Source organism: Streptomyces zingiberis (genome assembly GCF_012034935.1).
GTDB classification, from domain to species: Bacteria; Actinomycetota; Actinomycetes; order Streptomycetales; family Streptomycetaceae; genus Streptomyces; species Streptomyces zingiberis.
In genome coordinates, this window is record NZ_JAATEN010000010.1 from 57,672 (window position 1) to 115,342 (window position 57,671).

The window sequence follows — 57,671 nt, forward strand, 5'->3', positions numbered from 1 at the left end:
TGCAGGACCGGGGCCGGGCGGTGGTCGTCGGGACGCGCACCTTCGGCAAGGGCTCCGTGCAGATGCCCGAGGAACTCCCGGACGGCTCGGTGGCCGAGCTGACCGTCGGGCACTACCGCACGCCGTCGGGGCGGTCCGTGGACGGCGAGGGCATCACCCCCGACCTGGTGGTCCGCGAACGGGCGGAGGCCCGGGCCCGCACGGTAATGGCCGGGCTCGCACGCGGCTCCTAGTGCGACAATGACCGCGCTATGGCGAAAACCAAGAAGGCTCAAGCGAAGGCCAAGGAGTCGGGCCGCAAGCTGATCGCGCAGAACAAGAAGGCGCGCCACGACTACACCATCCTGGACACCTACGAGAGCGGCCTGGTGCTGACCGGCACCGAGGTGAAGTCGCTCCGGCAGGGACGCGCGTCCCTCGTGGACGGGTTCGTCCAGCTCGACGGCGGCGAGGCCTGGCTGCACAACGTGCACATCCCCGAGTACGCCCAGGGCACGTGGACCAACCACTCCGCTCGGCGGAAGCGGAAACTGCTGCTCCATCGCTCCGAGATCGACAAGCTCGACCGCGCGGCCCAGGAGACCGGCCACACCGTCGTGCCGCTCCAGCTCTACTTCAAGGAGGGCCGGGCCAAGGTCGAGATCGCCCTGGCCAAGGGCAAGAAGGAGTACGACAAGCGGCAGACCCTGCGGGAGAAGCAGGACCGGCGCGAGGCGGAACGGGTCATCTCGGCCGTCCGCCGCCGCGCCCGGTCCTGAGTGCCCGGTCGCGGGGGTGAGCGGTCGGGCGGGCCCGTGGCCCGGAGCGGGCGGCCGGCACGGGGGATCCCTCCGCGTGACGGTGGGCGACAAAGCGTGGCCGGCGGTGGGCCGCTGCATCGGGCCGCCGCGTCGGGCGTCGGCCGGAGCCGGGGTGCCGCCGGAGCCGGTGGGGGAGGGCTGGTGCGTGGCCGGTGGTGCGGGGCCGGGCCAGGGCACGCGGGGTGAGGTGACGCGCGTCACCTGGTGCGGAGCCCCGGGAATGACCTGGCCGCCGGGGCGGTTGTCGATTACGATGGATCACGGCGCCACCGGGTGCCCACCGATCGGCGAGGGCCGGCCGGAGCACCGGGTGAGCTTGTCAAATCAACATGGGGATGATCGGTTTCGACAGCGGATGTCGAGGCAGGGGAAGCGAGCCGAGGAAGCGGCAATGATCTCGTAAACCACATGTCGCAAAAAAATAATCGCCGATACCAAGCGCGATTCCTTCGCCCTCGCTGCCTGATCTAACAGACAGCGACTCTGCGGAGTGTCAGCCCGGGCTCGATCCCGTCCCGGAACCTGGCATCAGCTAGGGATCTAAACCACCGGCCCCGGCCACGGGGGTCGGTGGGAAATCAAACAGTGGCTGAGCCCGTCGGAGACTTGTTCGCGTGATCTCCGGGGCCGAGAAAATCGCAGCGAACTGCGCTCGGAGAAGCCCTGTTTCCGCACCGTTGGACGCGGGTTCGATTCCCGCCATCTCCACCGGCGCGATCCCGCCCCCTCCCCTCGGCGACGAGGGGGGAGGCGTGTCCGCGCGGTTCAGCCCCATGGAAGCGGCGCCCCCGGTCACGGAGGCGCCGCTTCGCCGTTCCCGGCCCCGGAGCCGTTCCCGAACCCGGGGCCGTTCCCGCGCCCGGACCCCACCACGCTGTCCCGCCCGGGCCAATCACGGGCGGGCCTGAGCCGCCGATGCACCGGTATCCGTGACGTCTGTTGTCCGTGGCGTGCGGTGGGTCTCCCGTGGCCGGACCGAGGAGAAGTGGATCTCATGGCAGCTTCCGACCAGCTGAACTCGCCACCCCTGGACGACTGGCGGCTGCCGGCGTGGGCCCTCGCCCGTATGGGTGCGGCTCTGGCCGAGGACACGCCATTCCAGGCGCGGGTGGTCTGCACGGACGACGAGGGCGCCCGCACCGTCGAGGTGGGCGGTTCCAGTGCGCGGCTCCGGGAGGCGGAGGGTGGCGATCCCCGGGTGGCCGCGCTGTTCGACCCGGCGTTGCTGATCCGGGATTTCGCCACGGTTTCCGCACGCCACGGCAGCTCGATCGGACGCCCTTGTGTGGTGCTGGACGTCGTCCCCCACCCGGCGTGGGCGGACCCGGAAAGCCCGTGGTGCCCTCCCGGGGCCACGTCCGCACGCCTGGCGGTGGACACGGCCACCGGATTCGTCCTCGAAGCGGCGACCACGCGGGCCGGCGCGACGATCTCCCGCGGCCGGGTCGAGCATCTGGCCGGCCCTGCGCCCGGGCCGGAAGGTGGGGGCCGGTTCGGCATCCGTGAAGGGTGCCCTTCGGGCCCGAACGAGGCCGGGGACGGCGCCTGGGCACTCGCCCGCATGGCCGCGACGTTGCTGGAACCGCTGGACGCGACAGCCCGGGTGACCGTCCACAGCGAAGCCCTGGGCCGCGTCGCCGATGACCCGGAGCCGGTTCCGGCACCCGGGGAACGGAGGTGGACCGTCACCGCCGAGCGACTCGGCGACGGCGAACGGACCGTCACCATGGGCGATGACCCCGACCCGCACGAGAGCCGCTTCGTGATCGCGCGCTTGGCGGAGATGCTGACGCCCGCGCGGATCGTCTCCCATCTGCGGCGGGTCACCGTCCCTCCCGGCAGCGACGGGACGACGGTGACCGCGACGGTACGGCCGATGCGGGCCTTCCCCATGAGCTGCTGGGCACCCGACGAGGACGTGGAGTGCCGCTTCACCGTCGACCCCGCCACCGGCGTCCTCATCGACGCCGTCGCGCGCCTGGGGGACCGCGAACTCGCACACTACGGAATCACGTCACTGAGCCGGAGATGAGGAAGCTCCCGCCGATCATCGTGATCGGCGGGATCCTCGGTGTGCCGGTGCCGGTGCCGCCCCGTCGTGGCGGGAGCCGGATCAATCACCGGCCCGCCGCGCGGTGTCGTACCCGTGCCGGCGATTCCCCTTGGCCGGCCCGGGCCGGCCCCTGTCGGCCGCCCCGGCGTCTCCGTGTTTCCGTCCCCCGCGTGGTTCCGTGTGTCCGTGTCTCCGTGTGTCCCCGTGTTCGGGTGCGGTTGGTGCGGCGGTGGGGTGGGGAGTGCCGCGGGCCGGTCACTCGTCCTCGGGGGCCTTGCTGATGTTGCCGTCCTTGTCGAGGGTGTGGGTTCGCCAGTAGATGTCCCACTTGTCGTCCACCATCTTGGGCGTCTTGCCCTCGGGGTAGCGGACGTACTCCTTCGGCGGCTCCTCGTCCTCGGAAACGCAGGCCCGCCCCGTGCCGCCGATACTGTGCACCGGGTATTCGCCGTCGCTGCAGATGGCGTCCCGCACCGAGCAGGCGCTCAGCGTCATGGCCGCCGCCACACCGGCCAGGGCGAGTACGGCGGGCCGCAGCGCTCGGCGGGGGCCGGAGCCGGGCGTCGGGCGGGGGGTGTCGGCGCGCTTGAACATGGTGGTTCCTCCAGCTCTCGTCGGTGAGCACAGTCTCGGCCGACCCCGGCCCGCCCCACATGAGCGCTGCTACTCATCCGGCTCTGGGTGGTGCAGCCGCCGTCGCTGGGCGGTGCAGCCGCAGCCCGTTGCGGCAGGGGCAGGGGGCAGGCCGGACGTTCCGGTCCCGCCTCGCCCCGGCAGCCCCGTACCCATGGCCCGCTGAGGCCGCCTACTCGTCCCGGGCCGCGTGGGTCGAGCCGGAGCGGTACGCGGTGTACTGGTACGGGTTGTCCAGCACCTCCTGGCGGGGGAGTTCGGGGTGCATGCCGGCGGTCCAGGCGTCCTCGCCCAGGGACGAGCGCAGATGGTCGACGGTCGCCTCGGCGGTGCGCCGCAGGGCGGGCAGGTCGGCGTCCACCAGCCGGTGCGCGTGCTTCACCACCCGGCCGTCCACCAGCACCGTGTGCACATCTCCCCGCTGTGCCTGGAAGACCACCTGGCCGTAGGGGTTGAGCAGGGGGAAGGAGACGGGCGAGGCGTCGTTGCGGATCAGGACGAGATCGGCCTTCGCACCCGGAGCCACCCGCCCCAGGTCGTCCCGGCCCAGCGCCCGGGCGCCGCCGCGAGTCGCCCACTCGACCACTTCCTCGGCGCGCAGGCCGACATGGGTGACCGTCTCGCCCCGCTCGTGGGCCGCCAGATGCTCGCGGGCCCGGTCGGCGCCGAGCGTGGTGCGCATGGCCGAGAAGAGGTCGCCGCTCCACCAGGCGCTGCTGTCCATGGAGAGCGACACCGGTATCCCGTGGCGGCGGAGCTGCCAGGTGGGCGGGTAGCCCTGGCCGGCGCTCTGCTCCGACTCGGTGGAGACCGAGGCCGACCCGCCCGTGGCGGCGATCCGCTGGTAGGAGTCGGCGCCGAGGCTCGCCGCGTGGACGTAGACGGTGCGGGGGGTCATGACGCCGTGCTCGTGCATCAGGCGTATCGCGTCGTCCCCCGTGGCGCCCCAGACGCCGGCGTGTGTGGTGACCGGCAGGTCCAGGTCGCGGGCCGCCTCGAAGGCCGCCTTCTCGGGGAAGTCCGGATCGCCGGTGACGTCGAACGCGAGCTGGAAGTCGAGCAGGCCGCCCGCGCCCGTGCGGTGCCGTTCGAGGAAGGACCGCACCTCCGGGTCGGTGGCCCACTCCCACGGGGCGGCGTGGATGTTGCCGTAGGCGAGGACGAACCGGCCGGGGACCGCCCGCAGGGCGTCGACCGCGGCCTCCGCGTGATCCGTGGTGCGCAGGCCGTGCGACCAGTCCACCGTGGTGGTCACGCCGGCCTCCAGCGCCTCCCACGCGGAGAGCAGATTCCCCGCGTGGATGTCCTCCGGGCGGAAGGCCTTGCCGTGCTCCATGTAGTACCAGACGAAGTACTGCGTCAGCGTCCAGTCGGCGCCGTAACCCCGCATCGCCGTCTGCCACATGTGACGGTGTGTGTCGATCATGCCGGGGAGGAGGATGCCGCCGCCCGCGTCGACCTCCCAGGCGTCCTCGGGGGCGCGCAGCGCCCGGCCCACCTCCGCCACGCGGTCACCGACCACCAGGACATCGGCCTCCGTGAGGACCGTTCTGGCGTCGTCCATGGTCAGCACCGTTCCGCCACGGAACACCACCGGCCGCCCGGGGGCAGGCACTTCGGCGTCGGGTCGGGTCATGTTCTCCTCCATACGGTAGGGACGGGCAGGCGCCGGGGCAGCCGGGAGCGGATGGCGACCGGAACTCCGGCGAGCGCGGCGTCACTCACTGTGACGGTGTGTCGGGTCCAGCGTCAAGGCGGGGCCGGGGCTGTGGAAAAACGGAGCCGGCGGCCAGTGGCCCTGTGGACAACCGGAGTTGTGGGCGAGGACGGCGTAGCGTGTTCCGGCAGGACACTCCCGTTGGGCCGTTGGGCCGTTGGGCCGGGGCGCTGTGGCGCCGGTGGCCCACCCGTAACCAGGCCACGGCCGCGGGGATCCGCCTCCGGACGCGGCCCCCGAGGAACTCCGGCGGCCGGGGCGCCGAACCCGGAGTGGCCGGAGCGGCCGAGGCGGCGCGGGGCGGGGCGGGACCGCCGCGCCCGCTCGGGCCCCGCACAGCGGGAGCGCCGGTGTTGTGGGGAACGGCCACATGTCGGGGGTGCCGCCCCGCTCCTACCTTCCTCGGACATGACCCCCACCTCATCATCCCCACCCCCGTCCTCACCCGCTCCCCGCTCCCCGTATCCCTCCCCACGACCGGCCGTCCGCCGTCCCGTCCGCCGGGGTTCCCGTCCGGCCGGTGTCCTGACGCTGTTCGCGGCTCTCACGGCCTTGTTCCTCCTCGTCCCCGCCACCGCCCGGGCGGCCGAGGCGCCCTCCGGCGCGGGAACCGCCGGGGCCGCCCCCACCGGGGCCACCGCCGCCGTCCAGGAGGTCACCGGATTCGGCTCCAACCCCGGTGCCCTGCGGATGTACCGCTACGTCCCGGACGGACTGCCCACCGGCCGGCCCGTGGTCGTCGCGCTGCACGGCTGCACCCAGGAGGCCCCGGCCTACGGCGCCGACTCCGGGTGGACCGAACTGGCCGACCGCTGGGGTTTCTCGGTCGTCCTGCCCGGCCAGACCACCGCGAACAACCTGAGCCGCTGCTTCAACTGGTTCCAGACCACCGACATCGCCCGCGGTCAGGGCGAGGCCGCCTCCATCGCGCAGATGGTCGCCCGGCAGGTCGCGGACGCGGGCGCCGACGCCTCCCGGGTCCACATCACCGGGCTCTCGGCGGGCGGCGGGATGACGAGCGTGATGCTCGCCGCCTATCCGGAGCTGTTCGCCGCCGGCGGGATCGTGGCCGGGCTGCCGTACGGCTGCGCGCAGGCGGCGGGGTCGCCGTACGTCTGCATGTACGTCGGCGCGACGCAGACCCCGCGCCAGTGGGCCGACCGCGTGCGGGCGGCGGCCGGTTCCCACAGTGGCCCCTGGCCCCGGGTGACGCTCTTCCAGGGCACCACCGACACCACCGTCACCCCGGCCACCATGACCGCCCTCGTCGCGCAGTGGACCGATGTCCACGGCACCGACCAGCAGGCCGACTCCTCCGGAACGGTCGCCGGGTACCCGCACCAGGTGTACCGGAACGCCGCGGGGGAGGCCGTCGTCGAGACGTACTCCCTCACCGGCATGGGACACGGCCAGCCGGTGAACCCGGGGACGGGCGACGGCGAGTGCGGCCGGGCCGCCGCGTACCTGCTGGACGTCGGCCTGTGCGCCGCGCACCGGATGGGCACCAGCTGGGGCCTGGGGTGAACCGCCCCGGCTGAACCGACCGAGCCGCTGCCCCGGCCGAACCGCGCCGGCTGAACCACCCCCGCTGACCCCCGGCCGAACCGCCCTACCGCCGGCCGCCCCGCCGGAACCAGGCCGCCATCCGGTTCCGGCGGGGCGGCGGCGCGCCGTCCGCGGGGCGCGCCCGCGCCGTGGGGGCGGACCACAGCGGCCCGGAGAGCGGCTGGTGGTGGCGGGTCACGGGCCGGGAGGCGAGGAAGAGGAGCACCCCGCCAGCGTCGCGGCGCGCGGACCAAACGGTCCAACACCTGTCTCTTGGAACTCACGCGTCTCTGTTGTCAAAATATGCGGATGCCCCGGGACATCGAGCCGCGTCTGCTCCGCGCCTTCGCCGCCGTCGCCGACGAACTGCACTTCACCCGCGCGGCGGCCCGTCTCTACATCGCGCAGCAGGCGCTCAGCCGGGACGTCCGGCGGCTCGAACGCCAGCTCGGCATGGAGCTGTTCACCCGGACCACCCGCAGCGTCGAGCTGACCGACGCCGGGAAGCGCCTCCTGCCGTACGCGCTGCGCGCGCTGGAGGCCCAGGAGGAACTGCTCGCCGCCTGCTCGGACGGCGAGCGGGGCCGTCCGCTCCTCGTCGACATCTCGGAGACCGTCTCCACCGGCGGTCTCGTCCTGGCCGAGGCGCGCCGGGCGGCCGCCGCCGTGCCCCCGGCGGGCCAGGAGGAGCTGGAGTTCTTCGCCTGCTACCACGCCGGGCTGACCGGGGCCGCCGCCGCGATCCTGGGCGGCCGTCTCGACGTCTCCTTCGGCCGGTTCGCCGGACTGGACCCGGCGGTGCGCGCCCGCCTCGGCCGGCTGCCCGTGCGGTACGAGCCGATGGCCGTCGTCCTGCCGGAGCACCACCCGCTCGCGGATCTGCCCGAGGTCCCGCTCGACGCGCTCGCCGGGGAGAGCGTCTACGCCGCGGCGGGCAACGACGGGACGGCGGAGTGGACGGAACTCGCCCGGCAGCTCTTCGCCGGGCGCGGCATCGCCGTCGCCCCGCCGCTGCCGCCGATCCAGGGACGGGAGGAGTTCGTCCGCGTCATGCGGAAGCTGAGCCGGCCCGTGCTCGCGACCGGGCAGTTCATCGAGATGCCCGGCGCGGTTCGGCGGCCCCTCACCGCACCGGTGCCGCTGTCCCCGGTCACGATGGTGTGGCGGCGCGGGCTGAACCACCCCGGCCTGGAACTCCTGCGGGACGCGGTCCGCACGCTCGCCGCCCGGCACGGCTGGCTGGCCCGCCCGCCGGACTCCTGGCTGCCGGAGGAGGACGCGCGGCTGATGGGGGCATGACGGGCCGGCCCGCGCCGGGGACGCCCCCGGACCGTCCCCGTCAGCCGCGCTCACACGCCCGGTGAGCAGCGGGTGAGAGCAAGGTTGCGTGGTGGTCATCTGCCGCCACGGCGGTGAAACGCGCCCTCCCTAGCGTCGGGTGCCGGACGATCCCCGAGCACCGCGGAGGCGTGATGACCACCCAGGACACGACACCGTCGCCGTCGCCACCCGCGCGCGCGGGCGGCCGCTGGATCGAGCGGTGGGACCCGGAGGACCACGCCTTCTGGGCGGAGCGGGGCGAGCGGATTGCCCGGCGCAACCTCGTCTGGTCCGTGCTCTCCGAGCACATCGGCTTCTCCGTGTGGAGCCTCTGGTCGGTGATGGTGCTCTTCATGGGGCCCGAGTACGGGGTGGACCCGGCCGGGAAGTTCTTCCTGGTGGCCCTCCCCACGCTGGTCGGCGCCGTGCTGCGGGTGCCCTACACCTTCGCGGTGGCGCGCTTCGGCGGGCGCAACTGGACGGTGGTCAGCGCGCTGCTGCTCCTGCTGCCGACGACCGCGGCGGCGGTGGTGATGGAGCCCGGCACCTCGTACACCACGTTCCTGGTGGTCGCGGCGCTCACCGGGGCCGGCGGCGGCAACTTCGCCTCCTCCATGACCAACATCAACTCCTTCTACCCGCTGCGGAAGAAGGGCTGGGCGCTGGGGCTCAACGCGGGCGGCGGCAACATCGGCGTCCCCGTGATCCAGCTCGTCGGGCTGCTGGTCATCGGCACCGCGGGCGCCGCCCAGCCGCGGCTCGTGCCGGCCCTCTACCTGCCGCTGATCGTCGTCGCCGCCACCCTGGCCGCGCTGCGCATGGACAACCTCGCGCCGGTGCGGAACGACACCGGCGCCGCGCTGGAAGCCGTCCGCGACCGGCACACCTGGATCATGGCCTTCCTCTACATCGGCACCTTCGGCTCCTTCATCGGCTACAGCTTCGCCTTCGGGCTGGTGCTCCAGACGCAGTTCGGGCGCACCCCGTTGCAGGCGGCCTCGCTCACCTTCGTCGGCCCGCTGCTCGGCTCGCTGATCCGGCCCGTGGGCGGGCGGCTGGCGGACCGGTTCGGCGGGGCGCGGATCACCCTGTGGAACTTCGGCGGGATGGCGGTGGCCACGCTCGTGGTCGTATACGCCTCGGCGGAGCGGTCCCTGCCGGTCTTCCTCACCGGATTCATCGCCCTGTTCGTCCTGAGCGGCCTGGGCAACGGCTCCACCTACAAGATGATCCCCGGCATCTTCCAGGCGCAGGCGCTGGCCCGCGGGATGACGGGGGAGACCGCCGCGGCCTACGGGCGGCGGCTGTCCGGCGCCGCGATGGGGCTGATCGGCGCGGTGGGCGCGCTCGGCGGGCTCGGCATCAACCTCGCCTTCCGGCAGTCCTTCCAGACGGCCGGCAGCGGCACCGGTGCCTTCCTCGCCTTCCTCGCCTGCTACGCGCTGTGCGCCGGCGTCACCTGGGCGGTGTACCTGCGCCGCGCCCCGGTCCGGTCCGCGGTGGCCGGCCCGGCCGGCGGCGCGGCCCCGGCGGACGGGACGGCTCCGGCGGGCCCGCCGGAGGGGGAGCGCGCCCGCGCCTACGCGGAGGTCTGAGCAGCCGGTGTCCGCGCCCCTGGCCGCACCCGGCGCGGACGGCGGCGGGCCGCGGGGGCGGCGGGCGCATGGCGGGGCGGCGGCGGGCCGCGGCGCACGGCGGGGTGGCGGGGGTGGCGGCGGACGCGGGGCCGAGGCGGGGCGCGGGGGCCGGACCGGAACGGCGGTCCGGGGCAGCCGCGGACCGGGGGCCGCCCGCGACCGCGTAACACCGGGGAAACCCCCGTGAACCGGGCAGGACACCGGGATTTGCGACCATGACCGGTACGGTCCGGGCCGTCCGCCCCGTTCTCCGGCGGGCGGCCCGGACGGCGGAAGCCCTCACCGACCGGACCGCGCCCCCCAGCTGAGCGAGGCAGACCCCCATGCAGGACCCGACCCGCCGGCCCCGCCCCTCCGAATCGCCCGGCCCCGGCCCTGCCGGCCCGTCCGGCCACGCCGAGCCGCCCGGGACTCGTGAGCCGTCCGGGCACGCCGAGCCGTCCGGGCACCCCGATCCGCCCTCGCCTTCGGCCTCCGAGGCGCCCGGCACCGTACCGGGTGCCGCGCCCACCGGCGGAGCGGACGCCGCTGCGAGCCCACCCACCGGCTCCACCCCCGCGCACCTCGCCGGTTCCACCGGCCCCGGCCCGCTCGCCGGTTTCACCGTCGGCGTGACGGCCGCGCGCCGCGCCGAGGAACTGGGCGCGCTGCTGGAGCGGCGGGGCGCGGTGGTGCAGCACGCTCCCGCCCTGCGCATCGTCCCGCTGCCCGACGACGCCCAACTGCTCGCCGCCACCAAGGAGCTGATCGCCGACGCCCCGGACGCCGTGGTCGCCACCACCGCCATCGGCTTCCGCGGCTGGATCGAGGCCGCCGAGGGCTGGGGCCTGGGGGACGAGCTGACGGCGCGGCTGCGCGGGGTCGAACTGCTCGCCCGGGGCCCCAAGGTGCGCGGCGCGATCCGCGCCGCCGGGCTCGCCGAGGCCTGGTCACCCGCGTCCGAGTCGATGTCGGAGGTGCTGGACCGGCTGCTCGCCGAGGGGGTCGAGGGCCGCCGGCTCGCCGTCCAGCTGCACGGCGAGCCGCTGCCCGGTTTCGTCGAGACGCTGCGGGAGGCGGGAGCCGAGGTGGTCGGGGTGCCCGTCTACCGCTGGCTGCCGCCGGAGGACATCGGTCCCGTGGACCGGATGCTCGACGCCCTGGTGACCCGCTCGCTGGACGCGGTGACCTTCACCAGCGCGCCCGCCGCCGCCGGGCTGCTGGACCGGGCGCGGGAACGGGGCCTGCTGGAGGCGGTGCTGGCGGCGCTGCGCCGGGACGTGCTGGTCGCCTGCGTCGGGCCGGTGACCGCGATGCCGCTGGTCGAACACGAGGTGCCGACCGTCCGTCCGGAACGCTTCCGGCTGGGCCCGCTGGTCCAGCTCCTCTGCCGGGAACTGCCCACGCGGGCCGGTGTGCTGCCGGTCGCGGGCCACCGGCTGGACATCCGGGGGCACGCCGTCCTGGTCGACGGGGAGCTGCGGGCGGTGCCGCCCGCGGGCATGGCGCTGCTGCGCGCCTTGGCCCGCCGCCCCGGCTGGGTCGTCTCCCGCGCCGACCTGCTGCGCGCGCTGCCCGGCTCGGGCCGCGACGAACACGCGGTCGAGACCGCCATGGCCCGGCTCCGCACCGCCCTGGGCACGCCCCGGATGATCCAGACGGTGGTCAAGCGCGGCTACCGGCTGGCCCTGGACACGGCCGCGGACACCAAGTACGGGGAGAACGCCGGTACCTGAGGGCGAGGCAGGCGGGGGGACGGGCTCCGCCCTCTCACCCCCGCGCCACGCCTCCCGGTCCTTCGGCCCCTCGGTACGTCGGCCTTTCGGTCCCCGGCCGCCGGCCCTGATCGCGCGCCGCACCCCGTCCGCGCGGCCCGATCACCACGCGCCACCCACACGCCGACCGCATGCCCGCCGCACTCCGGCCACGCGCCGATCACACATCAACGCGTCCGCCACCGGACAGAGTTGAGCAGATCGCCGCGAATCGACGTCCCGTCAGGCCCTTTCCGCCCCGCTCGCGCGCGGGGCGGAATTTTTTTCGGGTGGCGTTGAGTACCCCGCCCACAGACTCCGTACTTGTGCCCAGAAGCGCAGGCCGGAACGGGGGCGGCCAGGGGGCGGAGGAGGTCCGCCCCACGCTTCGACCACCTGATTCCCCGGGGGAGAGAAGACGTCATGCGCACCGAACGCCGCCTCAGGCCGTCCGTCACGGACGGTCCGGACCGCCGCACCCCTGGCCGGTGCGGCGAGGTGCGCTGCGACCGACAAGGACGGCTATGAAGACGGCGACATTGGAATCTCCTCGTACCACCGATCGGTCCCCCACGCCGGCGGTACGAGGCCTGGGCGGGGTCCCGTCGCAGACGAGGGCCGCGGGTCCCCGCCCTACTGAGCGGCAGTACACAGCAGTTGGCGTAAGTGTTTCCCCTCAGCAAGCTCTCGACCGGGAGGTTCGGGTGCGCAAGGATGCGGCCGTGTCCGATGACCGTACTGCCAGGACCCGCCACCGCGCCGAGCGTTCCCGCTCCGCCGAACCGGTGCCTGACGAAGAGCTGATGCGCGTCATCTACCGCGAGCACGCGGGCCCGCTGCTGGCCTACGTCCTCCGGCTGGTCGCCGGTGACCGGCACCGGGCCGAGGACGTCGTCCAGGAGACCCTGGTCCGCGCGTGGAAGAACGTGCACCGGCTCAACCGCGCGACGGGCTCGGTCCGTCCCTGGCTGGTCACCGTGGCCAGGCGTATTGTCATCGACGGTCACCGGAGCCGGCAGGCCCGTCCGCAGGAGGTCGATCCGGCTCCTCTGGAAGTCATGCCCGCGGAGGACGAGATAGACAAGGCACTCTGGCTCATGACGCTCTCCGACGCCCTGGGCGATCTCAGCGACGCGCACCGAGAGGTACTTGTCGAGACCTACTTCAAGGGTCGTACCGTGAACGAGGCAGCCGAGACGCTCGGCATACCGAGCGGGACGGTCCGGTCCCGCGTCTTCTACGCGCTGCGCTCCATGAAGCTCGCACTCGAAGAACGAGGAGTAAGGGCATGACAATGCCCCCGGAGCCCAACTCGGAGCACGAGGCCGTCGGCGCCTACGCGCTGGGCATCCTGGAACAGTCGGAGGCCGACCGTTTCGAACTGCACCTGGCGGGGTGTCACTACTGCGCCGCGCAGCTCGAGGAGTTCATGGGGATCGAGCCGCTGCTCGCCAAGCTGGCCGAGACCCCCGTTCCCGTCCGTGAACCCGCCGCTCTCCACAGCAAGCCCAGCCCGGGTGTGCTGCCGAAGCTGCTCGGCGAGGTCAACGCCCACCGGCGCAAGGCGCGCCGGCGCGGCCGTTACATGCTCGCGGCGGCGGCCGCGCTCGTCCTCGGCGGCCCGCCCGTCGCGGTCTGGGCCACGGCCGGTGGCTCGGACGGCGGTTCGAACGAGGCCGCGCCGCCGGTGGTCGCGACCGCCGAGGGCGCGTGGACGTCGATGGACCACAAGATGTCCGGCACCGACCCGGTCAGCAAGGTCTCCGCGTCCGTCGCCACCGAGCAGCGGGCCTGGGGCACCGACACGGTCCTGGAGCTGAAGAACGTCAAGGGACCGCAGAAGTGCAGCCTCGTCGCCGTCTCCAAGAGCGGCAACGAGGAGGTCGTCACCTCGTGGTCGGTGCCCGCCTGGGGCTACGGCCTCCCGGACAGCTCCGACCCCAAGGGCAAGGAGCCGCTCTACATCCAGGGCGGTGCCGCGATGTCCACCAATGAGATCGATCACTTCGAGGTCCGCACCTTCGACGGGGACAGGCTGGTCACGGTCAACCGCTGACCGGCCGTCCCCGGCCCCGGCCACACATCCCCCGCACCCCCGCACCCCCCGCGTCCCCACACCGTCCCCCCACCCCCCAGTCCCCCCGCCACCGTGATCCGCCGCCCGCCTCCCCGCCGCGCGGCGGTTTCCTACGTCCGGCGTCCTCCGGCCCCTCCCGGACCTTGTCCGGCTTCTTCCGTCCTTCCGCCCGGTGTCCCCGGCTCCCGCCGCGCGCGTCCGCTCCGCGCGCGGGGTTCCCCGTCCCCCTGCCCCTGGTTCCCCGTCGCGTCGTCCGCGGCCTCCCGCGCCGCCCCGCGTCACCCCGCGCGCCCGGCGGCCGCCCGTCCCGGTGGGATGTCCGCCGGTCCCGGGTGCGGGCCGCATCCCCGTCGCGTACGGTGGACGGCTGCCCAGCACAGCAGAAGGGGGCCCGGGTGGCCGCGCAGCACGCCCCGGTCGAGTCTCCACGGGACCGCGAGACCGTGGGGGAACAGCACCATCTCGACCTGGTGTACCGAAGACTCGAAGAGAAGATCCACGAGGCGGAGTTCCTCATGGCCGACGCCGCCCGCCGCGGGCAGGTCGGCACCCCCGGCGCCCTGGCCGAGCGCGACGCGCAGGTCTTCCGCGCCGGCCTCCACCTCAACCGGCTCAACGCCGAGTTCGAGGACTTCCTCTTCGGCCGGATCGACCTCCTCCCCGGCAAGGACGGCAAGCGCGGTCCCGACGGCGCCCACACCTCCGTGGAGCCCGCCGACGGCGCCATCCGGACGGACGAGGAGGGCCGGGCCCGCGCCGAGATCGCCGAGACCCTGCACATCGGCCGGCTCGGCGTCCTGGCCGCCGACTACACCCCGCTGGTCATCGACTGGCGCGCGCCCGCCGCGGCGCCCTTCTACCGGGCCACCCCCGTGGACCCCGGCCGGGTCGTCCGCCGCCGGGTCATCCGCAGCAAGGGCCGCAAGGTGCTGGGCGTCGAGGACGACCTGCTCCGCCCCGAGGTGACGGCCACCCTCGACGGCGAGGAACTGGCCGTGATCGGCGACGGTGCCCTGATGGCGGCGCTCGGCCGGGCCCGCGGCCACACCATGCGCGACATCGTCTCCTCCATCCAGGCCGAACAGGACCAGGTGATCCGGGCGCCCGCCGCGTCCGTGACCGAGGTCGACGGCGGGCCGGGCACCGGCAAGACGGCGGTGGCCCTGCACCGCGCCGCCTACCTGCTCTACCAGGACCGCCGGCGCTACGCGGGCGGCATCCTCGTGGTCAGTCCGACCCCGCTGCTCGTCGCCTACACCGAGGGCGTGCTGCCTTCCCTCGGCGAGGAGGGGCAGGTCGCGATCCGCGCGCTGGGCTCCCTGGTGGACGGTGCCGAGGCCACCGCGCACGACGCCCCCGAGATCGCCCGGATCAAGGGCTCCGCCCGGATGCAGCAGGTCCTCCGCCGCGCCGCGCGGGGAGCCCTCGACCTCGGCGGCGGCGGGGGCGGGGGCGGGGACGGCGAGGGCGCGAGCACCACCGCCACCTCCACCACCGCCACCTCCACCACCGCGGACGGAGCGCCGCGCCCGGCACCGGACCGGCTGCGCGTCGTCGTCTTCGGACGGCGGACGGAACTGGGCCCCGAGGAACTGCGGGAGGTCCGCCGCGCCGTCTTCGGCAACGCCGGCACCCCCGTCAACCTGCTCCGCCCCCGCGCCCGCCGGCTGCTGCTGGACGCCCTCTGGGCGAAGTCCGGAGCGGCCGACCGGCATCCCACCGACCCCGAACTGGCCCGCGAGGCCCGGGAGGCGTTCGACGAGGACGTCGTGGACGAGCCCGGGTTCCAGGAGTTCCTCGCCGCCTGGTGGCCCGAGCTCGGGCCGCGCGCGGTGCTGGCCGCGATGGCCGACGAGCGGCGCCTCGGCCGCTGGTCCCGGCGCGTTCTGACCCCGGCCGAGGCCCGCCGGCTCGCCCGCGCCCTGCGGCGGCTGGGCCCCGACGGGCGCGGCCCCCTCTCCGTCCACGACGTGGCCCTGCTGGACGAGCTGCGCACGCTGCTGGGCGCCCCGGCCCGCCCCAGGAGGCGCGAGGCGGACCCGCTGGACCAGCTCACCGGGCTGGAGGAGGTCACCACCTTCGCCGACCGGACCGCCCGCCGTGCCCCGGACCGGACGGCCGGGGAGCGCGCCGAGTACGCCCATGTCATCGTCGACGAGGCCCAGGACCTCACCCCCATGCAGTGGCGCATGGTCGGCCGCCGCGGCCGCCACGCCACCTGGACGATCGTCGGCGACCCGGCGCAGTCCTCCTGGTCCGACCCCGAGGAGGCCGGTGCCGCGCGGGACGAGGCGCTCGGCCGGCGCCCCCGCCGCCGGTTCACGCTCACCGTCAACTACCGCAACCCGGCCGAGGTCGCCGAGGTGGCCGCGAAGGTGCTCGCGCTGGCGATGCCCGGGGCCCGGCCACCGCGGGCCGTCCGCTCCACCGGCCTCGTCCCGCGCTACGCCGTGGCCGAGGTCACCGGGACGGACGGCTGGGGGGCGGGCGCCGCCCTGCGGGCGGAGGCCGCGCGCCTCCTGGACGAGGTGGAGGGCACGGTCGGCGTGGTCGTCGCCATGGGACGGCGCGCGGAGGCCCGCCGGCTGCTGGCGGGGCTCGGCGAGCGGGTGGTGGCCCTCGGCAGCCTGGAGGCCAAGGGGCTGGAGTACGACGCGACACTGGTGGTGTCCCCCGCCGAGATCGCCGACGAGTCCCCGGCCGGTCTGCGCGTCCTCTACGTCGCCCTGACCCGGGCCACCCAGCGGCTCACCGTGCTCTCCACGGAGCGGGACGCGCCGGACGCGGACGGCGTCCCGGATCTGCTGCGGGACTGACCGCGCCGGAACCCCGGGGGCATCGACGGGGCATCGAGGGGGGCCGGGAACGTCCCGCGGGAGGCCCCCTGAAAATCGCGGGGCCGGAGGGAATGGCCGGGCGCGGGGGGAGTGTTACCGTGGATGAGGCACCGGCCCGATCCAAGCCCCCGGGCCCAACCATAGTCGCTTCGAGCGACCACTTGCCGCGAGGCGAGCATGGCGGGCCGGTGTCTTCAACTTCAGGCGTTTTCAGCTTCAGGTGTCTTCATCTTCAGGTGCCTTCAGCCACACCGGAGGGCGTCTCCCCAAAAGCGGGGGAGACGCCCTCCGGCACGTCCGGCACGTCCGGCGCGACCGGGTCTCCCCGCTCCTCCGGGTCCGGCGCGCCGCCCGGGAGACGCAGCGTCACCGACGGCACGCCGGCGGTGACGCCTCGCGCCGGTGCGGGCGCCGGGACGGCACCCGCCTGTCACGGCGTGGACGCAGAGTGGAACAATCCTTCCGATCCTGCCCTCCGGTTACCTGCTACCAATCGGTAAATGGCACGATCGGTCCGCGCGCCCGCCCGGAGGTCCTCCCGGGCGCGCCAGGCGAAACACGGCACAGCAGAGGAATCCCGGCATGGCAACGGCTCCCAGCGTCTCCTACTCGATGACCGTCCGGCTGGAGGTTCCGGCGACGGGCGGCGCCGTCGGCGGTCTGACCACCGCGGTGGAGTCGCACGGCGGCTCCGTGATCGGCCTGGACGTCACCGCCTCCGGCCACGAGCGGCTGCGCATCGACGTCACCATCGGCGCGTCGTCCACCGACCACGCCCAGGAGATCGTCGAACAGCTCCGCAAGATCGAGGGCGTCACCCTGGGCAAGGTCTCCGACCGGACCTTCCTCATGCATCTCGGTGGCAAGATCGAGATGTCCTCGAAGCACCCCATTCGCAACCGTGACGACCTGTCGATGGTCTACACCCCCGGGGTGGCGCGGGTCTGCACGGCGATCGCGGAGAACCCCGAGGACGCCCGCCGCCTCACCATCAAGCGCAACAGCATCGCGGTCGTCACCGACGGCTCCGCCGTGCTCGGCCTGGGCAACATCGGCCCGATGGCGGCGCTGCCGGTGATGGAGGGCAAGGCGGCCCTGTTCAAGCGGTTCGCGGGCATCGACGCCTGGCCGCTCTGCCTGGACACCCAGGACACCGACACCATCGTCGAGGTGGTCAAGGCCATCGCGCCCGGCTTCGCGGGCATCAACCTGGAGGACATCTCCGCGCCGCGCTGCTTCGAGATCGAGGCCCGGCTCCGGGAGGCCCTCGACATCCCCGTCTTCCACGACGACCAGCACGGCACCGCCATCGTCGTGCTCGCCGCCCTCACCAACGCCCTCCGCGTGGTGGGCAAGGAGATCGGCGAGGTGCGGGTGGTGATGTCCGGGGCGGGCGCGGCCGGCACCGCCATCCTCAAGCTGCTGATCGCCGCCGGGGTGCGGCAGGCCGTCGTCGCCGACATCCACGGCGTCGTGCACGCCGGGCGCGAGGACCTGGTGGACGCCGACCCGGGCTCCCCGCTGTGCTGGATCGCCGACAACACCAACCCCGAGGGCGTCACCGGCACGCTGCGCGAGGCGGTCGCCGGCGCGGACGTCTTCATCGGCGTCTCCGCCCCGAACGTGCTCTCCGGGGACGACGTGGCCACGATGGCGGAGGGCGCCATCGTCTTCGCGCTCGCCAACCCGGACCCGGAGGTCGACCCGGCCGTGGCGCGGCGGACCGCGGCCGTCGTGGCGACCGGCCGCAGCGACTTCCCCAACCAGATCAACAACGTGCTGGTCTTCCCCGGCGTCTTCCGGGGCCTGCTCGACTCCCAGTCGCACCGGGTGGACACCGACATGATGCTCGCCGCCGCCGGCGCGCTCGCCGACGTGGTCGCCCGGGAGGAGCTGAACGCGAACTACATCATCCCCAGCGTCTTCAACGACAAGGTCGCCGGTGCCGTCGCCGACGCCGTCAACCACGCGGCCCGCACCGTCGGGGCGGCCGGTGCGGCCGCCGCGGCGGGTGCCGCCGTGACCGGGGAGGCCGGAGGGGCGGCGGGGTCCGAGGGCGTCGCGGGTCCGTGAGGGCCCCGAGCGTTCCGTAGCTCACACAGCTCACACAGCTCACGCCGCTCATGCGGGTGCCCCGGGCTCCGGGATCGCACTGTGACAGGTGCCACGAACGGCCGGGGGCGGCGCGTCGCGGCCGTCCGGCTCTCCGCGCCGCATAGGGTGACGGCTGCCAGAACTGCCGCAAACACCTCGAAGCGACCCTGCCGCCCGCCTCACGAGGGCGGAGCCCGGGGCCTCCCCGGGCGTCCGCGGACTCCCTCCGCGGGCGTCCGCGGCGCCCCGCGGGAGGGCCGGATTGGCTTTATCGCCGCAGGTACGGGCAGGATGCGAGGACGGGCGCGAGGGTCTGCCTGCAGACCCGGGTCCGGGTACCGTCCGAGGGCCCTGGCAGCATCGGCTTCGATCTCACGCCTCATTGGCACGTAGAACACGGGAGTACATATGAACCGCAGTGAGCTGGTGGCCGCTCTGTCCGAGCGCGCCGAGGTGACGCGCAAGGACGCGGACGCCGTCCTCGCCGCGCTCGCCGAGACCGTCGGTGAGATCGTGGCCAAGGGCGACGAGAAGGTCACCATCCCCGGCTTCCTGACCTTCGAGCGCACCCACCGCGCGGCTCGCACCGCGCGCAACCCGCAGACCGGCGAGCCCATCGAGATCCCGGCGGGCTACAGCGTGAAGGTCTCCGCGGGCTCCAAGCTCAAGGAAGCCGCCAAGGGCAAGTAACCCAGGCAGCGTGGAGGGCGGCCACCCCGGGAAGGGGTGGCCGCCCTCTGCCGTGCCCGTCTCGTGCCCGGGCCGTGCCCGTGCCCTGCCCGTGCCGGCGCCCCCGGGGGAGGCACGGGGCGGCGGTGGGGCGCGGCGCCGCGTTCCGTCCGCCCGGCGGCCGGAACCGGCCGCTCAGCCGCTCAGACCGCCCGGGCGCCGTTCGGCAGCTCGACGTCCGCGCCCAGGGCCCGCAGCTTCTCCATGAAGTTCTCGTAGCCGCGGTTGATCAGGTCGATGCCGTGCACCCGCGAGGTGCCCTGCGCGGCCAGCGCGGCGATCAGATACGAGAAGCCGCCCCGGAGGTCCGGGATGACCAGGTCGGAGCCCTGGAGCTTGGTCGGCCCGGAGACCACCGCGGAGTGCAGGAAGTTCCGCTGCCCGAACCGGCAGTCCGAACCGCCGAGGCACTCCCGGTAGAGCTGGATGTGCGCGCCCATCTGGTTCAGCGCCGAGGTGAAGCCCAGCCGCGACTCGTAGACCGTCTCGTGGACGATGGAGAGCCCCGAGGCCTGGGTGAGCGCGACGACCAGCGGCTGCTGCCAGTCGGTCTGGAACCCGGGGTGCACGTCCGTCTCCAGCGCGATGGCGTTCAGCGGGCCGCCCGGGTGCCAGAAGCGGATGCCCTCGTCGTCGATCTCGAAGGCGCCGCCGACCTTCCGGTAGGTGTTGAGGAAGGTCATCATCGAGCGCTGCTGGGCGCCCCGGACGTAGATGTTGCCCTCCGTGGCCAGCGCGGCGCTCGCCCAGGACGCCGCCTCCAGGCGGTCCGGGACGGCGGCGTGGTTGTAGCCGCCGAGCTTGTCCACACCGGTGATCCGGATGGTCCGGTCGGTGTCCATGGAGATGATGGCGCCCATCTTCTGGAGCACGCAGATGAGATCCTCGATCTCCGGCTCCACGGCCGCGTTGCTCAGCTCGGTGACGCCCTCCGCGAGCACGGCCGTCAGCAGTACCTGCTCGGTGGAGCCCACCGACGGGTACGGCAGCCGGATCTTGGTGCCGCGCAGCCGGTGCGGCGCCTCCAGGTACTGCCCGTCCGCGCGCTTCTCGATCACCGCGCCGAACTCGCGCAACACCTGGAAGTGGAAGTCCACGGGCCGGCCGCCGATGTCACAGCCGCCCAGCCCGGGGATGAAGGCGTGACCCAGCCGGTGCAGCAGCGGGCCGCAGAAGAGGATCGGGATGCGCGAGGAGCCCGCGTGGGCGTCGATGTCGGCGACGTTGGCGCTCTCGACGTGGGACGGGTCGAGGACCAGTTCACCGGCCTCGCCGGGGCGGACCGTGACGCCGTGCAGCTGGAGCAGGCCGCGCACCACGCGCACGTCACGGATGTCGGGGACGTTGCGGAGGCGGCTGGGTTCGCTGCCCAGCAGCGCGGCGACCATGGCCTTGGGCACGAGGTTCTTCGCGCCGCGGACACGGATCTCGCCCTCCAGCGGGGTGCCGCCGTGGACAAGCAGGACATCGTCGGTGCCGGTCATGGATCTCGCGTTCCTGGAGTGGGACTGGGACCAAATCCACATGGTAAGGGCCCGTGCGCCCCCGCCCGTCAGGCCGGACCCGGTCCTCGCAGGTCACCCGTACGTCATGGATTCGTCACAACACGTACCGTGCGCCTACCACGGCACAGGGTCATGGAAACGGCGCGGAACGGCCCCGCTCGTCCCGGCTCCCGGAACGGGTCCGGAGCCGGTCCCCAGCCGGCCCGCAGCCGGCCCGCAGCCGGCCCGCAGCCGGCCCGCAGCCGGCCCGCAGCGGTGGCGCGCGGGACGGGCGCGGGCGCCGGAGCCGGGACGGGGCGCGACGCGGTCGCGGTCGGGCGGTGTCCGGTCGCGGTCCGTCGCGGTCCGTCGCGGTGCGTCGCGGCCCGGGCGCGGCCCCGGCGCGGAAAGGGGGCGCGCCCCCTCCGCAGCCGTACGCCCCCCGTGGTCCCCCTGCCTCGTCGCATTGTTGACTCCCCGGAGAGGCGCCCGGTGCGGGATCATGTGCCCCATGACGGAGGTGTCCTCGCTCACGGGGCGGCTGCTGGTCGCGACACCGGCCCTCGCCGACCCCAACTTCGACCGTGCGGTGGTGCTGCTCCTCGACCACGACGACGAGGGCTCGCTGGGGGTGGTGCTCAACCGGCCCACCCCCGTGGACGTCGTCGACATCCTGGAGAACTGGGCCGGTCTGGCCGGCGAACCCGGCGTCGTCTTCCAGGGCGGGCCGGTCTCGCTCGACTCGGCCCTGGGTGTGGCCGTCGTGCCCGGGGAGGCCGGGGCCGCGGTCGGCGGCGGCCCGCTGGGCTGGCGGCGGGTGCACGGCGCCATCGGCCTCGTCGACCTGGAGACCCCGCCCGAACTCCTCGCGGCCGCCGTGGGCAGTCTGCGGATCTTCGCCGGCTACGCGGGCTGGGGGCCGGGCCAGTTGGAGGAGGAGCTGTCCGAGGGCGCCTGGTACGTCGTGGAGTCCGAGCCGGGGGACGTCTCCTCGCCGGATCCGGAGCGGCTGTGGCGCTCGGTGCTCCGCCGGCAGCGCAGCGAACTGGCCATGGTGGCCACGTATCCGGACGACCCGAGCCTCAACTGAGCCCGGGGGGCCGGTGGAGTGGATCCGGCGGGCGACCCCGGGGCCGGCGGGACGGGGGGACGGCCGGGGGCGCCGTGCCCGCGTGGGCCGCCGCCGGGAGTCCGGGCGGGCGCCGCGCGGGGCGGCGGGATCCGGCGGCGGGACCGGCTCGTTCGCCGGGCGGCCCTCTTCGCGGGCCGGGCGGGCCCCGTGTCCTCACGTGGGTACCGGCACGGGATGTCCTCACGTGAGTACCTCTGCGGGCTCGGACGGCGGGTCCCCGGATGTGGTGTACGCGGCCCCGGGGCGGGTAGGCGGCTTCCCCGCGCCGGGGACGGTGCTCCCCGGCCGCGCCCAGTACCCTGGATGACATGAGCACTCTTGAGCCCGAGCGCGGGACAGGGACCGGCACCCTCGTAGAGCCGACACCCCAGGTGTCGCACGGCGACGGCGACCACGAGCGCTTCGCCCATTACGTCCAGAAGGACAAGATCATGGCGAGCGCTCTCGACGGCACCCCCGTCGTCGCGCTCTGCGGCAAGGTCTGGGTGCCCGGACGCGATCCGAAGAAGTACCCGGTCTGCCCCATGTGCAAGGAGATCTACGAGTCCATGACCTCCGGTGGGGACAAGGGCGGCGACAAGAGCGGCAAGGGCGGCAAGGGCGAGGGCCGCTGAGGCCGCTGATCCCGGCTCGCCCGGTCCGCGGGGCGCCGGCCCGGGCCTCGCGGCGCGCGGCCCGCGCTCCGTGCCCGCGCTCCGTTTTCGCGGTGGAGCCGGCGTCCTCCGGCTGCCGGTGCCGGCTCTGAGGGCAGGGGCGGTGGCGGCGGCGCCGGGCCGGTTACGGCGCTCTGCCGTGACGGTCCTGCCGGTGGTTGCCGGCCGTGTTTCGGTCCCGCTGCGCTCCGGTGAAGTTTTCCGCGGCCCGGTGGACGCGCTTCGTGCGCGTTCACCGGGCCGCGCGCGTTGTCCCGGGCAGCGGACGGTGCGCCGGCCGGTGTCCGGGCGCCGGCAGGGGCAGGGGCAGGGGCGCGGCGGGGCGGTGAGCGGCGACGGATGGCGGAGAGGACGGGCCAGGGGGCGGGCCCCGGGCGTACGGCGCCGGACCCGGGCCCCGACCCCGCCCCGGGCCCGGGCCTGAACTCCGCTCCGGCCAGGGCCCGGAGCGGAGTCCCGGCCGGGGCGGCCGGCAGGCGTGCACGGGGTCGTGTCCCGGCGTGGGCCGTGGCGTCCGCCTGCCGGGGAGCCGCCGGCGCCCCGGCCGTCCGTACGGACGTTCCCGCTCCCGGGTGAGCCCACGTGTCACCGGCGGAACGCCGCCGTCTCCACGGACCGGGCCCCACACCACTGCACCTGCCACCGCCACCGGCCCGATCAAGCCGTTGGCGCCGTATGGTTCCGCGAGGCGTGGTAAACCACTCTCGCGGGTGACACCTGGCGGGGATCGGGCCACCGCCTCCGACGGGCAGGAGACGACCCTTCACAGCCCCTCGCGCAGGCGGGCCGTCAAGATGTGCCAGAGTTGCCACGTCCGGGCTGTGAGCACGTACCGTACGGCGCAACAGGCGGGACACCGGGAAGGGGCAGCTGGGTTGACCACGCACGCACCGCAGGCCGCGCGGACGGTGATGTTGCCGTCCTCGCTCGACGAGGCCGTGGCGGCACTCTCGGCGATGCCGGCGGCCGTGCCCGTCGCGGGCGGCACGGACCTCATGGCCGCGGTCAACTCCGGTCTGCTGCGCCCCGCCGGGCTGGTCGGGCTGGGCCGCGTGAACGAGATCCGCGGCTGGCAGTACCAGGACGGGCACGCGCTGCTCGGCGCCGGACTCACCCACGCCCGGATGGGGCGCCCCGACTTCGCCGCCCTGATCCCCGCCCTGGCCGCCGCCGCCCGCGCCGCCGGGCCCCCGCAGATCCGCAACGCCGGGACGCTCGGCGGCAACATCGTCTCCGCCGCGCCCACCGGTGACTCGCTGCCGGTGCTGGCCGCCCTGGAGGCGGCGGTCGTCGTGGCCGGGCCGGACCACGGCCGCCGGGAGATCCCGGTCAGCCATCTGCTCGCCGGGATGGATCTGCTCCGCCCCGGCGAACTCGTCGGCTGGGTACGGGTTCCGCTGCTGCACGCACCGCAGACCTATCTGAAGGCCACCGGCCGGACCGGCCCGGCCCGCGCCGGGGCCTCCGTCGCGCTGGTCCTCGACCCCGCGCGGCGGAGCGTCCGTTGCGCCGTCGGCGCCGTCGCGCCCATGCCGCTGCGCCCCCTGGAGGCGGAGCGCTGGATCGCCGGGCTCATCGACTGGGACGGTGAACGGGGCGTCGCCCCCGAGGCGTGCGCCGCGTTCGGCGAGTACGTCGCGGGCGCCTGCATCCCGGATCCGGAGCCGGGCGAGGACGGCTCCGAGCCGCCCGCCCTGCCGCCCGCCGTCCTGCATCTGCGGCGCACGGTGGCCGCACTGGCCCGCCGAGCTCTGGGGAGGGCGCTCGCATGACCAACGACCAGCCGCGGCAGCCGTATCACGGCGAGCACGGCGACGGCGAGCACGGCGAGCACGGCGGGCACGGCGCCCCCCACCCGTACGACCCGCACGGGGACGCCACCGGGCGGCGGCCCGCGGGCGGTTGGCGGCCGACCGCGCAGAGCGGTGAGTCCGACGACGCCACGGCCTTCGTCCAGCTCCCCGAGGGGATGCTCGACCCGGCGGCGGGCCGCGAGCCGCTCGCCGCGCCCGGTCACGGCGCCCCGCCGCCCGTGCCCGCCCCGTACGGCGAGCCGGTGGATCACGGCAGTTGGACGATGCCGTACAGCGAACCCGGCGCCGGGGGCGGCCCCGCCGGCTGGCGGCAGCAGCAGCCGCAGGGCCCCGGCGCCGCGGAACAGGGCGGCCGGTACGACGAGGGCGCCGCGTACGGCACGGCACGGAGCGGCGCGTGGAGCGTGCCCCCCGCGGCCGACGACGCCCCCGACGAGTCCGGTGAGTATCTGGTCGGCGGTGGAGCTCCCGGCGGCCCGGCCGCCGGGCCGTGGGGCGGCGCGGCCGTCCAGGACGACCACTGGTCCCGCTCCGGCGCGCCGGGCCGGGACCCCGGGGCGCCGGGACCGGAGACGGCGGCCGGCGGATGGGGCCACGCACCGGAGCCGCACGCGCCCGGCCAGGGCGCGCCGGGCGAGGTCCCCGGTGCGCCGGCCCAGGGCGGCGCCTGGACCGGTGCCTGGGAACGCCCCGCGGACCGGCGGCCCGCCCCTCCCGCGGACGCCCGGGACGCCGGTGACGCGGCGCCCGGCGGGGAGGACGGCGCCTGGACGGACCAGGGCGCCGGACGTCCCGGCGACGGCGCGGACCCGGCCGGCCGGTGGCCCGGCGACGGCGCGGACCGGGAGCCGGCCCCCTGGCCGGGAGCGCACGACGCCGGCGAGGCCCACGGGCAGCCGGGCGGCGCCGCCCCTGCTCCGGCCGCCCCCGGGGCACCCCCCGCCGACGGGCACCCGGACCCGGACGAGCCCGCCGCGGACGGGACGGACCCGGGCGGCCCGGCCGCCTCCGGCGACGCCATGGGCGCGGCCGGCCCCGGGCGCGCGGCCGCCCCTGACACCCCGGATATCCCGGACGCCGCCGACGGTTCCGACGGCGCCGAGTTCTCCGCCGCACCGGAGATCCCCGGCCCGCCGGCGGGCCCCGCCGCGCCGGGGGAGGCCACCGAGGGTGCCGAACCCCCGGAGGGCGCCGGCGCCGGGGAGGACCGGCCCGAGATCGTCCTCGACGCCCATACCGAACACCCCTACGCCTCCTACGTGCTGCGGGTCAACGGCATCGACCGCCCCGTCGCCGACGCCTGGATCGGGGAGTCCCTGCTGTACGTCCTGCGGGAGCGGCTGGGCCTGGCCGGGGCCAAGGACGGCTGCTCCCAGGGGGAGTGCGGCGCCTGCTCGGTACAGGTGGACGGGCGTCTGGTCGCCTCCTGCCTGGTGCCCGCCGCGACCACGGCCGGGTCCGAGGTGCGCACCGTCGAAGGGCTGGCCACCGACGGAGCCCCCTCCGACGTGCAGCGCGCGCTCGTCGCGGGCTGCGCCGTCCAGTGCGGCTTCTGCATCCCCGGCATGGCCATGACCGTGCACGACCTGCTGGAGGGCAACCACGCCCCCACCGAACTGGAGACCCGGCAGGCGCTCAGCGGCAACCTCTGCCGCTGCTCCGGCTACCAGGGGGTGCTGAGCGCCGTCCGCGAGGTCGTCGCGGCCCGCGCGGAGTCCGCCGAGGCCGCGGCCTCGGCGCAGGCGGCGGCCGACGCGGAGGCCGCGCGCTCCGCGCCCGCGGAGGGCCCCGGCGCGGGCCCCGAGCCGGACGAGGACGGCCCGGCGGACGGCCCCGGCTATGCCGGCCCGCCCCACGAGAACGGCTCCTACCCGAACGGCGCCTACGAGGGCCGGCCCTACGAGGACCAGCGTTACGAGGAGCGGCGGTCCCACGAGGGATACGAGGAGTACGAGGAGTACGGCGAACCCGGGACGCCCGGCGAGCCCGGCGAGGGCTACGACCCGTACGGCGGCCGGGAAGGGCAGCCGGGCCCCGGGGAGTACGCCCCGTACGAGGCCCCGCCCCGCGCCTACCCGGGCGAGCCCTACGACGAGCGCGCCTACGGCGCCCCCGGGCCCTACGAGGAGGGTGGCGCCCCCCACCAGGGTCAGCCCGGCCCGCACCCCTACCCCGAGCAGCGGGGGTACGAGACCGGGCGGTACGAGGCCCGGCCGTACGAGGACCAGCCTTACGAGGGGCAGCCGTACGACGAGCCGGACCCCCGGGGCGGCTACGACGGCGGCGGTGGCGGATACGAGACCGGCGGCTACGACGGCGGCTACGAGGGCGGCTACGAGGGCGGTTACGACGGCGGCGGCCACCAGGACGGCCCCGGCGGGGCCCACATCCCGGCCCAGGTCTCGCACGGCTCCGCGCGCATCCCCCACCAGCAGCACCAGCAGCACCAGCACCAGCCGGGCGGCCCCGGCCACGCCCCGCACGGAGGCGCCGAGTGAGCCCCGCGCGCGCCGCGGCCCGGCGGAATCCCGGCGGTCCGCCGCCAGGCGCCGGCCGCCCGGCGCCGCCGGCGTCTCCCCGCGCCCGGCGCCGCCCGCCCGCGCTCCACGCCCACCGCGCCGCCGGGCCGTGGCCCGGGTCCGGTCCCGCCCCGCTCGCGGTGCCCGCCGTGCCGCGCCGGGATCCGTCCCCATGCCGGGAGGGAGCGCCGGGCGCCCGTCCCGCCAGGCCGGGGTTCCGTCCGGGGCCCGTCCCGTCCGGTGCGTACTCCGTGTGGCGCCGCGGGGAGGCCGGGGCGGGGGCCCGCGCCGGCCGACCCGCGTCCCGCCCGGCACCCGCCCCGCCCGGCGCGGACCCCGGGGGGCGCCCCGCCTCCCGCACGGTTCGTCCTCCCACCGCCGCGCCCGCCCCCGGGCGGCGCACCCCCCAGCACCCCCGACACCGCCACCTCCCCCTCCTCCCCGGTGGCGGCGGAAAGGCAGCGTGAGATGACCGGTCCCGACGCGGCCACCGCCAACCCGGCGGGCCTGCACGGCGCCCTCGCCCCCGCCCCGGGCGACCCCGGCCCGCCCGCCGGTGAGCCGGTGCCGCACGGAATCGGCGCCTCCCTGCCGCCGGCCGACGCGCTCCCCAAGACCACCGGCACCTTCCCCTACGCCGCCGATCTGTGGGCCGAGGGGCTGCTGTGGGCGGCCGTGCTGCGCTCACCGCACCCGCACGCGCGGATCGTCTCCCTCGACACCTCCGCCGCCGCCCGGATGCCGGGCGTGCAGGCGGTGATCACCCACGAGGACGTGCCCGGCGACGCCACCCACGGCCGCACCGTCGCCGACCGGCCCGTCTTCGCCAAGGACGTGGTGCGCCACCACGGGGAGCCCATCGCCGCCGTGGCCGCCGATCACCCGGACACCGCCCGGCTGGCCGCCGCCGCCATCGACGTCGAGTACGAGGTGCTGGAGCCGGTCACCGACCCGGAGAAGGCGTTCGAGGCCGAACCGCTCCACCCCGACGGCAACCTGATCCGCCACATCCCGCTGCGCTACGGCGACCCGGAGATCGGCGGGGAGGTCGTCGTCGAGGGCCTGTACCGGGTCGGCCGCCAGGACCCGGCGCCCATCGGCGCGGAGGCCGGGCTGGCCGTGCCGCGGCCCGACGGCGGGGTGGAGATCTACACCGCCTCCACCGACCCGCACACCGACCGCGACCTGGCCGCCGCCTGCTTCGGGCTGCCCCCGGAGCAGGTGAAGGTCGTCGTCACCGGGGTGCCCGGCGCGATGGGGGACCGCGAGGACCCCGGCATCCAGCTCCCGCTCGGCCTGCTGGCGCTGCGCACCGGCCGCCCCGTGAAGATCGCGCTCACCCGCGAGGAGTCCTTCCTCGGCCACGCCCACCGCCATCCGACGCTGCTGCGCTACCGCCACCACGCCGACGCCGAGGGGCGGCTGGTCAAGGTGGAGGCGCAGATCCTGCTGGACGCGGGCGCCTACGCGGACGCCTCCGCGGAATCCCTGGCCGCCGCCGTCGCCTTCGCCTGCGGCCCGTACGTCGTCCCGCACGCGTTCGTCGAGGGCTGGGCGGTGCGCACCAACAACCCGCCGTCCGGCCATGTCCGCGGCGAGGGCGCCCTCCAGGTCTGCGCCGCCTACGAGGGGCAGATGGACAAGCTCGCCGCCAAGCTGGGCCTGGACCCGGCGGAGCTGCGCCGGCGCAACGTCATGTCCACCGGCGACCTGCTGCCCACCGGCCAGACCGTGACCTGCCCCGCCCCCGTGGCCGAACTGCTGGAGGCGGTACGGGACGCGCCGCTGCCCGCCCTCCCCAAGGACACCCCCGAGGACGAATGGCTGCTGCCCGGCGGCCCCGAGGGCGCGGGCGAGCCGGGAGCCGTCCGGCGCGGTGTCGGCTACGCGCTGGGCATGGTGCACGTCCTGGGCGCGGAGGGCGCCGACGAGGTCTCCACCGCCACGGTGAAGGTCCACGACGGGGTGGCCACCGTGATCTGCGCGGCGGTCGAGACCGGCCAGGGCTTCTCCACGCTGGCCCGCCAGGTCGTGCAGGAGACCCTCGGCGTCGAGGAGGTGCACGTCGCCTCCGTCGACAGCGACCAGCCGCCGGCCGGGCCCGCCGCGCACGGCCGGCACACCTGGGTCTCCGCCGGGGCGGTGGAGCGCGCCGCCAAGATGGTGCGCACGCAGCTCCTCCAGCCGCTGGCGCACAAGTTCGGGATGTCCACGGAACTGCTCTCCATCGCCGACGGCAAGATCACCTCGTATGACGGGGTGCTCTCCACGACCGTCGCCGAGACGCTCGACGGCAAGGAACTCTGGGCGACGGCGCAGTGCCGGCCGCACCCCACCGAGCCGCTGGACGAGACGGGCCAGGGCGACGCCTTCGTGGGCCTGGTCTTCTGCGCCGTCCGCGCCGTCGTCGACGTGGACATCGAGCTCGGCTCCGTGCGCGTCGTGGAGATGTCCGTGGCGCAGGACGTGGGCCGGGTGCTCAACCCGCGGCAGCTCGACGCCCGGATCGAGGCCGGGGTCACCCAGGGCATCGGCACCGCGCTGACGGAGAACCTGCGCACGGGCAAGGGCATCGTGCGGCGCCCGAACTTCACCGGATACCCGCTGCCGACGGCGCTGGACGCGCCGGACATCCGCATCGTGAAGCTGGTCGAGGAGCGGGATGTGGTGGCGCCGTTCGGCGCCAAGGCGGCCAGCGCGGTGCCGGTGGTCACCTCCCCGGCGGCGGTGGCGGCGGCGGTCCGCGCGGCCACCGGCCGTCCCGTCAACCGTCTCCCGATCCGCCCGCAGGCGGCCGTGGCCTCGCCGGCCCGGCGCTGAACCTCCCGGCAGGCGGCGCCAGGGCCTCACGGCGTGGTCAGGAACTCCTCGATCAGCTCGCGCAGCTCGTCGGGGCGGTCCACCCAGGGGTAGTGACCGCACTCCTTCAGCGTCTCGGAGCGGACCCGCGCTCCCGGGAAGGAGCCGGCCACCAGTTCACCGGAGCGGACGCCCGTCACGGCGTCGAGCGCGCCGGTGACCACCAGCACCGGGCAGGTGACCGCCGCCAGCCGCGCCAGCAGGGCCTCGCGCCCCGGCTCGTCCACGCCCTGCCAGAAGCCGGCCCGCGGCACCGGGTTGAGCTGGTCCGGCTCGGCCGCGGCATGGGCGCGCGCCGTCTCGTCCCAGCGGCCGTAGCCCATCGGCGCGGCCCGCCGCAGCAGGCCGCGCACCTCGTCGAGATCCGCGACGCTCGCCAGCCGCTCGACGGCCTCCGCCGCGTCCGGCCACCACTCCTCGTCCTGCCGGGAGAGGAAGATCTCCCGCGCGTCGCCGGGCAGTTCGCCCTGGAGCCGGGCGCCGGGGCAGAGCAGCACCAGCCGGGTCAGCCGGCCGGGGTGCGCGGCGGCGTACGCCTGGGCCGTGGCCGCCCCCGCGTCATGCGCGAGCAGCGCGAACCGCTCCAGGTCCAGGTGTTCGCGGAGCGCCTCCAGGTCCTCGGCGAGGGACGGGAAGGCGTACGCGGAGGGGTCGGCCGCGGCCGGGGAGCCGCCGGTGCCACGGGAGTCGGGGATCACCAGCGGCCGGTGCGCGTCGAGGCCGCCGAGGTCGCCGAGGTACGCGGCGTCCCGCCCGGGCCCGCCGGCCAGGCAGATCAGCGGGGGAGCGGCCGAGCCGTCGCGCGGCCCGAGCACGCGGTGGGCGAGGTCGGCGGAGTCGTAGGAGCGGAAGTGGCGCATGAGGTGCGGGTGCCCCGCGGCGCGGGCGCCCACCCCTCGCGCACGGGGTACGAGGGGCGCACGTCCCTGCCCCCGCCGGGGCTCAGGACCTCGTCGGGGCACGTTCCCCGGCGCCGGGGCGCCCCGGCAGGCGGTGGACGGCGCGTCCCGTCGCGGCGTGTGCCGGAGCCTCCCGCCCGGCCGGAAGGAGCGTTCCGCCCGCCGGGCGGGAGTCCGCGCCGCCTCTCCGGCCCGGCCTTCCGGCAGCCCTAGGTCCGAAGGACGAGGTTCCGACCAACTTTTGACAGGAGTCGCGGCGCTTTTTGCCCCTTACGCTGACGGTCATGACCGTTCCCGAGCCCCGGGAGGCCGCCGCACCCACCGACCTCACCGGCGGCGCCCCCGATCCCATCGATCGCACCGATCGCACCGATCCCACTGATCCCACCGGCCCCTCGCGCTCCCCGGCCCGGTCCGCCGGAGCGACCGCCGCTGCGGAGGGTGGGAAGGCCACCGTGACCGCCGCTTCCGTGACGCCCGCCTCCGTGGCCGCCGGCGCCCCCTCGGCCGCCGGGACCGCCGGGACCGTCGCCGGCCCCCGCGCCGCCGCCGTGGAGCGGGCGCCGTCCCCGCCGGGGAAGGCGGAGGCGCCGCCGCGGTCCATCTGGCGGCGGCCGTTCCGCGGGCTCACCCTCGGGATCATCTCCGTGGTCTCCCTGGTCGCGTTCGAGGCGAGCGCCGTGCACACCGCGATGCCGGTGGCCGCGCACGCGCTGGACGGCATCCCGCTCTACGCCTACGCCTTCTCCGGCTACTTCACCGCCAGCCTCTTCGCGATGGCCCTCTCCGGCGAGTGGTGCGACCGCTCCGGGCCGCTCACCCCGCTGTTCACGGGGGTGGCCACGTTCGGCGGCGGCCTGGTGATCTCCGGCGCGGCCCAGGACATGTGGACCTTCGTGGGCGGCCGGGCCGTGCAGGGCGCCGGGGGCGGGCTGGTGATCGTCGCCCTCTACGTGGTCGTCGGCCGGGCCTACCCGGAGCGGCTGCGCCCCGCGGTGATGGCCTCGTTCTCGGCGGCCTGGGTGGTGCCGGTGCTCGTGGGGCCGGTGGTCTCCGGGACGGTCACGCAGCAGCTGGGCTGGCGCTGGGTGTTCCTCGGCATCCCCGTGCTGGTGCTGCTGCCGCTCACCGTGATGCTGCCCGCGCTGCGCCGGCTTCCCCGGCCCGCCGGCGGCACGGTGAACCGCCGTCGGGTGCTGCTCGCCCTCGGGGTGGCCGCCGGCGCCGGACTGCTCCAGTACGCCGGGCAGGACCGTACCCCCGCCGCCCTGCTGCCCGCCGCCGCCGGCCTGGCGCTGCTGGTGCCGTGCGTGCTGCGGCTGCTGCCGCGCGGCACGTTCCGCGCGGGGCACGGGCTGCCGGCGGTGGTGCTGCTGCGCGGGGTGGCGGCCGGGTCCTTCCTCGGCGCGGAGACCTTCGTCCCGCTGATGCTCGTCACCGAGCGGGGGCTGTCCGTGACCCTCGCCGGTCTGGCGCTCACCGGTGGCGGGCTGACCTGGGCGCTCGGCTCGTACGCGCAGAGCCGGGCGCGGCTGGAGCCGCACCGGGAGCGGCTGATGCAGGTGGGCATGGGGCTGATGGCCGTCGCCATCGCCGGCCCCGCCCTGGCGCTCCTCGACGGGCTGCCGGGCTGGGCGCCGTGGACGCTGGTGGCGGTCTCCTGGGCGGTCGGCGGCTTCGGCATGGGGCTGACGATCTCCAGCGCCAGCGTGCTGCTGCTGCGGCTCTCCCGGCCGGAGGAGGCGGGCACCAACTCGGCCTCGCTCCAGGTCTCCGACGCGCTCGGGAACATCGTGCTGGTCGGGCTGAGCGGCATCCTCTTCGTCTCCCTGGGCGGGGGAGCGGTGGCCGCCGGGGCGCACACCGCGGGTGTGGCCACCGGCGGGGCGGGCGCCGCCGGTGGCCACGGCGCCGCGTTCACCGCGGTGTACCTGGCCATGGGCGCCGTCGCCCTCACGGGCGCCTGGATCGCCACCCGGCTGAGCCCGCGGGCGGCGGAGGCCCGGACGGGGTGAACGTCCGCCCGGACCCCCGGGATCCGCGGAAGGCCCTCGACGAGCCGGCCGCGGCCCGTGGCGCGGCGAGGCCGGGGAAGCAGTGGCCGGGACCGGGTGAGCGGTGGGCGGGATCCCTCGTCCCCGCACACCGCCCTGTGACGGGCGTCGCACTCCTGCCCGACATGGATCGGGGCGCCGGACGGCGGTCCCGCTCCCCGGTAGGGTGACCCGGTCGTCGTCCGCACCGAGGCCCCCACCGGAGACCGTGACTACCACCGGCACCACGTCCCACCACCTCTCGCCCGCCTTCCCCGGCCGCGCCCCCTGGGGTACCGCCAACAAGCTGCGCGCCTGGCAGCAGGGGGCGCTCGACCGGTACATCGAGCAGCAGCCGCGGGACTTCCTCGCGGTCGCCACCCCCGGCGCGGGCAAGACGACCTTCGCGCTCACCCTCGCCTCCTGGCTCCTCCACCACCACGTGGTCCAGCAGGTGACGGTGGTGGCGCCCACCGAGCACCTGAAGAAGCAGTGGGCGGAGGCGGCGGCCCGGATCGGGATCAAGCTCGACCCGGAGTACTCGGCCGGCCCGCTCGGCCGCGAGTACCACGGCGTGGCGGTGACCTACGCGGGGGTCGGCGTCCGCCCGATGCTCCACCGCAACCGGATCGAGCAGCGCAAGACCCTGGTGATCCTCGACGAGATCCACCACGCCGGCGACTCCAAGTCCTGGGGCGAGGCGTGCCTGGAGGCGTTCGAGCCGGCCACGCGGCGGCTGGCGCTCACCGGCACGCCGTTCCGCTCGGACACCAACCCGATCCCGTTCGTCGCCTACGAGGAGGGCCCGGACGGCGTCCGCCGCTCCTCCGCCGACTACACCTACGGCTACGGCAACGCGCTGAACGACGGTGTCGTCCGCCCGGTCATCTTCCTCTCCTACAGCGGCAACATGCGCTGGCGCACCAAGGCCGGTGACGAGCTGGAGGCGCGGCTCGGCGAGCCGATGACGAAGGACGCCGTCTCCCAGGCGTGGCGGACCGCGCTGGACCCGCGGGGGGACTGGATGCCGAAGGTGCTCCAGGCCGCCGACCACCGCCTCGGCGAGGTCCGCAAGGCCATCCCCGACGCGGGCGGGCTGGTGATCGCCGCCGACCAGGACTCGGCGCGCGCCTACGCCAAGCTGCTCCGGGAGATCACCGGCACCTCCCCGACCGTCGTGCTCTCCGACGACACCGGTGCCTCGCAGCGCATCGACGACTTCAGCGCCTCGCAGGACCGCTGGATGGTCGCGGTGCGCATGGTCTCCGAGGGCGTGGACGTGCCGCGGCTGGCCGTCGGCGTCTACGCGACGACGATCTCCACCCCGCTGTTCTTCGCGCAGGCCGTGGGGCGTTTCGTCCGCTCCCGGCGGCGTGGCGAGACGGCGTCCGTCTTCCTGCCCACCATCCCCGACCTGCTCGGCTTCGCCAACGAGATGGAGACCGAGCGGGACCACGTCCTGGACCGCCCGAAGAAGGGCGGCGAGGAGGACCCCTACGCCGAGGAGGAGAAGCTCCTCCAGGAGGCGGAGAAGCAGCAGGACGAGGAGACCGGCGAGCAGGACGCGCTGCCCTTCGAGGCGCTGGAGTCGGACGCGGTCTTCGACCGGGTGCTCTACGACGGCGCCGAGTTCGGCATGCAGGCGCACCCGGGCAGCGAGGAGGAGCAGGACTACCTGGGCATCCCCGGGCTGCTCGAACCGGACCAGGTGCAGATGCTGCTCCAGAAGCGGCAGGCGCGGCAGATCGCGCACAGCCGGCGGAAGCCGGCCGAGGAGGCCGATCTGCTGGAACTCCCGGCGGAACGGCGGCCGGTGGTCACCCACAAGGAGCTGATGGAGCTGCGGAAGCAGCTCAACAGCCTGGTCGGCGCCTATGCCCACCAGAGCGGCAAACCGCACGGCGTGATCCACACCGAGCTGCGGCGGGTCTGCGGCGGTCCGCCGAGCGCGGAGGCCACGGCCGGGCAGCTCGGGGAGCGGATCAAGAAGGTCAAGGAGTGGGCCACCCGGATGCGGTGAGGCCCGGGACCTCTCCCGGTCCGCCACCGCGCCCGCGTGTCCGGCCTCGGCCGGGTGTGGGCGGCGTGGCTGGGCGGGGTGCGGCTGCGGGCAGGCGCGGCGGTGTCCGTGGGCCGGTCCGGGCCGGGTCCGGCCCGGACCGTTGCCGCCGCTGTTCGGGGTCCGTTCCTGTCCGTTCCCGCCCGGGCGGGCCCGTTTCCGGCTGTGTTCCGTCTGCGTTCCGGCTGGTTTCCGGCTGCGCGGGGCGTTCCGCCTTCCCCGCCGTCCACCTCCGGGTGCCCGTTCGGCGTCCGCGTGGTGATCACCGGTCGGCCCAAACGGGATGAATGGGTACGGGAATGCCCGGATTCTGGACGGCCCCTTCCGCTGAGCGGGACAGGTCAGTAGCGTTCCGCTCACTCAGACGCACCGTGGCAACCCCGCCATGGTGCGCAGCCGGTGCCAAGCGACCGGCGGCCTCTCCGCGCGCTGCCGCTGGGACCGGCATCGCACCTGCCGTGAGAAGCCGCCGCCACTCACCCGAGGAGGGGGCGTCGTGACCGCGGAGACGTCTCAAACGCTCGACCGAGGACTGAGGGTCCTCAAACTGCTGGCCGATACCGACCACGGCCTGACCGTGACCGAGCTGTCGAACAAGCTCGGCGTCAACCGGACGGTGGTCTACCGACTTCTGGCCACCCTGGAACAGCACGCGCTCGTCCGCCGTGACCTCGGTGGACGCGCCCGGGTCGGCCTGGGCGTGCTGCGCCTGGGCCGGCAGGTCCATCCCCTGGTCAGAGAGGCCGCGCTGCCCGCGCTGCGCTCCCTGGCCGAGGACATCGGGGCCACCGCCCACCTGACCCTGGTCGACGGCACGGACGCGCTGGCCGTGGCGGTGGTCGAACCGACCTGGACCGACTACCACGTCGCCTACCGGGCCGGGTTCCGTCATCCGCTGGAACAGGGCGCGGCGGGGCGGGCCATCCTGGCCGCCCGGCAGAACCCGGGCACGGACCCGGGCTTCTCCCTCACCCACGGCGAGCTCCAGGCCGGGGCGAGCGGGGTGGCCGCGCCGCTGCTGGGGGTGACGGGGGTGGAGGGCAGCGTCGGTGTGGTGATGCTCGCCGACTCCGTTCCCGAACGGGTGGGGCCGCGCGTGGCCGACGCGGCCCGCGAGGTCTCCGACGCGCTGCGCTGACCCTCCCGGGGGGTCTCGTCCCGAACGGGCCCCCGGCCGTCCGGCGGGGGGCCGCGGGTCCACTAGATTCACCCCATGCCCGCCGTGACCCGCTCCCGGATCCTCGCCGCCTGCGCGGTGCCCGTTCTCGCCCTGTTCGCGGTGGCGGCCCTCGCGCCGCTGCCGTTCAGCCTGGCGGAGCCCGGCCTCACGGCCGATGTGCTCGGTGAGCGGAAGGGCGAGAAGGTGATCACCGTCTCCGGCGCCGAGACCCGGCGGACCAGCGGTGAGCTGCTGATGACGACCATCGCCGCCACCGGGCCGGACGCGGACGTGGGCCTGGCCGACGTCGTCGACGGCTGGTTCCGCTCGGACCGCGCGGTGATGCCCCGCGACTCGGTCTACCCCGTGGGCGAGAACCCGGAGGAGATCGAGCGGCACACCCGCGAGGAGATGAAGCAGTCGCAGGACACCGCGACCGCCGCCGCGCTGGACCTCCTCGACCGCTCGCCGAAGAAGGTACGGGTGACGCTGCGGCTGGCGGACGTGGGCGGGCCCAGCGCCGGGCTGATGTTCGCCCTCGGGGTCGTCGACACACTGGACGGGGACGGCCGCGGCGGTGACCTGACCGGCGGCGCGACGATCGCCGGCACCGGCACCATCACCGCCGACGGCCGGGTCGGCCCGGTCGGCGGGGTGCCGCTGAAGACCCAGGCCGCCGCGCGGGACGGCGCGACGGCCTTCCTCGTGCCCAAGGCGGAGTGCGGGGACGCCGCCAAGGAGAAGCCGGCGGGGCTGCGGCTGATCCCGGTCACCAGCCTGAAGGGGGCCGTCACCGCCCTCACCGCGCTCCGGGACGGCGGCCGGGTCCCCACCTGCTGAACCTGCTGTACCCGCTGTACCCGCTCAACTTGCTGACGGGCGCAGCCCGGCGGCCCGCCCGCACCGGGCCGGGAGGCCCCCGGGCCGGTGCGCTCACCGGCCACGCGTCAGCCGCCGGGGCCCCGTCCCGCCGTCTCCCCGTCCGCCGCCGCCTGCCGGACCAGGGGGACGATCCGCAGTGGCACCGGGTTCTCCATCACGATCGCCGTCGCGGCCCGCACGATGCCGGAGAACCCGACCACCAGGTCGATCACCCGCTGGAGGTCGGCGTTGGAGCGGGCCACCAGCCGGCAGAGCATGTCGCCCTCGCCGGTGATGGTGTGCAGCTCCAGCACCTCCGGCACCCCCGCCAGATGGGCCCGGACGTCCGCGCCCTGCCCCTGCTTGATCTCCAGCGTGGCGAAGGCCGTCACCGGGTAGCCCAGCGCGGCCGGGTCCACGTCCGGGCCGAAGCCGCGGATCACGCCGCCCGCGCGCAGCCGGTCCAGCCGCGCCTGCGCCGTCCCGCGGGCCACCCCCAGCCGCCGGGACGCCTCCAGCACCCCGATCCGCGGCTCCTGGGCCAGCAGCTCCAGCAGCCGGCCGTCCAGCGCGTCGATCCCCATGGTCACCCTCCAGCGGTGGTCACCCTGTGCAGATGGTCCGGCATTATCGCCTGCTCTCTGTGCAGAATGTCCAGGGGAAACGCGAACTATTGCGCACCTTGTGAACCGCGGAGACGCTGATCACATGACTGAGACGATGAACCAGACCCCGGTCACGGCCCGGCAGGCCGACCCCTTCCCCGTGAAAGGGATGCACGCCGTCGTCTTCGCCGTCGGCAACGCCAAGCAGGCCGCCCACTACTACTCGACCGCCTTCGGCATGAAGCGCGTGGCCTACTCCGGACCGGAGAACGGCTCCCGCGAGACGGCCAGTTACGTCCTGGAGTCCGGCGGCGCCCGCTTCGTCTTCACCAGCGTCGTCAAGCAGTCCACCGAGCACGGCCGGTTCCTCGCCGAGCACGTGGCCGCGCACGGCGACGGCGTGATCGACCTCGCCCTGGAGGTGCCGGACGTCCGCGCCGCCTACGCCTACGCCGTCGAGCACGGCGCCACCGGGCTGGAGGAGCCGCACGAGGTCGGCGACGAGCACGGCACCGTCGTCCTCGCCGCCGTCGCCACCTACGGCGAGACCCGGCACACCCTGGTGCAGCGCGTCGACTACACCGGTCCGTACCTCCCCGGCTACGTGGCCGCCGAGCCGGTGGTGGAGCCCCCGGCCAAGCGGTTCTTCCAGGCCATCGACCACTGCGTGGGCAACGTCGAACTCGGCCGGATGAACGACTGGGTGGGCTTCTACAACCGCGTCATGGGCTTCACCAACATGAAGGAGTTCGTGGGCGACGACATCGCCACCGAGTACTCCGCCCTGATGTCGAAGGTCGTCGCGGACGGCACCCTCAAGGTGAAGTTCCCGATCAACGAGCCCGCCGTGGCCCGGAAGAAGTCGCAGATCGACGAGTACCTGGAGTTCTACGGCGGTCCCGGCGTGCAGCACATCGCGCTGGCCACCAACGACATCGTCGCCACCGTGCGCGGGATGCGCGCCGCCGGCGTGGAGTTCCTCGACACCCCCGACTCCTACTACGACACCCTCGGCGAGTGGGCCGGCGAGACCCGGGTGCCGGTGGCGGTGCTCCGCGAGCTGAAGATCCTCGTCGACCGGGACGAGGACGGCTACCTCCTGCAGATCTTCACCAAGCCGGTCCAGGACCGGCCGACGGTCTTCTTCGAGCTGATCGAGCGCCACGGCTCCATGGGCTTCGGCAAGGGGAACTTCAAGGCGCTCTTCGAGGCCATCGAGCGGGAGCAGGCCCGCCGCGGCAACCTCTGACGGCCCCGGGCCCCGCACGCCGCCGCCCACCCCGCCCCCGGGCGGGCGGCGGCGCGCGGCCGTGCGCGGCGCCGGGCCCAACTCCCCGCGCGGATCGGGCCGTCCGCCCGTCTTCCCAGGGGCAGGGACGGCTGTCACCCTGAGCCCATGGACCGCTTGATCGAGAAACTGCGCGGCGGCCTGCCGCCCGAGGCCGTCCTGACCGACCCCGACGTCACCGCCGCGTACGCCCACGACCACGCGAGTTTCTGCCCCGCCGGCGCGTCCGCCGCCGTCGTCCTGCCCCGCACCGTGGAGCAGGTGCAGCACGTGATGCGCACCGCGACGGAGCTGCGCGTGCCCGTGGTGCCCCAGGGCGGCCGGTCCGGCCTGTCCGGCGCCGCCAACGCCTCCGACGGCTGCGTCGTCCTCTCCCTCGCGCGCATGGACCGCATCCTGGAGATCGACCCGGTCGAGCGGACCGCCACCGTCGAACCCGGCGTCGTCAACGCCGTGCTCTCCCGCGCCGTCCAGGAGAAGGGCCTGTACTACCCGCCGGACCCGTCCAGCTGGGAGATGTGCACCATCGGCGGGAACATCGGCACCGGCGCCGGCGGCCTGTGCTGCGTCAAGTACGGGGTCACCGCGGAGTACGTCCTCGGCCTGGACGTCGTCCTCGCCGACGGGCGGCTGCTGCGCACCGGCCGCTCCACCGCCAAGGGGGTCGCCGGCTACGACCTCACCCGGCTCTTCGTCGGCTCCGAGGGCAGCCTCGGCGTCGTGGTGCGGGCCGTGCTCGCGCTCCGGCCGCACCCGCCGCGCCAGCTCGTCCTGGCCGCCGAGTTCCCCGGCGCCGCCGCGGCCGGGGACGCCGTCTGCCGGATCATGGCGGGCGGCCACACCCCCGCGCTGCTGGAACTCATGGACCGCACCACCCTGCGGGCGGTCAACGCCATGGCCAGGATGGGCCTCCCGGAGTCCACCGAGGCGCTGCTGCTGGCCGGTTTCGACACCCCCGACCCGGCCGCCGACCTCACCGCCGTGGCCGAGCTGTGCACCGCCGCGGGCGCCACGGAGGTCGTCCCCGCCGCCGACCCGGCCGAGTCCGAGATGCTGCTGGAGGCCCGCCGGCTCGCCCTCCGCGCCCTGGAGGGCGTCCGCTCCGCCACGATGATCGACGACGTGTGCGTCCCCCGGGGCAAGCTCGCCGCGATGCTCGACGGCACCGCCGCCATCGCGGAGAAGCACGACCTGGTCATCGGGGTCTGCGCACACGCCGGCGACGGAAACACCCACCCGGTGGTCTGCTTCGACCCCGCCGACGAGGACGAGTCCCGCCGCGCCCGCGCCTCCTTCGACGAGATCATGGCCCTGGGGCTGGAACTCGGCGGCACCATCACCGGCGAACACGGCGTCGGCATCCTCAAGAAGGAGTGGCTCGCCCGCGAACTCGGCCCCGTGGGGCTGGAACTCCAGCGCGGGATCAAGGAGTTGTTCGACCCGCTGGGGCTGCTCAACCCCGGAAAGCTGTTCTGACGGCGGAGGTCACACGGCGGTCGGCGGTCAGTGAACGGCGGGCGGTGAACGGCGGGCGGCTGCCGCGGGCCCGCCCCGATGCGCCGGGCCGGGCCCCGCCGGCGTTCCGCCGCACGCGCCGGCCGGTCGACAGGTGTCGCGCCGGGGCGCCGCGGCCCGTCACACCCGCCCGCGGCCGGGCCGCCGGCGCCGTCGCCCGGGTGGCTCCGCTCAGACCGCTCCGTCGGAGCTCTCGTCGTAGGGCGTGGCGGCGAGCAGCTCGCCCAGCGCCTCGTCGAACGAGACCTGTTCGAGCTCCCGGCCCGGCTCCACCAGCCGCAGCGTCCGCTCCAGCCACGCCGACACCGGGGCCACCGGGGCCAGCAGCACCGCCTCGCCGTCCGGCGAACGCAGCGTGATCCGCAGCGTCCTGCGCCCATCCGACCGCTCCGGCCGGATCCGCACGTCACCCTCGCCCGCCGGGCGGAGAACCCCGTCGACCAGCAACTCCCGCGCGAACGTCCAGTGGACGGGCGTCTCGGAGCCCACATGGAAGGTGACGTGCACGGCGTACGGGTCGTCCGTGCGGTAGACCAGCCGCGCGGGCACCGGCACGCTGCGCTCCGGCGCCAGCAGCAGGCCCAGTTCCAGTTCCCTCTCCACCACGGTGTGCATGAACTGCCGTCCTTTCCTTCGGTGCGGCGGCCGGGCGACGGGCCGCACGGAGCGGAAGCCCGTATCTCACCGTTCAGTACGCGGTTTCCCGGAAATCTCTCGGAGATCCTCACCAGTCCGGACCGTCTCCGCGGCGGACCCCGGTGCACACTGACGCGAAGGTGGTGCGTACCCCGGGAGCCGCCCGGCAGGCGTCCGGTTCTGGTACATGTGGACACCGCGCCGGGCCGCGCGTGAGCAACGAGAGGCCGGGCCGACGTACACCACTCCGCCCGCGGGGAGATCGCCCCGCGCGGACGGCCGAGCAGATACGGGACCACGGACAATGAGCGCCGCAACCTCAGGATCCGCCGACGGCAGCCCGGCGCCGGGCTATTACCCCGACCCGTCCATCCCGGGGTACATCCGCTACTGGAACGGCGCCTCCTGGGTTCCCGGGACGAGCCGTCCGGCCCCGGCCGAGGGAGAGCCGGCACCCCCGCCGCCGGGCGGAACCCCGGCGCCTGCCCCGGGGCCTGCCTCCGGGCCGGTCGTGCCGGGCGGCGCGGAGGCGCCGGGGGGCCAGGGACCGGTGGAGGCGCCGGGGAACTCCGGGGGCCCGCACGGCTCAGGGGCGACGGCGGACGCGGGCGGTCCGGAGGGCGCGGGGGCCTGGGGGGCACCGGCGCAGGCGCCGCCCGCCGGGCCCGCGGGGCAGGCTCCGCCGGTCTCGGCCGGGCCCTCACCGTCGGCCTCGCCGTCGCTGTCGCCGTCGCCGTTTCCGGCGCAGGTCGCTCCGGCCGGGACGGGAGCCGCTTCCGCCGGGCCGGAGCAGGACCAGACCGGGCCGGTGTACTTCGACGAACTGCCCGAGGCCGCCGCGGCGCAGCGAGGGGACGGCGAGCCGCCGGCTCCCCTCGCCCGCTGGGAGCGGCCCGCCGCCGGGGGCGCCGGACCCCGCGGTCCCGGCGGTGCGGCGGGTCCCGGGGGCGCCGTGTACGGCGATGCGGCGCCCGGTGGCGCGGCGGCCGATGGAGCGACGCCCGGTGGCGCGGCGCACGGTGAATCCGCCCCCGGCGGCCCGGTGTCCGGTGACGCGGTCGCCTCCGGCGGTGACACCGCTCCCGGTGGCGCGGGTGGCTCCGGCGGCCCCGGCCCTCGTGGTCCCGGCGGGCCCACCCTCGGGCTGGGCCGGGCGGCGCCGGCCGGCGGTGCCGCCCCGGGATCGCGCCCGGGCGGCGGGCCCGCGCCTGCCGCCCCGGCCCCGTCCGCCCGTGAGGGCACGATGGCGCTCCGGGCGAGCGGCCCGCACGCCCCGCCCCGCACCCCGGCCGCCCCGGACCCGCGGGCGGCCGCCCCGGGCGGCTCCGGGACGGGCACGGCCGGTCCCGCTCCGGCGACGGGGCGCGACGGGGCACCGGGCCCGGACGCCGCCGGGCGTCCCGGAGAGCCCGCGCCCCCTGGGCAGCCCGCAGGATCCGGGCACACCGGCCAGGCCGGAGAGGCCGGGCACGCCGAGTGGCCCGGGCACCCCGCCGCTCCCGGCGGCGCGCCGGAGACCGGCGCGCCCGCCCCGTCCGGACCGGTGACGGCACCTCCCGCGGCGGCCCCCGCGGAGCCCTCCACCGCGCCGGCCGCGGGCATCCCCAGTGGCCTGCCCGTCCGGACCCCGGGCGGTCCCACGCCCGGCGGCAGCGCCCCGGGCCCGCAGCGACCGGCGCCCCACCCCGCCGGCCTCGCCGGTCCCGCCGGTGCGCCGGCGCCGGGCACGCCGCCCGCGCAGGGACCGGCCCGGGCGCCCGGCGCCGGGCCGGCCGCCGTTCCCCACGGCCCGGCCGCCGCCGCACCGGCCGCGGGGGCCCCGGCCGCACTCCCCGGACCGCCTCGCGACGCGGTTCCGTCCCTGCCCCCGGGACCGGCACCCGCCCCGGCGCTCCCTGCCCCCGGTCCGGCCCGTCCGGAGCCTGCCGGGGAGCGGGCGGCGGCCTCCTGGCCGCAGCAGGTGCAGCGACTGGCCCGGTCCGACCAGGGCGGCCGGTCCGGTCCGTCCGCCCCGGCCGGTCCGTCCGGTCCGGTGACGCCCTGGCGCCCGCCGGTGGACGACCCGTTCCTGCGGGCCGCCCGGGACCAGGCGGCGGCCCGGCCCGCCGGTCTCGGGCGCCGCCTCGCCGCCCGCCTGATCGACATGGCCGTGCTGGGACTGCTGCTCGCGGCCGCAGCCGTGCCGCTCGGGGTGCGGACCGCCGACCACATCGGCGCCAAGATCGAGCAGGCCGAACTCACCGGCGAGACGGTCACGGTCTGGCTCCTCGACACCACCACCGGCGGCTACCTCGGGATGTTCCTCGCGGCGCTGTTCGCCGTGGGCCTCGTCTACGAGGTGCTGCCCGTCGCGCGCTGGGGCCGGACGCTGGGCAAGCGGCTCTGCGGGGTGCACGTCCGCGGCATCGAGTCGCACGACACCCCGAGCCTGGCCGAGTCCTTCCGCCGCTGGCTGGTCCGGACCGTGCTGGGGCTCCTGGTGATCGGCGTCGTCAACGTGGCCTGGTGTCTCTTCGACCGGCCGTGGCGGCAGTGCTGGCACGACAAGGCCGCGCGGACCTTCGTCGCCGCCGACACCTGAGCTGCCCCGGGACCCGCCGCAGGTCGACGCTCCCCAGCCCCCGGGTCATGGAACGGCGAGCCACGGAGCCGGGACCGGAGCGGCGCCTGCCGCCCGGGTCGGGGCGGGTTGCCCCGGCCTCCCCCGGACAGCCCGCCCCGGGCTGCGCGCCGCCGGTCCGCGCGGTCGACTGACGGGCATGAGCAGTGATCGGCCGGAGTCACCGTCCGGCGAGCCGCCGGAGCGCGACCCCTTCCGCCCGCCCCCGCCGGAGGGCGGTGACCAGGCGCGGGACCACCCCTCCGCGGGGGGCGGCCCGGGCAGCGCCGTCCCCGGCGGCGGTCCCTACGGGCCCGGTGGCGGCCCTTCCGGCGGCCATCCTCCCGGTGGGCCGCCGCCCGGGGAGCCCGCGCCGGGTGAACCCGGAGGCCCTCCGGGCCCGCCACCGCCCGGCGGCTACGGCGCCCCACCCGCCGGGGGCTACGGGGCCCCGCCCGCCGGCGGCTACGGAGCCCCGCCCGGCGGCCCCTACGGAGCGCCGTACGGAGAGCCCTACGGAGCGGCCCTCGGCCGGGCGCCGTTCCCCGGGAACCCGCCGCTGGCCAACCGCGGGCGCCGGCTGCTGGCCCGGATCATCGACGCCCTGCTGATCGGCGTCCCCGTCGGGCTGCTGGCCGGCGGCCTGGCCACGGGGTTCCGCTACGACTACGACGTCGACTCCTCGGGCGCCGCGTCCGGCGGGGCGGGGAACGCCGCCTGGGCGGCGTCCCAACTCGCGATCGTCGCCGTCTACTTCGTCTACGAAGGGGCGATGCTGAGCCGCTACGGCCAGACGGTCGGCAAGATGCTGCTGCGGGTGCGGGTCGCGATGCTGGCGGGCGGGGCGGTCCCGGCGGGCGGCCCGGGCTGGGCCCGCGCGGCGGTGTACTCACTGCCGCAGGTGGTGCCCTGCTTCGGCTTCTTCTTCTGGCTGCTCAACGTGGGCTTCTGCACCTGGGACCAGCCCTGGCGGCAGTGTCTGCACGACAAGGCGGCGAAGACGGTGGTGGTGGCCGTGGACCGCCCCGTGCGCTGACCGCGCCGAGCCACCGGCCGGACGCCCCGCCGGGCCCTGCCCACCGGCCGGCCCGCCCCACCGGCACGGACACGGGCCCGGACGCCCGGCACGAGGGGCCCACGGCAGGCGGAGCCACAGCGGAGACACTGCGGAGCCATGGCGGAATCAGGCCGGAATCAGGCCGGAATCACGGCTGCCGTAGAACGGTGGGCCCGGACGGCGCAGCGGCGGGAGGGGCCACCGGGCGCCGGTGGCCCCTCCCGCCGCTGCGGTACGGCGACGGTGTGTCAGCCGTGGGCCGAGTGCGCGCCGGCACCGGCCCGCTGCCGCTCCGCGCGCCCGGCGGCCCCCTGCGCGGGGAGCGCCGCCGCGGGCACGGCGGACGAGCGGGTGGTACGCGACGGCCCGGCCGCCGCGCGCGAGGCGCCGGACAGCGGCACCGTCACGGCGACGAACAGGCCGAGGGCCAGCCCGGCGAGGGCGATGGAGGCGATGCCGACCACGGAGCGGGTCTCGGAGAGAACCAGCATCAGCAGCGTCGTGCAGACGACGGTGGCCGAACCGGAGGCGAACTGTGCGGCAGTCGGACGCGGCATGGCGATATCCGTCCTCGGAAGTCTCGGGGGAGTTGTCGAGTCGTCGCGCCTCCCCGGGACGGTCGGGGGCCGGCATGGGGGGAGGGCCGTGCCCCGTCGGCGCCGCGGGGGAAACGCAGCGTTCGCGCCGTTTCATGACTCTACGGTGCTCTCTGCCCTGGCGAAAACTCCGCAAGCCAGGACGGGTGCCGGGGCCGGTGCACGGGGGGCGCACGGAGTCACCGCCCGTCCCAGTTCCTGAGATGGGTGCGCCTGTTCGAGCGAATCGGGCGGAAGGCTGGAAGCGGGGCGAGAGCCGCGAAAGGGGTGGCCGGTCCGGAGGGGCCGACTGTCCGATTACCGATCTTGCATGATCGAGAGACGTACACCTGTGGCGTGTTCAAGTCAAGGTCTGTCTTTTCTCCGCCAGGTCGGATGCAATGCCTCGGACATCGGCAGCATCGGGTAACCCCCGGGAGGACAGCGCCAAGTGAGAACCCATCGCAGAGCCGCCCGCGTCGCGGCCGTGGCAACCGTGGTCGCCGCCCTGGGGGCGACCGCCCTGCCCGCCGTCGCGGCCGAGGCGGACGACGGCCGGTCCGGCGCGGTGGAGCGCCGCGACCCGGCCCCCGACAAGACCCACGTCGAGCACGACCTCGACGGCCCCTTCTCCAAGCAGCAGGAGGCCGCCCGCTCGACCGCCCTCCAGCGGGTGCTGTCCGGCGAGGCGAAGGCCGAGAAGCGCGGCGCCTCGCAGGTCGTCAAGCTCGACCGCGGCAAGTACGTCGAGCTGGGCCGGGAGAAGACGGACAAGATCTTCACCATCCTGGTCGAGTTCGGCGACAAGGTCGACGACACGACCATGTTCGACCCGGACGGCCCCGACGGACCGCAGGAGCCGGTCGTCAAGTACGGCGGCACGCCCGGCCCGCGCCACAACGAGATAGCCGAGCCGGACCGCTCGAAGGACAACAGCACCGAGTGGCAGGCCGACTTCGACCAGGGGCACTACCAGGACCTGTACTTCGGCGAGGGCGAGGGCAAGGAATCCCTCAAGAAGTACTACGAGAAGCAGTCCTCCGGCCGCTACTCGGTCGACGGCACCGTCTCGGACTGGGTGAAGGTCGAGTGGAACGAGGCCCGTTACGGCTCGAACTACTGCGGCTCCAGCAATTGCGCCAACGTCTGGGACGCGGTGCGTGACGGCGTCAATGCGTGGGTCGAGGACCAGAAGGCCGCCGGGCTGAGCACCGAGGAGATCCGCGAGCGGCTCGCCGAGTACGACCAGTGGGACCGTTACGACCACGACGGCGACGGCGACTTCAACGAGCCCGACGGCTACATCGACCACTTCCAGTTCGTCCACGCCGGCGAGGACGAGTCCGCCGGCGGCGGCGCCCAGGGCGGCGACGCCATCTGGGCGCACCGCTGGTACGCCTACGGTGTCGACGCCGGCCGGACCGGGCCGGACGCCAACAAGGCCGGCGGCACCGAGATCGGCGACACGGGCATCTGGGTCGGCGACTACACCGTGCAGCCGGAGAACGGCGGTCTCGGCGTCTTCGCCCACGAGTACGGCCACGACCTCGGCCTGCCGGACCTCTACGACACCTCCGGCACCGGTGAGTCCTCCGTCGCGTTCTGGTCCCTGATGTCTTCCGGCTCCTGGCTGGGCGAGGGCGAGGGGGCCATCGGCGACATGCCGGGCGACATGACGGCCTGGGACAAGCTCCAGCTCGGCTGGCTGAACTACGAGACGGCCGAGGCCGCCACGTCCTCCCGGCACAAGCTGGGCGTCGCCGAGTACAACACCTCCGACGCGCAGGCCCTCGTGGTCGAACTGCCGGAGAAGGAGAAGACCACCACCGTGGTGGCGCCCGCCGCGGGAGCCGCGCAGTGGTGGAGCGACATGGGTGACGACCTCAAGAACACCCTGTCCCGGCCGGTGGACCTGACCGGCAAGGCCGCCGCCGAGCTGCGCCTCAAGGGCTGGTGGGACATCGAGCCGGACTACGACTACCTCTACACCGAGGTGTCCGCCGACGGCGGCGCCACCTGGACCCCGGTCGACGGCACGGCGAACGGCAAGGCCATTCCGCGCGACGGCGGTGACAAGCCGGCTCTGCACGGCGCCTCCGGCACGTACCAGGACCTGGTCTTCCCGCTGGACGCCTACGCCGGCCAGAAGATCGACCTCCGTTTCCGCTACCAGACCGACGGCGGCCTGGCGATGAAGGGCTTCGCGGCCGACGCGATCTCCGTCGTCGCCGACGGCGAGGCGCTCTTCACGGACGGTGCCGAGGACGGCGACAACGGCTGGACGGCCGCCGGCTTCCGCCGCGTCGGGGAGACCTTCACCGAGAGTTACCCGCAGTTCTACCTCGCGGAGAACCGGCAGTACGTCTCCTACGACCGGACGCTGCGCACCGGCCCGTACAACTTCGGGTTCACCGACCGCCCGGACTGGGTGGAGCACTTCCCGTACCAGAACGGCCTGATGGTCTGGTTGTGGGACACCTCACAGCACGACAACAACGTGGGCGAGCACCCGGGCGAGGGCCTGATCCTCCCCGTGGACGCGCACGCGGCCCCCGAGCGGTGGGCCGACGGCAGCCTGATGCGCAACCGCATCCAGGCGTACGACTCGCCGTTCAGCCACTACCGCACCGACGGCTTCACCCTCCACAAGGCCGGGGTCCCGGCGAAGGTGAAGGCGAAGAAGGGCGTCCCGGTCTTCGACGACCGGAAGGGGACGTACTGGTACGAGTCCAACCCCACCGGCGGGGTGAAGGTTCCTGACACCAACACCAGGATCCAGATCCTCAAGGAGGCCCCGAACGGCTCCCAGATGATCCTCAAGGTCGGCCCCTCGACCAAGTGAGCCGGTAAAACAGCAGGTCAAAGCGGTAACGGCCGTCGCCCTCGCAGGGCGGCGGCCGTTTGCCGTCTAGGATGCGAAGGCGAACACGTTATTGACAGTGCCGGATGCCGGATGCCGGATGCCGGATGCCGGATGCGGGGTGCCGGTGGCCGGTGGCGGTGACCACCGCCGCGCGGCGCCGGTCACCGAGAAGCCGACGGCGGTGACGGACGGCGCCGGCGGCCCCGCCGGGAAGGCGGCCCGCCGGCCGTGGCACCCGCGGTGGCGGGCGAAGGGAGGGACGGACATGGGCGGCGGAGGATTCACCAGGCTGCCGGGCGGGAGCGTCGTGGTCGCCGTCTCCCTGCCCCGGCCCAGTGCGGAGGCGGGGGCCGGCTCGCGGGTCCGGGTGCTGGTCCACGCGGCGAACCGGCCGCGGGCCCTGACCCGGCTGCGGAACTTCGGGCTCCGAGCGGTCCTGCGGGGCAACGCCGAGCCGCCCACGCCGGACGAGGTCACGGCCGTGCTGCACCACCCCGACGGCGTGGTCTGGCGCTCCGTCTCCGTCCCCGACGGGGCGACGGAGCTGTGGCACCCCATCGGGAGCCTGTTCCGGCCGGCCGTCTGAGGGCGCCGCGGCCGCACGGAACCGCACGGCTGCACGGAACCGGCACGGAACGGGACGCGCCCGCACGGGCCCGGACGGGGCCGCACCGCGACAGGGCCGCACCGGCCCCGCCCGGCGGAGGGATCAGCCGACGACCGGCTTGCCGGTCAGCGCCACGCCCCCGGCGCGCAGCTCCTCCAGCGCCCGCTCGGTGGTCTCCGGGGCCACCCCGGCGGTCAGGTCCAGCAGGACCCGGGTGCGGAAACCGGCCCGGGCGGCGTCCAGCGCCGTGGCCCGTACGCAGTGGTCGGTGGCGATGCCCACCACGTCCACCTCGGTGATCTCCCGCTCCCGCAGCCAGTCGGCGAGCCCGGTGCCGTTCTCGTCGGCGCCCTCGAAGCCGCTGTAGGCGGCCGTGTACGCGCCCTTGTCGAAGACGGTGTCGATGGCGCCCGAGGCAATGGCGGGGGCGAAGTTGGGGTGGAAGCTGTTCCCCTCGGTGCCCGCGACGCAGTGCGGCGGCCAGGAGCGCACGTAGTCCGGGTGGTCGGAGAAGTGGTCCCCGGGGTCGATGTGGTGATCGCGGGTGGCCACGACGTGGCGGTAACCGGCCGTCGACTCGGCCACCAGATCGGTGATCGCGGCGGCCACGTCGGCGCCGCCCGCGACCGCGAGGGACCCGCCCTCGCAGAAGTCGTTCTGTACGTCGACGACTATCAGTGCACGGTGCATGGTGCGGGCCCTTCGGCTGATCGAGCGGTGGGGACGGCTCCCCTCGGCGTGGGACACGTTCCCGTAACCCAGGGTAAGGGACGGGCGGGTCCGCCGGCGGGGCGGTGGGCCGCCCGTGGCGCGGCGGGGCCGGGTACGGCCCGCAGCGGTGGCGGGGGTGGCCGGCAGCGTCCTCGCTGCCGCGCGCGGGGTGGGCGGAGCGGTGGCCTCGCGGGGCGGGGGTGGTGGCGACCCGGAGCACTACCGCCGTACCCGCACCGCCCCGGCGCTACACGTGGCGCCCCGGGGCGGCTCCGGCGGGCGCGCCCGGTTCACTCCGGCCCGCCCCCGTGCGGCGTCTCCGTCGGCAGCACCGGCTCCCCGTCGCTGAGCTGCATCGCGGAGAGCGGCAGCCGGGACCGGACGGCAAGGTGCCGGTCGCGGACGGCCTCCAGCGGCTCCCGGGCCACCACCTCGCCGGCGCGCACCAGCTCCACCTGGAGCGGCTCGGTGCCGGCCCCTCCGGCGGCCTCCGCGGGCCCGCCGCCGAACGGGCCGGTGCCGACGATCTCCGCCTCCGCCACCCCGTCCGGGCCGTACCGCCGGGCGGCCCACTTCCGGCCGCCGACCGAGGACTTCCCGCCCAGCGACTTCTTCGCCACCGGCACCAGCGGGGCGCCCGGGTCCCCCGAAGCGGCCCGCGCCACCAGCTTGTAGACCATGGACGCCGTGGGGTGGCCACTGCCGGTGACCAGCCGGGTGCCCACCCCGTAGGTGTCCACCGGGGCCGCCGCCAGCGAGGCGATGGCGTACTCGTCCAGGTCGCTGGTGACGACTATCTTCGTGTCCCGCGCGCCCAGTTCGTCCAGTTGCGCCCGCACCCGGTGCGCCACCAGGAGCAGATCGCCGGAGTCGATGCGGACGGCGCCGAGTCCCGGCCCGGCGACCTCCACGGCCAGCCGCACGGCCTCGGCGACGTCGTAGGTGTCCACGAGCAGGGTCGTGCCCCGGCCCAGGGAGTCCACCTGTGCGGTGAAGGCGTCCCGCTCCGTGTCGTGCAGCAGGGTGAAGGAGTGCGCGCTGGTGCCCACGGTGGGGATGGCGTAGCGGAAACCGGCCGCCAGGTCCGAGGTCGCGGAGAAGCCGCCGACATACGCGGCGCGGGAGGCGGCCACGGCCGCCAGTTCGTGGGTGCGCCGGGCGCCCATCTCCACCAGCGGGCGGTCGCCGGCGGCCAGGGACATCCGGGACGCGGCGGCGGCCACGGCGGAGTCGTGGTTGAGGATGGAGAGGATCACCGTCTCCAGCAGCACCGCCTCCGCGAAGCCGCCCTCCACCCGCAGCACGGGCGAACCGGGGAAGTAGACGTCGCCCTCCCGGTAGCCGCCGATGTCCCCGCGGAAGCGGTAGTCCGCGAGCCAGGCCAGGGTGGGCTCGTCGACCACCCGGTGCTCCCGCAGATATGCGAGCACGTCCGGGTCGAAGCGGAAGTTCTCGACGGCGTCGAGGACCCGCCCGGTGCCCGCGACCACGCCGAAACGGCGGCCCGCGGGCAGGCGGCGGGTGAAGACCTCGAAGACCGAACGCCGTTCGGCGGTACCGGCGCGCAGGGCGGCCTGCACCATGGTCAGCTCGTAGTGGTCGGTGAAGAGCGCCGTGGACGGCACTCGGACCGGCAGTCCCGCGTCCGCTGAGTTCATGACAGCGATGCTAACCCCATTTCGTCAACTTGACGATTTCTATCCGGGGCCCATTTGTGCGATGTACGCCACGTGATGGCAGCATGGAGCCTGTGAGTGTCGCCCCCATCGAGATCGAGCAGACGGAGACCGGCGGTGCGCCCGCGGAGGCGTCCGCGCCCGATGTCCCGTGGGTGACGATCGTGCACAACGACCCGGTCAACCTGATGAGTTATGTGACCTACGTCTTCCGTGCGTACTTCGGCTACTCGAAGGACAAGGCCGGCAAGCTGATGCTCGACGTGCACCACAAGGGCCGCGCCGTGGTCTCCAGCGGCAGCCGCGAGGAGATGGAACGCGACGTCCAGGCCATGCACGGCTACGGACTGTGGGCCACCCTGAGTCAGGACCGCTGATGGCCGGGCGTTTCGAGAGCGTGCCCGGCGGCGGGGCCGCCGCGGCGCTGGACGGTGTGGAGATCTCCATCCTGCGCAGCCTCGCCGTGCAGTTGACGGAGCTGATCGGCCCCGGCACCGCGCCCGCCGACGGGGAGGACCCGCTGGCCGCGCTCTTCACCGACGGCCCCAGCGAACCCCCGTCCGACACGGCCCTCGCCCGGCTCTTCCCCGACGCCTACGGCGATCCGGGGCGCCGGGCCGACCCCGGCGGCGCGAAGGAGCGCGAGGCCCGCGCCCTCTCCGCCGAGTTCCGCCGCTACACCGAGAACGACCTGCGGACCCGCAAGCGGGAGGACGCCCTCGCCGTCATCCGTTCGCTGGACGCCCTGGACGACCTGGGCGGACCGGACGCCCCGGAGGTGGCTGCCGGTCCGGCCGCCCGCGGCGGTTCCCCGGACGGCGAGGCGCTGCTCAGCCTCACCCCGGAACAGTCCCGGCGGTGGCTCGGCACCCTCAACGACCTGCGGCTGACCATCGGCGCCCGGCTGGAGGTCACCGAGGACGAGGACGAGCTGTACCGGCTGCCGGACTCCGACCCCCGCAAGCCGATGGTGATGGCCTACCTGTGGCTCGGCGGCCTTCAGGAGTCGCTGATCGAGACACTGGCCGGCTGAGGGCCGACCGGGCCGGAGACGGCGCGGGCGGATCGGGGGCGGTCCGGCGCGAACCGGGTGCCGAGGCGGCGGGCCCGCCCGCCGAGTGGCGGCGCCTCGGGGCGCGCGCCGTCCGTCCGCCGTCCGCCCGCCGTTCCTCCCGGGCCCGCCGCCCGTCCGCCGTTCCTCCCGGGCCCGCCGCCCGCCGTCCCGCCCGGTGGGACCTCCGTGCCGCCCGTCCCCGGGCCCCCATACCCTGGGCCCCATGCTGACCATCACCCAGGACCTCCACGACCGGATCGTGGCCCACGCCCGCGCCGACCATCCGGACGAGGCGTGCGGGGTCGTCGCGGGCCCGGCCGGCTCCGGCCGCCCGGAACGTTTCGTCCCGATGCTGAACGCGGCCCGCTCGCCGACCTTCTACGAGTTCGACTCGACGGATCTGTTCAAGCTCTACCGGGAGATGGACGACCGCGACGAGGAGCCCGTGGTCATCTACCACTCGCACACGGCGACCGAGGCGTACCCCTCCCGCACCGACGTGAGCTACGCCAACGAGCCCGGGGCCCACTACGTCCTCGTGTCCACCGCCGAGTGCGGCAACGGCGAAGGCCCCTTCCAGTTCCGCTCGTTCCGCATCGTGGACGGGGTGATCACGGAGGAGGAGGTGCGGGTCGTCCCGGCCTACTGAAATCCGCCCATAACGCCCGGGTGTCCACCGTGGGGTCCGATCTGCGAGACATGTATCCGGCACGCGGACGGGGAATCGTTACGATGCCCTCATGGTTGACCCCGGCGTGAGCGACAAGACCCCGAGCCCTCTGCTCGTGGCGCGGCTGCACGTCGATCTGTGCCGCCTCGCCAGCGCGATCTGTCCCCGCTGAACGCCGGGGCGCCGCCGGACCGCCCCGGCGCCGCCCCCGCCCCCGCCCCGGTTCCGGCCGTGGCACGGCCCCGGGACCGCACCGGCCCCGTACCCGTACCGCCGCGCGCAGCCTTCCGACCCCTCCCCGACAGGAGCACCTCGCCCATGGCCATCCAGGTCCGCATCCCGACCATCCTCCGCACCTACACCGACGGCGAGAAGACCGTCGAGGGCAGCGGGGCCACCATCGAGGAGCTCTTCGCCGACCTCGAGACCCGCCACGGCGGCATCCGCGAGCGCCTGGTGGACGGCGGCAGCCTGCGCCGGTTCGTCAACGTGTACCTGAACGACGAGGACGTCCGCTTCCTCGACGGCATCTCCACCAAGCTGAGCGACGGCGACACCGTCACCATCCTCCCCGCCGTCGCGGGCGGCTCGGCCGCGGCGGCGCGCCCGGCACACCGTGCTTCTGGGACGCGGGGTACGCACGGGATGAGCAGCACGCGGCGGACGCGCTGATGCGGTACGACAACCCGCTCGCCGCGGTAGGACACACCCCCCTGGTGCTCCTGCCGCGGCTCTCGCCCTCCGCGGACGTCCGCGTCTGGGCGAAGCTGGAGGACCGCAACCCGACCGGCTCGATCAAGGACCGCCCGGCGCTCCACATGATCGAACAGGCCGAGAAGGACGGGGTGCTCACCCCGGGCCGCACCATCCTGGAGCCCACCTCCGGCAACACCGGGATCTCCCTGGCGATGGCCGCCCGCCTCAAGGGCTACCGCATCGTCTGCGTGATGCCCGAGAACACCTCCGAGGAGCGGCGGCAGCTCCTCGCCATGTGGGGCGCCGAGATCATCTCCTCCCCGGCCGCGGGCGGCTCCAACACCGCGGTCCGCGTGGCCAAGGAGATCGCCGCGGAGAACCCCGACTGGGTGATGCTCTACCAGTACGGGAACGCCGCCAACACCGGCGCCCACTACGCCACCACCGGCCCGGAGATCTACGAGGACCTGCCGTCCGTCACCCACTTCGTCGCGGGGCTCGGCACCACCGGCACGCTCATGGGCGCCGGCCGCTACCTCCGCGAGCGGAGCCCCGGGGTGAAGATCGTCGCCGCCGAGCCGCGCTACGACGACCTCGTCTACGGGCTGCGCAACCTCGACGAGGGGTTCGTCCCCGAGCTCTACGACGCGTCGGTGCTCACCACCCGCTACTCCGTCGGCTCCGAGGACGCGGTGGTCCGCACCCGGGAACTCCTCAGCGAGGAGGGCATCTTCGCCGGGATCTCCTCCGGCGCCGCGCTCCACGCCGCGCTGGGCGTGGGCCGCCGCGCGGTCCGCGAGGGGGAGTCCGCCGACATCGTCTTCGTCGTCGCCGACGGCGGCTGGAAGTACCTCTCCACCGGCATCTACACCGCCGCCACCACGGAAGAGGCGGTGGCCGCGCTCCAGGGCCAGCTCTGGGCCTGACCCGGCTTCCGGGCCTGACGGGGGCCGGCGGGCGATCCGTCCGCCGGCCGGCCCGCCGCCTCCCCGGGGGTCAGCGCGTCAGCCGGCGGACCTGGCGCCACACCGCCGGGTCGACCTCGCCGACCCGGCGGCGGAACTCCGCCAGCGGCACCTCGCGCAGCTCGTCCGTCTCCAGGTAGCTCCGCCGCTCCTGCCGGTCGCCCACCGAGCCGGCGGGGAGCTCCAGCCGGCCCGGCCGTTCCACCCCGTCCCGGCTGGTGATCTTCACCACCCGGGCCGACCGGCCGCGTACGGACAGCACCAGGCAGGGGCGGTCCTTGGAGCCCGGGCCGTCCTCGAAGGGGACCTCCGCCCACCAGATCTCCCGCGCGCGGGGCGCGGGCAGCTCCTCGGTGACGCGCTCGCGTGCCCGTCCGGGAGCCCGTACGCCCGTCCCGCCGCCGGCGCGCGCACCCGGCCGCGGACCGGTCCGGGGCGGGCGCCCGGCGGGTCCCCGGCCCCCGCCCGGCCGGCGGACCCGCTCCCCGGGCCGCGCCCCCGTCCGGCCGCCGGGACGACGGCGCCGGCGCGGCGGGGCGCCACGGCCCCACCCGTCGGCCGCCGACGCCACCAGCGCCAGCACCACCACCACGGCCACCGCCACCCAGACCCATGTGTTCACCGTCGGACTCCCTCGTCTCACTTCTCGCCGGTTCGGCCGGTCCCGCCCGCGCGGTCCGCCGGACCGGTTGCGCCGGTGCGGCACCCCGCGCCGGTCGTACCGCTCTGATCGTTCCCGCTGCCGCCGAGTCTGCCGCCGAGTCTGCCGCCGAGTCTGCCGCCGGGTGTCGCCCGTGTCCGCCGCCGGGTGTCGCCGTGTCCGTCCCCGGTCCGGTGGCGGCGGCCGGTGCCGTGCCCGGCCGGATGCCCCCGGAACGGCCGGAGGCCCCGTACACGCCCGTCGCGTGAACAGGTTTTTCCGCCACGCGGAGGCGGAACCGAACCCTCCGCCGGAGTCACCCCCGTACCGGTGAAGCACCGGGTGAGTTCCCCCACAACGGCCCGCCACGGAGGGGCGACCGGCCCCCGGGCGCCTTACTCTCGACAAACCGTACGGCCCCCGGATCCTCCCCCGCCCGCGACCGGCCGGGGGACCGAAGCGCTCGGAGGTTCCCGCTCCATGAAGCTCACCGTCGTCGGCTGCTCGGGGTCGTTTCCCTCCGCGGACTCGGCCTGTTCGAGCTACCTCGTCGAGGCCGACGGCTTCCGGCTGCTCCTCGACATGGGCAACGGCGCCCTGGGCGAGTTGCAGCGCCACTGCGGTCTCTACGACCTCGACGCCGTGATCCTCAGCCATCTCCACGCGGACCACTGCATCGACATGTGCGCGTACTTCGTCGCCCGCTACTACCGGTACGAGGGCGGCCGGCCCGCGCCCATCCCGGTCTACGGGCCCGAGGGGACCGAGCAGCGGCTCTCCGCCGCCTACGACGACGTGCCGAGCGAGAAGTCCATGAGCGAGGTCTTCGACTTCCGCACCCTCAAGCCGGGCACCTTCTCCATCGGCCCCTTCACCGTGCACACCGAGGAGGTCTGCCACCCGGTCGAGGCGTACGGCTTCCGCGTCGAGCACGGCGGCCGGGCGCTCACCTACTCCGGTGACACCGGCCCCTGCGCGGCCCTGGACCAGCTCTCGGCCGGCGCCGACCTCTTCCTCTGCGAGGCGTCCTTCACCCACGGCAAGGAAGACCTCCCTGAGCTCCACCTCAACGGCCGGCAGGCCGGTGAGCAGGCGCAGCGCTCCCGGGTGCGGCGCCTGGTGCTGACCCACATCCCCCCGTGGACGGATGCCTCCGTCAACCTGCGGGACGCGGACGAGGTCTATGACGGGCCGGTGGAACTCGCCCGTCCGGGCGCCGTCTACGAGCTGTGATGCCCGGGCCCGGCGGGGCCGCGGGACCAGGAGCCAGGGGGCAAGGAGACCACGGTCCGCCGGACGCTCGCGGCGGCCGCTCCCGGGTGGCACGTCCGGAGCGGCCGGGGCCATGACGACGGAGCCGGGGTGACCCGGGGCGGCCATCGCCGCCCGGGACCACCCCGGCTCCCGTGCCGTCCACCGAGGGCCGCCGCCGTCGGCCGGCCGCACCGTCCCGCCCCGTGACCCGCCGTGCGTCCCGCGGCGTCCCGCCGCGTCCGGTCCGGCGGAGCGGGCCGCCGCCTCACGCCTTGGCGGCGTCCTCGACCTGCTCCTCGGGCTCGCGGCCCGGCGTCGGCAGGTCGAACTTGACGATGGCGAAGCGGAAGACCGCGTAGTAGACCACCGCGAAGAGCAGGCCGACCGGGAGGATGATCCAGGGCTTGGTCGCCAGGTGCCAGTTGAGCAGGTAGTCGATCAGGCCCGCGGAGAAGGTGAAGCCGTGGTGCGCGCCCAGCGCCCAGGTGATCGCCATGGATATCGCGGTCAGCACCGCGTGCAGCGCGTACAGCAGCGGGGCGATGAAGAGGAAGGCGAACTCGATCGGCTCGGTGATCCCGGTGACGAACGAGGTCAGGCCGACCGAGAGCATCATGCCGAGCACCGCCTTGCGCCGCTCGGGGCGGGCGCAGTGTGCGATGGCCAGCGCGGCGGCCGGCAGGCCGAACATCATGATCGGGAAGAACCCGGTCATGAACAGCCCGGCGCTCGGGTCGCCCGCGAAGAAGCGGTTGATGTCGCCGGTGACGGTCTCCCCGCCGTCCTGGAAGCTGCCGATCTCGAACCAGGCCACGGTGTTCACGAACTGATGCATACCGACCGGGATCAGCGAGCGGTTGATCAGGCCGAAGAGCCCGGCACCGAGGGCGCCCAGCCCCGTCATCCACTCGCCGAAGGCGTGGATCGCGTCCCCGATCGGGCCCCATATCAGGCCGAAGACCACACCCACCAGGGTGCCCACGAAGGCCATGATGATCGGCACCAGCCGGCGGCCGTTGAAGAAGCCCAGCCAGTCGACCAGCTTGGTGCGGTGGTAGCGCTGCCAGAACACGGCCGCGAGCAGACCCATCACGATGCCGCCCAGCACGCCCGGGTTGTGATAGACCGCCGCGACGTCCTCGCCCGCCTTGACCTGCGCCTCGCTGACGGGGAACGCGGTGAGGACGTTCTTGTAGACCAGGAAGCCGACCAGGGCCGCGAGCGCGGTGGAGCCGTCGGACTTCCGCGCGAAGCCGATCGCCACGCCGATGCAGAACAGCAGTGGCATGTTGTCGAAGATGGCGCCGCCGGCCGTGGCGAAGACGGCGGCGACCTTGTCCCACCCGAGGCCGTCGGCGCCGAACACGTCGGTCTGGCCGAGCCGGAGCAGGATGCCGGCGGCGGGCAGCACGGCGATGGGCAGCTGGAGGCTGCGGCCCACCTTCTGCAGCCCCTGGAAGAATCCGGAGCCCCGCCTCTTGGCCGGGGCCGTGTTCTCGGTCGTCGTACTCATCGGGTTCCTCTTCGGAGCGGCTGCGGACCCGGGACCCCGGCCCGTCGGGACGCCACACCCGGTCGGGCCGGAGTGGTTTAGACCTCTTGTACCACGCGGT

The 57,671-nt window shown here is 75.0% G+C and carries 44 protein-coding genes, 1 other RNA gene and 1 pseudogene (1 of these 46 only partly in view); 35 read left to right on the top strand and 11 right to left on the bottom strand.

Going from position 1 to position 57,671, the window contains the following annotated elements:
- From HCK00_RS14865 to HCK00_RS14880, 4 genes are all read left to right on the top strand, one after another.
- A protein-coding gene (locus tag HCK00_RS14865; protein ID WP_168102416.1) for a S41 family peptidase crosses the window boundary here: on the top strand, window positions 1-233 show its end. The gene continues 949 nt to the left of window position 1, outside the view; 233 of the gene's 1,182 nt are visible here — the last part of the coding sequence; its start codon lies beyond the left edge, outside the window; its stop codon occupies window positions 231-233.
- A gap of 18 nt (window positions 234-251) precedes the next feature.
- Window positions 252-758, top strand: coding sequence for an SsrA-binding protein SmpB (gene smpB, locus HCK00_RS14870; protein WP_168102417.1), 507 nt, complete (start codon window positions 252-254; stop codon window positions 756-758).
- A 373-nt stretch (window positions 759-1,131) separates the two neighbouring features.
- Window positions 1,132-1,511: a transfer-messenger RNA gene (ssrA, locus tag HCK00_RS14875) on the top strand.
- Between the two features lie 283 nt (window positions 1,512-1,794).
- Entirely contained in the window at window positions 1,795-2,832 is a 1,038-nt protein-coding gene (locus HCK00_RS14880) for a hypothetical protein (RefSeq protein WP_168102418.1), read from the top strand.
- A gap of 276 nt (window positions 2,833-3,108) precedes the next feature.
- Here the strand turns inward: HCK00_RS14880 and HCK00_RS14885 are convergent, their stop codons facing one another.
- A complete protein-coding gene (locus HCK00_RS14885) occupies window positions 3,109-3,447 on the bottom strand; it encodes an SCO0607 family lipoprotein (RefSeq protein ID WP_375781969.1) in 339 nt (112 codons plus the stop codon).
- Between the two features lie 211 nt (window positions 3,448-3,658).
- Window positions 3,659-5,122, bottom strand: coding sequence for an amidohydrolase family protein (locus HCK00_RS14890; RefSeq protein ID WP_206320384.1), 1,464 nt, complete (start codon window positions 5,120-5,122; stop codon window positions 3,659-3,661).
- Window positions 5,123-5,755: 633 nt separating this feature from the next.
- Here HCK00_RS14890 and HCK00_RS14895 point away from each other — a divergent pair.
- The 9 genes from HCK00_RS14895 (at window position 5,756) to HCK00_RS14935 (ending at window position 19,136) form a co-directional block, all read left to right on the top strand.
- The gene (locus tag HCK00_RS14895) at window positions 5,756-6,727 is read left to right on the top strand and encodes an extracellular catalytic domain type 1 short-chain-length polyhydroxyalkanoate depolymerase (RefSeq protein WP_240965595.1); all 972 of its coding nucleotides are present in this window, start codon (window positions 5,756-5,758) and stop codon (window positions 6,725-6,727) included.
- Window positions 6,728-7,057: 330 nt separating this feature from the next.
- Window positions 7,058-8,047 (top strand): LysR family transcriptional regulator, encoded by a 990-nt coding sequence (locus HCK00_RS14900; protein WP_168102421.1) that lies wholly within the window; start codon window positions 7,058-7,060, stop codon window positions 8,045-8,047.
- A gap of 173 nt (window positions 8,048-8,220) precedes the next feature.
- Window positions 8,221-9,663, top strand: a complete 1,443-nt coding sequence (locus HCK00_RS14905) for a nitrate/nitrite transporter (protein WP_168102422.1) — start codon at window positions 8,221-8,223, stop codon at window positions 9,661-9,663.
- Between the two features lie 365 nt (window positions 9,664-10,028).
- Window positions 10,029-11,420 (top strand): uroporphyrinogen-III synthase, encoded by a 1,392-nt coding sequence (locus HCK00_RS14910; RefSeq protein WP_240965596.1) that lies wholly within the window; start codon window positions 10,029-10,031, stop codon window positions 11,418-11,420.
- A 722-nt stretch (window positions 11,421-12,142) separates the two neighbouring features.
- Entirely contained in the window at window positions 12,143-12,730 is a 588-nt protein-coding gene (locus tag HCK00_RS14915) for a sigma-70 family RNA polymerase sigma factor (protein ID WP_168102423.1), read from the top strand.
- Complete coding sequence (locus HCK00_RS14920) at window positions 12,727-13,494, top strand: zf-HC2 domain-containing protein (protein ID WP_168102424.1); 768 nt, start codon at window positions 12,727-12,729, stop codon at window positions 13,492-13,494. The genes HCK00_RS14915 and HCK00_RS14920 overlap by 4 nt, the downstream gene beginning before the upstream one ends.
- A 416-nt stretch (window positions 13,495-13,910) precedes the next feature.
- Window positions 13,911-16,331 carry a HelD family protein gene (locus HCK00_RS14925; RefSeq protein ID WP_168102425.1) on the top strand — a complete coding sequence of 807 codons (2,421 nt, stop codon included), beginning with the start codon at window positions 13,911-13,913 and terminating at the stop codon, window positions 16,329-16,331.
- A gap of 603 nt (window positions 16,332-16,934) precedes the next feature.
- A complete protein-coding gene (locus tag HCK00_RS14930; RefSeq protein ID WP_168102426.1) occupies window positions 16,935-18,425 on the top strand; it encodes an NAD-dependent malic enzyme in 1,491 nt (496 codons plus the stop codon).
- A gap of 429 nt (window positions 18,426-18,854) precedes the next feature.
- Entirely contained in the window at window positions 18,855-19,136 is a 282-nt protein-coding gene (locus HCK00_RS14935) for an HU family DNA-binding protein (RefSeq protein WP_168102427.1), read from the top strand.
- A gap of 182 nt (window positions 19,137-19,318) precedes the next feature.
- Here the strand turns inward: HCK00_RS14935 and murA are convergent, their stop codons facing one another.
- Window positions 19,319-20,659 carry a UDP-N-acetylglucosamine 1-carboxyvinyltransferase gene (gene murA / locus HCK00_RS14940; RefSeq protein WP_168102428.1) on the bottom strand — a complete coding sequence of 447 codons (1,341 nt, stop codon included), beginning with the start codon at window positions 20,657-20,659 and terminating at the stop codon, window positions 19,319-19,321.
- A gap of 511 nt (window positions 20,660-21,170) precedes the next feature.
- Between murA and HCK00_RS14945 the strand changes: the two genes are divergently transcribed.
- From HCK00_RS14945 to HCK00_RS14965, 5 genes and pseudogenes are all read left to right on the top strand, one after another.
- Window positions 21,171-21,749 (top strand): YqgE/AlgH family protein, encoded by a 579-nt coding sequence (locus HCK00_RS14945; RefSeq protein ID WP_168102429.1) that lies wholly within the window; start codon window positions 21,171-21,173, stop codon window positions 21,747-21,749.
- Window positions 21,750-22,099: 350 nt separating this feature from the next.
- Window positions 22,100-22,405, top strand: a complete 306-nt coding sequence (locus HCK00_RS14950; RefSeq protein WP_168102430.1) for a DUF3039 domain-containing protein — start codon at window positions 22,100-22,102, stop codon at window positions 22,403-22,405.
- Between the two features lie 914 nt (window positions 22,406-23,319).
- Entirely contained in the window at window positions 23,320-24,216 is an 897-nt protein-coding gene (locus HCK00_RS14955) for an FAD binding domain-containing protein (protein WP_206320386.1), read from the top strand.
- Between the two features lie 1,070 nt (window positions 24,217-25,286).
- Window positions 25,287-26,057: pseudogene (locus HCK00_RS28820) on the top strand ((2Fe-2S)-binding protein); the annotation flags it as partial.
- 1,188 nt (window positions 26,058-27,245) lie between these two features.
- Window positions 27,246-29,597 (top strand): xanthine dehydrogenase family protein molybdopterin-binding subunit, encoded by a 2,352-nt coding sequence (locus HCK00_RS14965; protein ID WP_168102432.1) that lies wholly within the window; start codon window positions 27,246-27,248, stop codon window positions 29,595-29,597.
- A gap of 26 nt (window positions 29,598-29,623) precedes the next feature.
- Here the strand turns inward: HCK00_RS14965 and HCK00_RS14970 are convergent, their stop codons facing one another.
- Window positions 29,624-30,496, bottom strand: coding sequence for an alpha/beta fold hydrolase (locus HCK00_RS14970; RefSeq protein WP_168102433.1), 873 nt, complete (start codon window positions 30,494-30,496; stop codon window positions 29,624-29,626).
- A 323-nt stretch (window positions 30,497-30,819) separates the two neighbouring features.
- Between HCK00_RS14970 and HCK00_RS14975 the strand changes: the two genes are divergently transcribed.
- The 4 genes from HCK00_RS14975 to HCK00_RS14990 all read left to right on the top strand — a co-directional run bounded on the left by HCK00_RS14975 (window position 30,820) and on the right by HCK00_RS14990 (window position 36,626).
- Entirely contained in the window at window positions 30,820-32,550 is a 1,731-nt protein-coding gene (locus tag HCK00_RS14975; protein WP_168102434.1) for an MFS transporter, read from the top strand.
- Window positions 32,551-32,797: 247 nt separating this feature from the next.
- Window positions 32,798-34,588 carry a DEAD/DEAH box helicase gene (locus HCK00_RS14980; protein ID WP_168102435.1) on the top strand — a complete coding sequence of 597 codons (1,791 nt, stop codon included), beginning with the start codon at window positions 32,798-32,800 and terminating at the stop codon, window positions 34,586-34,588.
- Between the two features lie 535 nt (window positions 34,589-35,123).
- The gene (locus tag HCK00_RS14985; RefSeq protein ID WP_168102436.1) at window positions 35,124-35,765 is read left to right on the top strand and encodes an IclR family transcriptional regulator; all 642 of its coding nucleotides are present in this window, start codon (window positions 35,124-35,126) and stop codon (window positions 35,763-35,765) included.
- A 75-nt stretch (window positions 35,766-35,840) separates the two neighbouring features.
- On the top strand, window positions 35,841-36,626 hold the full coding sequence (locus HCK00_RS14990) for a S16 family serine protease (protein ID WP_168102437.1): 786 nt from the start codon (window positions 35,841-35,843) through the stop codon (window positions 36,624-36,626).
- Between the two features lie 107 nt (window positions 36,627-36,733).
- On the opposite strand, the gene HCK00_RS14995 is transcribed toward HCK00_RS14990, so the two are convergent.
- Window positions 36,734-37,231 (bottom strand): Lrp/AsnC family transcriptional regulator, encoded by a 498-nt coding sequence (locus tag HCK00_RS14995; RefSeq protein ID WP_168102438.1) that lies wholly within the window; start codon window positions 37,229-37,231, stop codon window positions 36,734-36,736.
- 124 nt (window positions 37,232-37,355) lie between these two features.
- Between HCK00_RS14995 and hppD the strand changes: the two genes are divergently transcribed.
- Both hppD and HCK00_RS15005 read left to right on the top strand, forming a co-directional pair.
- Window positions 37,356-38,501: a 4-hydroxyphenylpyruvate dioxygenase gene (hppD, locus tag HCK00_RS15000; RefSeq protein ID WP_168102439.1), complete on the top strand. Its 1,146-nt coding sequence runs from the start codon at window positions 37,356-37,358 to the stop codon at window positions 38,499-38,501.
- 147 nt (window positions 38,502-38,648) lie between these two features.
- Window positions 38,649-40,016: an FAD-binding oxidoreductase gene (locus HCK00_RS15005; RefSeq protein ID WP_168102440.1), complete on the top strand. Its 1,368-nt coding sequence runs from the start codon at window positions 38,649-38,651 to the stop codon at window positions 40,014-40,016.
- Window positions 40,017-40,226: 210 nt separating this feature from the next.
- On the opposite strand, the gene HCK00_RS15010 is transcribed toward HCK00_RS15005, so the two are convergent.
- Window positions 40,227-40,670 (bottom strand): SsgA family sporulation/cell division regulator, encoded by a 444-nt coding sequence (locus HCK00_RS15010; protein WP_168102441.1) that lies wholly within the window; start codon window positions 40,668-40,670, stop codon window positions 40,227-40,229.
- Window positions 40,671-42,744: 2,074 nt separating this feature from the next.
- Between HCK00_RS15010 and HCK00_RS28495 the strand changes: the two genes are divergently transcribed.
- Window positions 42,745-43,272 (top strand): RDD family protein, encoded by a 528-nt coding sequence (locus tag HCK00_RS28495; RefSeq protein WP_311765332.1) that lies wholly within the window; start codon window positions 42,745-42,747, stop codon window positions 43,270-43,272.
- A gap of 178 nt (window positions 43,273-43,450) precedes the next feature.
- Complete coding sequence (locus tag HCK00_RS15025) at window positions 43,451-44,326, top strand: RDD family protein (RefSeq protein ID WP_168102442.1); 876 nt, start codon at window positions 43,451-43,453, stop codon at window positions 44,324-44,326.
- A gap of 269 nt (window positions 44,327-44,595) precedes the next feature.
- Here HCK00_RS15025 and HCK00_RS15030 read toward each other — a convergent pair whose 3' ends face one another.
- A complete protein-coding gene (locus HCK00_RS15030; protein WP_168102381.1) occupies window positions 44,596-44,904 on the bottom strand; it encodes a hypothetical protein in 309 nt (102 codons plus the stop codon).
- A 469-nt stretch (window positions 44,905-45,373) separates the two neighbouring features.
- On the opposite strand from HCK00_RS15030, the gene HCK00_RS15035 reads away from it, so the two are divergent.
- Together HCK00_RS15035 and HCK00_RS15040 are read left to right on the top strand one after the other, a co-directional pair.
- Window positions 45,374-47,764 (top strand): immune inhibitor A domain-containing protein, encoded by a 2,391-nt coding sequence (locus tag HCK00_RS15035; protein ID WP_168102443.1) that lies wholly within the window; start codon window positions 45,374-45,376, stop codon window positions 47,762-47,764.
- Between the two features lie 286 nt (window positions 47,765-48,050).
- The gene (locus HCK00_RS15040) at window positions 48,051-48,371 is read left to right on the top strand and encodes a hypothetical protein (RefSeq protein ID WP_168102444.1); all 321 of its coding nucleotides are present in this window, start codon (window positions 48,051-48,053) and stop codon (window positions 48,369-48,371) included.
- Window positions 48,372-48,494: 123 nt separating this feature from the next.
- Here the strand turns inward: HCK00_RS15040 and HCK00_RS15045 are convergent, their stop codons facing one another.
- Window positions 48,495-49,082, bottom strand: coding sequence for an isochorismatase family protein (locus HCK00_RS15045; protein WP_168102445.1), 588 nt, complete (start codon window positions 49,080-49,082; stop codon window positions 48,495-48,497).
- 311 nt (window positions 49,083-49,393) lie between these two features.
- Window positions 49,394-50,761 (bottom strand): nicotinate phosphoribosyltransferase, encoded by a 1,368-nt coding sequence (locus HCK00_RS15050; protein WP_168102446.1) that lies wholly within the window; start codon window positions 50,759-50,761, stop codon window positions 49,394-49,396.
- A gap of 83 nt (window positions 50,762-50,844) precedes the next feature.
- On the opposite strand from HCK00_RS15050, the gene clpS reads away from it, so the two are divergent.
- The 6 genes from clpS (at window position 50,845) to HCK00_RS15075 (ending at window position 54,125) form a co-directional block, all read left to right on the top strand.
- Complete coding sequence (clpS, locus tag HCK00_RS15055; RefSeq protein ID WP_206320387.1) at window positions 50,845-51,156, top strand: ATP-dependent Clp protease adapter ClpS; 312 nt, start codon at window positions 50,845-50,847, stop codon at window positions 51,154-51,156.
- Window positions 51,156-51,812: a DUF2017 domain-containing protein gene (locus tag HCK00_RS15060; protein WP_168102448.1), complete on the top strand. Its 657-nt coding sequence runs from the start codon at window positions 51,156-51,158 to the stop codon at window positions 51,810-51,812. The genes clpS and HCK00_RS15060 overlap by 1 nt, the downstream gene beginning before the upstream one ends.
- Before the next feature lie 244 nt (window positions 51,813-52,056).
- Complete coding sequence (locus HCK00_RS15065; RefSeq protein WP_168102449.1) at window positions 52,057-52,482, top strand: M67 family metallopeptidase; 426 nt, start codon at window positions 52,057-52,059, stop codon at window positions 52,480-52,482.
- A gap of 91 nt (window positions 52,483-52,573) precedes the next feature.
- Window positions 52,574-52,675, top strand: a complete 102-nt coding sequence (locus HCK00_RS28500) for a putative leader peptide (RefSeq protein ID WP_311765333.1) — start codon at window positions 52,574-52,576, stop codon at window positions 52,673-52,675.
- Window positions 52,676-52,821: 146 nt separating this feature from the next.
- Window positions 52,822-53,175: a MoaD/ThiS family protein gene (locus HCK00_RS15070; RefSeq protein WP_168102450.1), complete on the top strand. Its 354-nt coding sequence runs from the start codon at window positions 52,822-52,824 to the stop codon at window positions 53,173-53,175.
- Window positions 53,175-54,125: a PLP-dependent cysteine synthase family protein gene (locus HCK00_RS15075; RefSeq protein WP_168102451.1), complete on the top strand. Its 951-nt coding sequence runs from the start codon at window positions 53,175-53,177 to the stop codon at window positions 54,123-54,125. Before HCK00_RS15070 ends, HCK00_RS15075 begins: the two co-directional genes overlap by 1 nt.
- 70 nt (window positions 54,126-54,195) lie before the next feature.
- Here HCK00_RS15075 and HCK00_RS15080 read toward each other — a convergent pair whose 3' ends face one another.
- Window positions 54,196-54,786, bottom strand: coding sequence for a type II toxin-antitoxin system PemK/MazF family toxin (locus HCK00_RS15080; RefSeq protein WP_168102452.1), 591 nt, complete (start codon window positions 54,784-54,786; stop codon window positions 54,196-54,198).
- A gap of 498 nt (window positions 54,787-55,284) precedes the next feature.
- Between HCK00_RS15080 and HCK00_RS15085 the strand changes: the two genes are divergently transcribed.
- The gene (locus tag HCK00_RS15085) at window positions 55,285-56,037 is read left to right on the top strand and encodes an MBL fold metallo-hydrolase (RefSeq protein ID WP_168102453.1); all 753 of its coding nucleotides are present in this window, start codon (window positions 55,285-55,287) and stop codon (window positions 56,035-56,037) included.
- A gap of 286 nt (window positions 56,038-56,323) precedes the next feature.
- Here the strand turns inward: HCK00_RS15085 and HCK00_RS15090 are convergent, their stop codons facing one another.
- Complete coding sequence (locus HCK00_RS15090; RefSeq protein ID WP_168102454.1) at window positions 56,324-57,571, bottom strand: PTS transporter subunit EIIC; 1,248 nt, start codon at window positions 57,569-57,571, stop codon at window positions 56,324-56,326.
- Between the last annotated feature and the right edge of the window lie 100 nt (window positions 57,572-57,671).

What these genes read in the sequence shown, in the direction of transcription:
- HCK00_RS14950 (WP_168102430.1), top strand. Translation starts at nt 22,100, where the DNA reads ATGAGCACTCTTGAGCCCGAGCGCGGGACAGGGACCGGCACCCTCGTA.
- clpS (WP_206320387.1), top strand. Translation starts at nt 50,845, where the DNA reads ATGGAGCCTGTGAGTGTCGCCCCCATCGAGATCGAGCAGACGGAGACC.
- HCK00_RS28500 (WP_311765333.1), top strand. Translation starts at nt 52,574, where the DNA reads ATGGTTGACCCCGGCGTGAGCGACAAGACCCCGAGCCCTCTGCTCGTG.
- HCK00_RS15040 (WP_168102444.1), top strand. Translation starts at nt 48,051, where the DNA reads ATGGGCGGCGGAGGATTCACCAGGCTGCCGGGCGGGAGCGTCGTGGTC.
- HCK00_RS14885 (WP_375781969.1), bottom strand. Translation starts at nt 3,447, where the DNA reads ATGTTCAAGCGCGCCGACACCCCCCGCCCGACGCCCGGCTCCGGCCCC.
- HCK00_RS14995 (WP_168102438.1), bottom strand. Translation starts at nt 37,231, where the DNA reads ATGGGGATCGACGCGCTGGACGGCCGGCTGCTGGAGCTGCTGGCCCAG.
- HCK00_RS14970 (WP_168102433.1), bottom strand. Translation starts at nt 30,496, where the DNA reads ATGCGCCACTTCCGCTCCTACGACTCCGCCGACCTCGCCCACCGCGTG.
- HCK00_RS15060 (WP_168102448.1), top strand. Translation starts at nt 51,156, where the DNA reads ATGGCCGGGCGTTTCGAGAGCGTGCCCGGCGGCGGGGCCGCCGCGGCG.
- smpB (WP_168102417.1), top strand. Translation starts at nt 252, where the DNA reads ATGGCGAAAACCAAGAAGGCTCAAGCGAAGGCCAAGGAGTCGGGCCGC.
- HCK00_RS14890 (WP_206320384.1), bottom strand. Translation starts at nt 5,122, where the DNA reads ATGACCCGACCCGACGCCGAAGTGCCTGCCCCCGGGCGGCCGGTGGTG.
- HCK00_RS15065 (WP_168102449.1), top strand. Translation starts at nt 52,057, where the DNA reads ATGCTGACCATCACCCAGGACCTCCACGACCGGATCGTGGCCCACGCC.
- HCK00_RS15070 (WP_168102450.1), top strand. Translation starts at nt 52,822, where the DNA reads ATGGCCATCCAGGTCCGCATCCCGACCATCCTCCGCACCTACACCGAC.
- HCK00_RS14905 (WP_168102422.1), top strand. Translation starts at nt 8,221, where the DNA reads ATGACCACCCAGGACACGACACCGTCGCCGTCGCCACCCGCGCGCGCG.
- HCK00_RS15050 (WP_168102446.1), bottom strand. Translation starts at nt 50,761, where the DNA reads ATGAACTCAGCGGACGCGGGACTGCCGGTCCGAGTGCCGTCCACGGCG.
- HCK00_RS14910 (WP_240965596.1), top strand. Translation starts at nt 10,029, where the DNA reads ATGCAGGACCCGACCCGCCGGCCCCGCCCCTCCGAATCGCCCGGCCCC.
- HCK00_RS15030 (WP_168102381.1), bottom strand. Translation starts at nt 44,904, where the DNA reads ATGCCGCGTCCGACTGCCGCACAGTTCGCCTCCGGTTCGGCCACCGTC.
- murA (WP_168102428.1), bottom strand. Translation starts at nt 20,659, where the DNA reads ATGACCGGCACCGACGATGTCCTGCTTGTCCACGGCGGCACCCCGCTG.
- HCK00_RS14990 (WP_168102437.1), top strand. Translation starts at nt 35,841, where the DNA reads ATGCCCGCCGTGACCCGCTCCCGGATCCTCGCCGCCTGCGCGGTGCCC.
- HCK00_RS14900 (WP_168102421.1), top strand. Translation starts at nt 7,058, where the DNA reads ATGCCCCGGGACATCGAGCCGCGTCTGCTCCGCGCCTTCGCCGCCGTC.
- HCK00_RS14945 (WP_168102429.1), top strand. Translation starts at nt 21,171, where the DNA reads ATGACGGAGGTGTCCTCGCTCACGGGGCGGCTGCTGGTCGCGACACCG.
- HCK00_RS15090 (WP_168102454.1), bottom strand. Translation starts at nt 57,571, where the DNA reads ATGAGTACGACGACCGAGAACACGGCCCCGGCCAAGAGGCGGGGCTCC.
- HCK00_RS14965 (WP_168102432.1), top strand. Translation starts at nt 27,246, where the DNA reads ATGACCGGTCCCGACGCGGCCACCGCCAACCCGGCGGGCCTGCACGGC.
- HCK00_RS14935 (WP_168102427.1), top strand. Translation starts at nt 18,855, where the DNA reads ATGAACCGCAGTGAGCTGGTGGCCGCTCTGTCCGAGCGCGCCGAGGTG.
- HCK00_RS14975 (WP_168102434.1), top strand. Translation starts at nt 30,820, where the DNA reads ATGACCGTTCCCGAGCCCCGGGAGGCCGCCGCACCCACCGACCTCACC.
- HCK00_RS14930 (WP_168102426.1), top strand. Translation starts at nt 16,935, where the DNA reads ATGGCAACGGCTCCCAGCGTCTCCTACTCGATGACCGTCCGGCTGGAG.
- HCK00_RS15025 (WP_168102442.1), top strand. Translation starts at nt 43,451, where the DNA reads ATGAGCAGTGATCGGCCGGAGTCACCGTCCGGCGAGCCGCCGGAGCGC.
- HCK00_RS15085 (WP_168102453.1), top strand. Translation starts at nt 55,285, where the DNA reads ATGAAGCTCACCGTCGTCGGCTGCTCGGGGTCGTTTCCCTCCGCGGAC.
- hppD (WP_168102439.1), top strand. Translation starts at nt 37,356, where the DNA reads ATGACTGAGACGATGAACCAGACCCCGGTCACGGCCCGGCAGGCCGAC.
- HCK00_RS14880 (WP_168102418.1), top strand. Translation starts at nt 1,795, where the DNA reads ATGGCAGCTTCCGACCAGCTGAACTCGCCACCCCTGGACGACTGGCGG.
- HCK00_RS15045 (WP_168102445.1), bottom strand. Translation starts at nt 49,082, where the DNA reads ATGCACCGTGCACTGATAGTCGTCGACGTACAGAACGACTTCTGCGAG.
- HCK00_RS15010 (WP_168102441.1), bottom strand. Translation starts at nt 40,670, where the DNA reads ATGCACACCGTGGTGGAGAGGGAACTGGAACTGGGCCTGCTGCTGGCG.
- HCK00_RS14920 (WP_168102424.1), top strand. Translation starts at nt 12,727, where the DNA reads ATGACAATGCCCCCGGAGCCCAACTCGGAGCACGAGGCCGTCGGCGCC.
- HCK00_RS15005 (WP_168102440.1), top strand. Translation starts at nt 38,649, where the DNA reads ATGGACCGCTTGATCGAGAAACTGCGCGGCGGCCTGCCGCCCGAGGCC.
- HCK00_RS15075 (WP_168102451.1), top strand. Translation starts at nt 53,175, where the DNA reads ATGCGGTACGACAACCCGCTCGCCGCGGTAGGACACACCCCCCTGGTG.